Below are 41098 nucleotides of genomic sequence, written 5' to 3' on the forward strand. Positions count from 1 at the left end.
TATTTTACCAATTTGGAGAAGTTTATGCTATTTTTATTGTCCGGAACTCAGTTATATCAGGGGTTTAGCCGGGTTTTGGATGTTTCAAGTTTTAGTTAATAAAATAAACGTACTTAACGAGGCCATTTCTACAATCAATTGGTCATAGTTCTGAACATCGCCCCAATAACTCGGTGACGTTGGGTCTGTTCCAGCGATAATTCCTTGTAAGTAAGTTTCGAGTGTCTCTGTTACATTTTGAGTTGCATAAGGGCCTAGCCCCCATAACGGACGCAAAAACGCTTCGACTTCACTTGTTGCTTTTGTATAAACCGTACCATGCGAGCCTAAATTTAGACGCCCAGGATTATTTTTTGAAAACAATGGTACTAATGGGGCAAAGAGATCTTCAAACCCTTGCTTCACTTCAGAATAACTTTCAAAACAATTCCCACGAATTCTTTCATTGATCATTTTCGCCGTACCTCTCAATTAAGCTTGCTTTAATAAAGCCATAATATTCACCATATACACAGACAAAATCACCTAAATTAAGATTACTTGTCGTTTGTTCATTTATAACTTGATACTGATAGTCCCCATTTTGTAAAATAAAGCGCGTCCCTTTAGTAATCTCATTGTTTTTTTGATCGGTTTGAATAATTTGCCCTTCTAGAAAAATCCATTCATATAAAGGAATTGCCCCTTCTTGTAATTCTTCGTTGGAAACAACACGTGCTTTTCTTTTGATAGATGTATCAATTTCTTTACTAAAATTTTTGTTTTGTTTTTCTTCTTCCTTTTCAAACGTCGTACAAGAAACTAAAAAAACGAATAACAACAGGCTTATCACCCACTTTTTAAACATGCTAAGCTCCTTTTATTTTTAGTAAAACGCTTTCTTCACTCTTGATATTACCTCTTATTTTATCGAAATGCAACATTTTTTTACGAAAAATACAATTATTTTTACAAAAAATATATTTTTCTTGCTTTTTTTTAGTAAAAAGACCTATACTAGAGGTATCAATTATGAAGAAAAGGAGGTTTTTCCATGGCTACAATTACTGATATCGCTCGTGAAGCCGCTGTTTCTATTTCAACTGTTTCTCGAGTCTTAAATTACGACCCTACTTTATCTGTAACGGAAGACACTAAGAGAAAGATTTTTGAAGCAGCAGAAAAACTAAATTACACGAAGTATAAAAAGAAACAAAAGAAAAACGACGAAAAACAAACTTCCTCTACTAATCAGCCTTTGCAAAAGGATCCTTCCATCGGTGTTATCCAGTGGCGTAGCGATGACGAAGAGCTCGACGATATTTATTACATGTCGATTCGACTCGGCGTGGAAAAACGTGCCGAAGAACTTGGCTACAACGTCTTAAAAATCTCACAAATCGATGAACAAAGCGTCGCCGCTGTTGATGGCCTCATCGCAATTGGTAAATTCACGCAAGAAACAGTAGAAAAACTAAATAAGTTACATCCAAACCTCTGCGTCATCGGCAGTAACTTTCCACTTGATGACTATGATTCGGTTAACACCGATTTTTCACAAGCGACGGAACTTGCTTTACAACATTTGTTTGATTTGGGACATAAAAAAATTGCCTACATCGGTGCCGAAGAAAGTGACAACTTATACGGTTATCGTCGCTATAAAACACCGACAACCAACACATACCTCGATATGATGCAGGCTTATCAACTATTTGATCAAGATTATTTTATCTTAAAAGAAAATAGCCAACTTGACGTAAAAACAGCTGAGGACTTGACAACCGAAGCTTTGAGCAAATGGGGAACTAAACTCCCTACGGCAATCTTAGCCGCAAACGACGCCTTTGCCATTGGCGTCATCCATTCCCTAAAAGAGCAGGGGTTAAAGGTTCCCGAGGAAATTAGCGTGATGGGAATTAACGATATTTCTATCTCCCAGTACGTTTCTCCCCCACTTTCTTCTGTTCATGCCTTTACCGAAGAAATGGGTGAAGTTGGCGTTAATTTGTTGCATAAACGAATTGCTTCGCCCGGTATTGCCAAACGACTCTTTTTAAGTACCGAATTAGTGGTGCGCCAATCGACCGCAGCTCCGCGAATGCTAGAATCATAAAAAGAAGCAGAAACGCTGTCATTTTAGCGTTTCTGCTTCTTTTACCCTTCCAACCGAATCACCGTTTCAATCTTGCCGACTTCCCCTCGTTCATAACGCCCTTGAACAACATAGGCTATCTCATCTATTCCTTGGTGGTTCACATAAGTTTTTTCAAAAATCAATTGCTCTTCAAAACTGGCATCCAATTGCAAATACCCTTTTGATTCTTGTCCATGCAACTCAATTTTACTTGCCGTTTGATGTGGCTTAACGGCACTAACAAAGTTCGCAATGATTTCGTTTCGGGGTTGTTCAAAAGCAAACTCATCGACAATTTTCAATGTTTTTCCTTCTAAAGAAAAATGACGCTCGAATTTCTTGACTAGCCCTTCTGGGTAAATCGCCTTTAAGTCTAACGTAAGTTGTTGTGCATTTACTTTTATCACTTTCGCCTGACCTTTACCAGGTATTTGCCAAGCACCATTGATTTGCGGTACTGAATGACTTAGGGCACTATTGGGAAAGATTTGATAACGCAAAGAATCATTAAAATAGTCTTTCGTATATTCGCCAGCCCCTATATCGGTTAATAATAATTCTTTGATCGATCCAAAAATAAAATGACCGACGTCCAAATGGTTATGGCTTTCGGCATTATTCCCACCACGCGCTGCAAAAAAAAGTTGATTTTCTTGGTCACGTACAATCCACCACTGCACATCTGCGAAAAAATGATTACTTGAACTAGATACGTTCGTATAAACAGTTGGTTGATCCCAAGTTAAATTACGATAAACATGCGCAAAGCGGTAACAATGATCAAAATCTAACGGACTAGTTTGAGCCATTTCAGGAACCATTACTTGGAAATACGTCGCACAAAAACTCATCAAACCCGTTGGCAAATCGACGGCGGAGTAATCTGAAAAGGGCACATATTCCCCTTTTTTTTGCATGGTAAAATAAGGGAAGGCTGCAATTTTTTTAACTTTTTCTAGTTCTAAATAGGTTGTATCTCCCGTCACCTCTGCTAATTTCTGTGCGTAATAAAGATAATAGCCAAAACCATAAGCCCAATAACCAACTCCTTCGACGCACGCACCATCTTCACCAAAACTCATTAAATAACTTTGCATCGCCAAATCCAAACGTTGAATGATTTGTTTTTGACGAGGGGAATTTTTAGGTAAAAGCGATAAAGCTGTTAAGCCAATCGCACCTGCAATCACCGAGCTCCAATTATTTTCTTTAAATTCCCAGTCCCATCGTCGTTTTTCTAAAGGAACGAGTACCCGTCTGTTTACTTCCTCATTGATTCTTTGTCGAATAAAAGGGGATAGAGCGTCACCAACTAATTCATCTAGCTCACTTAAAGCTTGCGCAGTCTCTGCCGAAAACAAATCAAGCCATTCTGAACTTTCTAAACCAAATGCGCCATCAATCACTGGTAAATGGGCTGGTAGTGACCAAGCATACTCATTGCAAATTTCCCAAATCACTTGTTCCAATTGCTCTTTAACGGCATTGCTTTTTTCTAAATAAAAAGCCAGACCTAAGACCGTCAATTGACGTCGTCTTTCAAAATAGTGCTTTTCAAAGGCTAAGCGATTCCCGGTCATTAAATATTCTTCATAAGTCGCAACTGGCAAAACCGGAATATCCGCCTGTTCGACGTATCGCTTGGCTTCTTTGAGTATTTCTATTTTTAACGTTTCACTTAACAAAATGATTCCCCACCTTCTTTTGTATCCGTTTTCTTAACATTATACCGAATAAGTAAAATAAATAAAAGTTTTTTAGGAAAAAACAACAAAAGTATTTATTTTTTTACTAAATAAAGTACAATGGACTTAAGGGAGGGATTTATTGTGATTTTCCAACAGCAACTCAAACAAAATCCATTACAAACGAAACAAGATTTTGAAAGGGCTTTAATTGAACTTGCCGAACCTGTTTATCATTTAATGGCTGAACAAAAAACGCCTGGACGGGTCCATTTAAGTGATAGCGGTTCGGTTTATAACGTTGACAGGCGTGATATTGAAGTTTTTCTACGAACTTTATGGGGCTTTGGACCACTATTTTCAAATGCGCAAAAAACAATTGAATACCAATCTTTTTTTAAACAAATTAATCAAGGGATTTTAACCGGCACGAATCCAAATGACTCGCTTTACTGGGGAACGTTACACGACTATGATCAGTTGTTTGTTGAAATGGGGGCTTTAGCGACGTATTTAATTTTTACTAAAGATACTTTTTGGTCAACTTTAAATGCGACGGAGCAACACTATCTTTTTAACTGGTTAGATCAAATCAACCAACACACCATCCCTAATACCAATTGGCTCTTTTTCAGAATCTTAGTAAATACTTTTTTCGAGACCGTTGACTTATTAGCCAGTGACCAACAACTCCTCACTGATTTAGCTGAAATTGAACAATATTATTTAGACGATGGTTGGTATTTTGATGGTTACGTGAATCAAATTGATTATTATATTCCTTTCGGGATGCAATATTATGGCTTATTGTATGCCAAACTAACGCCTCGAAAAAATTGTCCTTACGCGGAACAATTTAAGCAACGCGGGGGTATTTTTGCCCAAAGTTTTAAAGAATGGTTCACTATGGAAGGCGTTGCTTTACCTTTTGGTCGTAGTTTAGCCTATCGTTTTGCGCAATCGAGTTATTTTGCCATTGCAGCCTTTGCAGGCATTGATTGCTTGAACGTCTCTATAGCCGAAACAAAATACCTCTTAAGTAAAAATATGCATCATTGGTTCCAACAACCCATTTTTACAGCAGAAGGTTATTTAAGTATTGGGTATTATTACCCTAATTTAGTCGTGGCTGAAGGGTATAATGCTCCTGGTTCACCTTATTGGTCTTTTAAAAACTTCATTATTTTAGCCATAGACGATGAGGCTTTTTTTTGGCAAACAACGCCTCAAGCACCGACTTTTTCGTTAAAAAAACGCAACCCATATAGTCGAATGCTCCTGGTCCACAGCCCAAATCAAAATGAATTACAAGCGTTTACCGCTGGACAACATTCCCATGAACACGCACATGGCGAGGCGAAATATGAAAAATTTGTCTATTCAACTACTTTTGGTTTTAGCGTTTCAAAAGGCGCTACACTCGAAAAACAAGGAGCTTTTGATAATACACTAGCCGTTTCTGAAAGCGACACGCACTACCGCACGGTTTTTGGCTACAAAGATTATGCCATTCACGAAAATTATGTGTACGCTTGTTGGCAACCATGGCCAAACGTTACAATCAAAACATTTCTGATTCCGTGTTATCCTTGGCATTTACGTTTGCACCTCATTGAAACAGATCGGGATTTGTCTCTTATTTGTGGTGGTTTTTCCGCCCCACAAGATGGGTTTGAAATTAAAGCCACTCCAAATTTCGTCGCTTACCAAAGTTCAAAAGGGATTATCGGAATAAAAGACCTTTGCAAGAAGCTAACTTGTCAGGTAACTTATCCCGAACCAAACACCAACTTACTTTATTCCAAAACAGCCCTTGTTAGCGGAAAAACACAAATTACAGCAGGGAACCATACCTTGCTACTTGCTTGTTTAGGGGATGCGCAAGCAAAAGAAGTCGCCTCTTCTATTCACGCACACTTAGAGCAAAACGTCCTCCATTATACTTATGACAACCGCGACTATGCCTTAACTTTGAAAGAAATCGTTCTTTCATCATAAAAAAATTCAAATACTCTTGGCGTTACTACGCTTTCGAGTATTTGAGTTTTTTCATTTAGTCCTTCGTTACTTCTACACCATACGCTTCAATTTGAGTTAAAGCTGGGAATGGTGATTCATCTTCATTTTTAATCAAATCTTTTAGTTTTACAAAAGTTGTTTGAATGGGTTCAATTTCAAAAAATTGTTGGTCTAACTGATTGGTCGTTGCCAGATCAAGCGTTTGACCACCTGAAAACTCAACCGTCACCTGCGTCCAGTAGCTATCATGTGGATAGTCGCCTCTTAAAACAAGCGCCAGTTGATCTAAGATAACTTCTCGACCAAAATCAATCGTAATTTCCGCATCTTTTCTTTGATTAATTCCCCAAGATTGATATGGATACGGTCCATGGTCTTCATTTGCTAAAACACCGTCAATTGCATTGCGTGCAAAGAAAGTTGAATCATTACGTGTTTCAACGTTGGCAGATGCATGCGGATAAGCTTGACTATCTTCTTTTTGATCATGCGCATTACGTGCTAAATTACGTCTAGTTGCCAACTCTTCTCGGGTCGGTAACCACGCGCGTAGATAATGCTTTTTACCTGTAAAAATTTTAGGCGAATAGGCTAAGCGCAACAAATCATCAAAAATGACCGGGTATTCCCAGGTTGCATTCGTCATGTAAACGAGACTTGGCTCGATTGCCTCATCGACTTGAATCCAAACAAACGCTGGAAAAGAAGTGATTGCTAATTCGATTACATCACCGGCTTGGTAAGTATAATCTTTAAGTGCTAAATATGTTTGGGTTTGATGACTTCTTTCCGCAATAATATGCGCATCGTTTTTAATCTTTAATGTTAACAACAAAGCTCGCTCCTATCGACTAATTTTACTTGAATCCGATTGAACAAAAGCAGCAACTTCTTTTTCACTTAGACCAAGTGCATCGCCAGCTACCGTATGTTTTAACACGGTATTGCCTGTTGCAAAGTCAATAATCTCTTGGGCATCCTGTCCTTTTAACAACCCGTGCAAGACACCGGCTGAAAAAGCGTCGCCTCCGCCAATGCGATCCACAATATAAGGAATATGGTATTTTTTCGACGTATAATACGTTTGATCCATCCACAAGGTACCTGTAAGATAATTTTCATCACTTGAAACCACTTCCCGACGTGTCGAATAGAACACTTCAATGTTCGGGTATTTTTCTTGCATTTTTTGATAGTAATACGCTAAGGCTTCTTCTTCAGAGTATGCTGAATCGGCCGCTTCAATACCTAAGATATTCAGTGCATCCAGTGTCCCCATCGAACAATAATCAACATATGGTAAAATTTTTGCAAAAACAGCGCTAGCTTCTGCTAAACTCCAAAGTTTCCCACGATAATTACTATCAAAAGAAACGAGTACCCCACGACTTTTCGCTGCTTTCACAAAGTCAATCGTTAACTGGGCTAACGCAGGCGATAAGGCCGGCGTAATACCAGAAACGTGAAATAACGAAACTTGATCAAAAATTGTATCGTAGTCCCATTCATTTGCTTCAACAAACGAAAAAGCTGAGTACTTACGATCATAAACAACGGAAGTCGCACGTGGCCCCGCACCGGTTTCGACAAAGTAACTCCCCATCCGACCTTCTGCAAAATGAATGTCATTTGTGTTGACACCAAAGCGTTTTAGCTGATAAATTGCACCTTGACCAATCGCATTATCAGGAAGCTTTGATAGGAGTTTCACTTCATGTCCAAAACTAGACAAGCCGATCGCTACGTTGGCTTCACTGCCCCCGTAGTGTAAGTTTAAAGAAGAAGCTTGGCTAAGTTGCTCGCCTTGATTCGTTGAATAGCGTAATAATAATTCACCTAAAGTTAAAACTTTACTCAATTTATTCACCTCGAATTTCGCGTAACTTCGCCATATAGGCTTGCGCGTTTTGGGTAACGACTTCAAAATTATCACCTGTTAAACCACGTGTTAAATCACTGCCAATTCCAACTGAAATCACACCATTAGCAAACCATTCAGCCATATTATCCAAGTTTACCCCACCAGTTGGCATTAAGTTTACATATGGAAGTGGCCCTTTTACATCTTTAATAAAACGAGAACCAACAATGTCACCAGGGAAAACTTTGATAATATCTACACCTGATTTTAATGCGGTTGTAATTTCAGTAATTGTCATACAACCAGGCATATAAGGAATTTGGTATAAATTACACATCACAGCGACTTCTGCATCAAAAGCTGGACTCACAATAAAATCAGCACCACTTTCAATGGCTAATCGTGCGGTTACCGCATCTAAAACGGTCCCTGCGCCTACCACAACCGTTGGATCATCCACATAAAAATCTTTTAATTCCGCAATAATTTCACTCGCTTTTGGTGTTGTATAAGCCACTTCTAATGATTTTAAATCACCAGCAACACTGGCTTTGCAAATGCCTAACCCTTGTTCTTTTGATTTTCCACGAATCACGGCTACGACACCATTTTCAACTACTTGATTTAACGTTTTTGCTTTTCTCATCTTAATCCTTCTTTCTTTTCATTTACCAATCGATACCAAAGTACACCAATAAACATAATCACAATGGCAACCACAACTGCTGCAATACCGGCAAAAACACTGAATTTTTCCGATAAAACGCCTGTAATCGTAGGCATTAAAATTGCCCCCACGCCACCGATAATCAATAACCAACCCATCGCCATCGGGTATTTTTTAATCGAAACACCCGCGATCGTCATCGCTGTTGGGTAAACACCACCCATTGTAAAACCAAGCCCAATCACTGAAAATAAAATCATTTTTAGACTCGTACTACTCAATAATAAGAAATAAAAAACCGTCATCCCTAAACTAATTCCTGTAATTAAATTGCCTTTTGTAAAATGATGGCCATAAAATACACAAAATAGACGACCGAGTAAAATAGCAACCCATAATAAAGAAGAAATCAATTGGGCTTGTGTCACTTGAAGAATTTGAGCATCAATAAAGTATTTAACTAACCAACCTGTGATCACCGATTCTGCACACAAGTAAAAAAATAAAATAATGACCGTATTTATAAATAATGGATCTTTAAAAAAGGAGTAATCCTTCACTTTTTGACTAGTTACCTCAACTTCTTCATTCACATCCATTTTGCTAAACATCACTTGGGAAATCAGAATCAAACCAATAATCAAACCCGCGACCCACTTCCAGCCCGTTGCGCCAAACCAGCGGCCAGCTCCGACAACTAAAAACGGTGAAATTAAGGCCCCCACGGCAAATGTACTATGTAACAAATTTAGCGCGGCAGGATCACTGTGCGAAATATCATTTACGGTCTTATTATTAAAGTTTGAGATACTCCCACGACTAATTCCCGTAAAGAAAAAGGCACTAATTAGAAGTAACGGATTCCCCGTGATAATCATTAAGAAAAAACCGAGCATCACAAAACTACTTAAAAATAAAATTGATTTTTTCCGGCCATAATAAACGGGTAAAATCCCCGCGACTAATCCTGCAATCAAATTACCGAGTTGATGCCCCGATAAAAGTAAACCACTCACGGTATCGCTCAGTTGATACTCAGTACTAATTAATGGAATAATCGCGCCAAAAACCATGGCGTAAAAGCCATTAACAAAAAATATAAAATAACAACATAGCAAAATGTAGCGATCTGAAGCACTTAATTCTTTGTATCTCATTTATCTCTATCCCATCGTATTCTATCGTCAAAAAAGGCTAGGTCTAAACTCAAATTGACGTTTATCCTAGCCTGATTAAATAAAGCTTGAATTCAATCTTTATTTATAAATGTTCTTTAAGGTTGTTTCCCAATGTAGGCTAAAATTCCACCATCAACATACAATACATGACCGTTGACAAAATCAGACGCTTCAGAAGATAAGAAGACTGCTGCTCCTTGTAAATCTTCCACTGTTCCCCAACGTGCAGCCGGTGTTTTTGCAATAATGAAATCATTAAATGGATGACCGTCTTCACGTAATGGCGCTGTTTGTGGTGTTGCAATGTAGCCTGGTCCAATCCCATTACATTGGATATTGTGTTCACCAAACTCTGAACAAATATTTTTGGTTAACATTTTTAATCCGCCTTTGGCTGCTGCATAGGCACTAACTGTTTCTCGTCCAAGTTCACTCATCATTGAACAAATATTAATGATTTTCCCGTGTCCTTTTTCAATCATTCCTGGTAATACTGCTTTAGCCATAATGAATTGACCGGTTAAATCAATGTCAACGACTTGACGGAAGTCTTCTGCGGTCATTTCTAACATTGGGATACGTTTAATAATCCCGGCGTTATTAACTAATACGTCAATTACACCAACTTCTTCTTCAATTTGCTTCACAGCAGCTGCAACAGCGGCTTCATCTGTGATATCAAAAACATAACCTTTTGCGTCAATTCCTAATTTTTCATAATCAGCCTTGGCTTCATCTACCGCTTCTTGCGTCAAGCTATTGTAAACAATTTTTGCGCCAGCTTCCGCAAGTGCAGTCGCAATACCAAAACCAATCCCGTAAATCCCACCAGTGACTAAAGCAACTTTTCCGTCTAAACGAAATGAATCCATGCTAAATTTTGTCATAATTGTTTCTCCTCTTTTGTATTAAAGAATTTGTGATTTATTTTATTTCAAGTCCTTCATGTCAACCATGTCCATGTCTGTATAAGTGATATTTTCACCGCACATTGCCCAAATGAAGGTATAATCCGCTGTTGCAACCCCTGTATGAATGGACCAACTTGGTGAAATACATGCTTGTTCATTTGCCATTACCAAATGTTTTGTCTCATCTGGTGTACCCATGAAGTGGAATACACGTGTGTCTGGATCCATATCAAAGTATAGGTACGTTTCCATACGACGTTCGTGTGTATGACAAGGCATCGTATTCCAAGCTGAGCCTTCTTCTAAGATTGTATAACCCATTTGTAATTGGCAGCTTTCGCAAACATTCGGATGCACATATTGGAAAATTTTACGTTTGTTGAGTGTTTTCGCTTCGCCTGTCTCAAATGGTGTAATTTCATCAATACTGATTTTGACATTTGGATAGATTTTGTGCGCTGGAACGGATACACAGTAAAACTTCGCTGGATTACTTGCATCATCTGATTTGAATTCAACTTGCTTCGTTTCTTTTCCGATATAATAACCATCTTGGTTTTTCATCGATTCTTCGTTACCATTAATTACAATTGAACCTGGACCACCAATATTGATAACACCTAATTCACGGCGCTCCAAGAAGTAGTCGACTCCTAGTTCACTTGATAACTTGATTTCTAACGCTTCTGTTGTTGGCGTTACACCACCAAAAATCATTCGGTCATTGTGTGTGTATGTCAATAAGATTTTTCCAGGAACAAATAATTCTTCAACTAAAAATTCCTCTCTTAATTGCTCCGTTGAAAAATGACGAATCATTGACGGGCTACTACCATATCTTGTTTCCATTTCCATTTCGATAACCTCACTTTTAATTTCCTATTAAGAAATATCTTTTCTAAAAAAGAAATTCTATACTTTTGATTATAGCGAGTTAATTTTAAATTGCAACCCCTTTCGCACAAAAAAATAAATCCACCCTGACTAAGGATGGATTTTGGCTTCAATTTCTTGTTTAGCTTCTGTCATTTTTTCAATAATTTGATTCACGTATTCGGGAGTCCCCCGAAATTTCGGCATACTGACACTAAATGCCCCTTCAATATTTTCTTTTCCATAAATTGGCATCGCGATACAAAAACAATCTTTTTCCATTTCTTCATCGTCATAAGCCACTTGTGTTTGACGAATCTCTTCTAGTTCTTTTTGTAGTAAAAATTTATTCGTAATGGTTTTTTCAGTATAGGCCGCTAAGGGTACCTCTGAAAAATAATAATCTAATTTTTTATCGTCATATGATGATAAAAAGATTTTACCCATTGCTGTACTATAGAGTGGGCGGCTCACGCCAATTTTTGAAGACATAAAAATTGATTGTTTTTTTGGTTCTAATTTATCCAAATAAACCAGCTCTTGGCCATTGGGAATCCCTAGATGGATCGTTTCATCGACACTATTTTGCAACTTCTCTAACTCTGGCGTCGCAACATTTTTCAAAATCGAATGTTCAAAATACTGACTACTATATTTCACTAAAGCCGGCCCTAAAAAGTAAGTCTTATCGCGTTCATTTCGACTAATATAACCAATTAATAATAATGTATCTAAAATTTTCAAAGTGGTTGATGTCGTCATTTCAACGGCTTCTGCAATCCCTTTAAGCGGCACCCCTTGACTTTTCGAAGCTAAAAAATCTAATATTTTAGCCGCTCGAATCAAGACCGTCCCGTATGGTTTTTTATCTTCCATCTCATCCGTTCCTTTCCTATTTGGAAAACAAAATCATTTTACAGGAAATTTTAACATAGAATTTATAAAAAAGCCAATTGTTTTATTTTTTTCATCTGTTCAATCTTTATAAAAAACGAATGACCGCTGTTTCTATTCATTTTTACGCACTTGATATTGCAATTTAGCCCTTAAAAAAATCTGATCCCCAAGGAGAAAGCGCTTGCATTTTGTTTGGTTATCATTTATAATACAAGTGTAAGGAGTCATAGATTCCCCATTATTCAACTTCAAGTAAGTTAGACATTGGAATGATGACGCGTAAATTCAATCTCTAAACAAAAGAAGTGAATAAACACGTATGGATTTACGTGATTGTAAGCATTTGTTTACAAGTAAGCAACAAAAAAAGAAAGGCGTGGGAATTTGAAAGATTTCTTACTAACTGAATACGACCTAACAGGTGTTTAAATAACAAAGTTGGAGCAACAGCGGACACTCCATCATGAAATGTATGAGGGTAAGTAAACACAAAATCCTGTTAGGTCTGTTTTGTTGCCTAAAAACGCTTAGTATAAAAACAAAAACATAAAACGACCCCCAAAAGCTGCCTATTTTAGGTTTAACTTTTGGGGGTTAATCGATTGGATAAACGGCAAGAGCCCTTTTCTTTTAAAAATATTCGGCAAATAATTGACGATTTTTTTCGTCTGCACCATCCAGATTCGAACTTTCAAAAATGGGAACGGGCATCTCAGCGGCTTGCATCAAGTTGGCAATCGCGACCACCAGTGCTTGAACAAGACCAATCCCGGTAAAATCTGAGATTGGGCCGAGTTTTTCAGGAAGGTTCTCCATTTGATAGGTGGCGTCTCCTTGTGGTGCATGATTGTCTAAAACGACATCGGCTAATTCGAAAAGCCGTTTTCCTGATGAGTGACGAGAAGAGACTTGCATGGAGTGCGCAAGCGAAGTCAGGACAATTACGTTGGCTCCACGTTTTTTCGCTTCTAAACACATCTCAACCGGGACATTATTACGACCAGAATTGGAAATCACTAATAAAGTATCCTTTTCATTTAAATCATACAACGTTAATAGTCCTGCTGCATATCCAGGCAAGCGTTCAATCATCGTACTTTTAAGTGGACGTTCATGCAGCATAATTTCTGGTGGTAGAATCGCTTTAACATTCGCTAGCCCACCTGCTCGAGCGTAGACTTCTTCCGCTATTAAATGAGAATGGCCTGTACCAAACAAATAGAAATTGCCTTGTTTTTGAAAACTTTTGACGACTAAATTGGCAGCCTGTTCGATTGCTTCAAGTTCTTCTTCCATGACTTTTTGCCAAATCTGTGCAAAGCCCAACATGCAGCGATGTGCTTCTTCTTTTGCTTCCATTTTCTCACTCCTATTCATTCTTCCACCAATAAAAAACAAGGGCGATTAATGAAAGAATTCCCCCAAAAATAACTAAAAAAGAGTCCATTTCAATACCTCCCCTCTCCGTAAAGCGTTTACATAATTATAACACACCAACTATTTTTTTCGTTCATTACAAATAAAAAAGAGCCGGCGATTCGACTCTTTTTGTTTTTATTTTTGATAAACAATTTCCCCCGCAAGAATGGTCGCCCTTACTTCGGTCTTTAATATTTCTGCTTCACTGACCGTTAATATATTTTGCGATAACACCACGAGGTCAGCTTGGGCACCGACTTTAATTTCACCGAGATCACTACGACTTAAAGCTTTTGCTGCCCCTTTTGTTTGAGCAACTAACGCATCGCCAATTCCTATGACTTCATTTGCCATCAATCGTTCTTGTGGTTGGCCATTTTTTTCACGGCGAGCGACGGCATAATAGATGGATTCTAGCGGCGTCACCCCAACAACGACTGGTGTATCCGTACCAAATGCTAACGTGGCCCCTTTATTTAGAAACGATTGAAAAGGAAACATTGCTTGCGCCCGCTTTTCGCCAACTTCTTCCGCTAAAGTTTCATAGCCGACAAGTAAATGACTCGGTTGAACGGATAAAATCAACTGCGCTTGGCTGACTAACGGTAAGTCAGTTGGATCCATGACTTCTAAATGTTCAAGTGTATTATATTTCCCAATGGGTAATGGATATTTTTGCGCGCTTTCTTGGTAATAGGTGAGTGCTTGATGGATCGCTTGGTCGCCAATCGTATGAATGCGAATGGGCCACCCTTGCTTATTTGCCATTAAAATTAATTGACGCATTTTTTCAGTTGGGATAAGTGGACCACCCACATCGCCTACATAATAAGGAACAGGATACGTTTCTTTTAAATAGGCGGTGTGCGTACTCGTTACCCCATCAAAAAATTGTTTCACGCCACCCATTTGAACTTTTTTCGATTGATAGGTTTGAGCGAATTGTTGCAAATGAGTAATTTCTTCACGCATCGCCGGATAAAAAACCGCACGGACACTAGCCTGGTCTTCAATTTGAGCAAAAATCGCAGGATAAACCAAGTCATCATAACTTTCACCGGTTAACGCCACGTCTCCAATTGTGGTAATACCCATCTGATTCAAATTACGCATATAATCTAAGTAAACAGCTGGCATTTCCGCTTGAAAAACCGTTAAAATTTGGGCTAAATAATGAATTGCGACTGCTTCTAAAAAACAACCCGTGAATTCGCCATTTGCGATTAAAGCCTCACCACTCATCCCTTTTGGCAATGTTTCTTTTGTAATTTGTAAAACTTCCAAAGCTTTTGAATTTAGCCAAATACTATGCGCATCACCAGAAATGAGCAACACCGGCCAATCCGAACAAACAGCATCTAAGCTGGCTTTGGTTGGATAAACATTTTGACCAAAGTCACTACTAAACCAACCAATCCCAATTTTCCAACCGTGAACAATCGGTAATGCTGGCACTTGCACCGCAAAATCCGTTTCGCTCATGCCCGTCAGTGGTTTTAATTTACCAGCATCAATAAGGGCTGACAAGAAAAAGTGCACATGGCAATCAATAAAACTAGGAATTAACATTTGATCCCCAAGTTCTCGCACTTCTTGCCCCGTTGGCACTTGCGTTAACGGCCCCACGGCTACAATCTTTTCGTCGCAAATTTCTACATAGCCAGCAAAAGTTGTCTGTGTCTTAGTATCAAAAATATAATTAGACGTTAAAATCATCTTACAAGCCCATCTTCCATTCTAAAAATAAATCATTGTAGAGTTCAACCGTTTTTTGTCCCAAGTACTCGTAATGTTCCATTTTTTCAATCGCTTCAAGTGTAGGATAAAAGGTCTCGTCTTCCGTCACTTCGCTTGGCAACAAGGCTTTCGCGGCTTCGTTTGGTGTCGCATAACCCACATATTCTGCATTTTGCTTGGCTACTTCTGGACGCAACATAAAATTAATGAAGTCATAGGCTCCTGCTAAATTTTTTACCGTTTTTGGAATCGCAAAATTATCCGTCCAAATCACGCCGCCGTCTTCTGGCACAATATATTTAATGGCCGGATTTTCACTAATGACATAAGCCGCGTCACCAGAGTATCCGAGACCAATCGGGGCGTCATTTTGAATCATCAACGTTTTAATTTCATCTGTTAGGACTGCTTTAATATTTGGACGTAAGGTCGCTAGTTTTTCAATCGTTGGCAAAACTTTTTGCGGATCCTTTTCATTTAAGGACACACCCAGTGATTGCATACTAATCCCCATTGTTTCGCGCGAGCCATCAAGTACTAAAATGCTATTGTTAAAGGCCGGGTTCCACAAATCATCCCAACGTTGAATGGCATCTTCTGCGATCACATCTGTGTTCACCATGATGCCGAGCGTGCCCCAAAAATACGGCAATGAATATTGATTTTCTGGATCAAATGATTGATTTAATAGAAAAGGCGATAAATGCTCCATCCCATGGATTTTCTGATGATCTAGCGGAAGCAACAATTCATTTTCTAACATTTTTGGAATAATTGATTCACTAGGGAAAACCAAATCATAATGCGTGCCGCCTTGTTTAATCTTCGTTTCCATTGCTTCATTTGAGTCAAAGGTACTATAGATGACTTTATAACCTGACTCTTTTTCAAATTGCTTGATTAGTGCTGGGTCAATGTATTCGCCCCAATTAAAAATCGTCAATGTTTGTTTATTACCGCTACCAGTTGACTCATCCGCTCTGGTCTCCTGGTTTAAAAGACTCCGCCCAACAAACATCACGAGTAAAATACTCAAAATACCAATAAAAAATATCCCTAACTTCTTCAATACGTCACTTCTTTCTTTCAATATAATCTACGAACTTTGTGAAGCATACGGTATTTTTAAGAATTTTTCAATAGAAATTACTCATTCGATTTTATTTTCTAAAATCAACTCCGGTTTCAAAACAAGAATTTTACGACCCACAAAACGAATTGCACCAATTTCACGTAAATGTTGCAGCATACGATTGACACTACTCGCCGATGTGATCCCGCAAAAACGAGCTAAATCATCATTGGTAATGACAAAATCAATTAAGTGTCCTCCTTCAACCTCGCGTCCAAATAGCGTCATTAATTCATCCAATTGTGTACAAATCGCGCCGAATTTACCATTCATTAACATTTGCTGCATTTTTTTGATGGAATACAATAAATAATCACGGTAATACTCATTAACATAACGTTGCAATTCTGGGTTTTGATTTACGTCTTGCCAAAATTTAACCCGATCAATTTGATAAAGTTTGGCTTCTTTTGATTCGATTCGAATATTAAAAGGGGCATCCGTAAATTGCGAATACTCATCGCGTAAAATCGAGACAATCTCAACCGTATTAATATAACGCAAATTAAATTCGCGCCCTTCCCGCGTAATCATGCTCGTCTTAATAATGCCTTCTTTTAAAATATAAACATAACGGTCTTGCAACCCTTCATAAGTCAAATATTTTTTCTTTTCTTTCACAATCACTGGAAAATTCCCTTGTTCTAAGTATTTTTTCAACAACTCTTGTTTCATTTTTACACCCCTACTTCCTTGATTCTTAGCCATTAAACCTCTTTTTCTTACAAAAAACAATGACAAATGTTGAGAATTTTTGCTAGCAAGATAATTCATTTTTTTCTTTATTTTTTTTTAGTATTTTAAGAAGGTAAAAAATGAAAATGAAAGTAGGAAATTTCATGGAAGAAAAACCGACGAAACTATTTAACAAAGGTTTTATCAGCATTACCCTCATTAACTTTGTCGTCTATCTCGTCTATTATTTGTTGATGGTTATCATCGCCGTCATCGCTCAAGACCAACTACACGCCACTCTTGGACAAGCAGGTTTGGCTTCTGGTATCTATATTATCGGTACTTTACTTGCTCGGCTTTTTATGGGGAAAGTGCTTGAACTTTGGGGCCGAAAAGGGATGCTCCGCTATGGTTCGCTTTTTTATTTACTGACAACTGTTGCTTACTTTTTTATCCCAAACATTCAAGTCTTATATCTTGTCCGTTTATTGAATGGTTTTGGTTACGGAACCGTTTCAACGGCCACAAACGCGATTGTCACGGCTTATATTCCAAATGCTAAACACGGAGAAGGCATCAATTATTATGGTTTAAGTACCAGTCTAGCTGCCGCAATTGGCCCTTTTATCGGAATGATTCTTTTAAATACTGCTGATTTTAAAGTTATTATCGGATTTTCAGCGATTTTAATCTTAATTACAACAATTGCTAGCTTCGTTTTCCCCGTCAAAAATATTGTTCTTTCTAAAGAACATCAGGCGACATTACAATCTTGGAAATTAGAGAGCTTCATCGAAAAGAAAGTCTTTTTCATCTCATTTGTCGCTTTCTTTATGGGTTTAGCTTACTCAAGCGTACTAGCATTCTTGTCTTCTTATGCCAAAGTTATTGACTTAGTAACCGCAAGTTCATACTTTTTTGTTGTTTATGCCTTAGTAATTACCGCGACTCGTCCAATGACCGGTCGAATTTTTGACCGTAAAGGCGAAGATGCCGTCATGTATCCTAGCTTTTTATTTTTAACAGCTGGTCTCTTTTTGCTTAGCATTACCCATGCAAGTTGGATGTTGTTATTAGCCGGTGCTTTTATTGGCCTAGGCTACGGTACTTTTATGTCAAATGGTCAAGCGGTTTGTCTAAAATACGTTCGCAACCACCATCGCGTTGGGATTGCCTTATCCACTTATTTTATTGGCTTAGATTTAGGCCTAGGTGTCGGCCCTTATTTATTAGGTGAACTTCAAAATTTCTTAGATTTTTCAGGCGTTTATTTATTTGCCGGTGCTATCCCTATTTTTTGCTTAATTATTTATAAACTCTTTTACCATCCTACAAAAAATGTACTTGGTCAAGTTAACATGGAGGAAAACTGATGAAAGCAACTGCTAAAACCATTCAACCGCTCGAAACAAATCGGACGCAACAAATCTTGCAACAAATTTTAATGCAATTAAATGAAACGAACCAGCGTCTTCAAACCATAGAGTTAGAAGAACTTCATGCCAAAGAAGAACAACAAAAACAACTCGCACAACTCGTACAAATGATACGTAATGATAATTTTATTGGTTAGAAAACAAGCAGCCTCCTAATTACAAGAGGCTGCTTGTTTTTTTATTCTTTTAATTTATTTATTTTCACGTATTCTATTAATAACTACAGAAAACAAACCTAAGAAAGAAAGACCAATCATACTCAACACTTGGTTAATTGTCGTCGCTTCGCCTGTTTGTGGTAATGTTTGTTGCGTCACAGTCGTTGCTTCAACAGCCGTTTGAACTGGTGCTGGTATTGTTTCTGGTGCTTCTGTTGGTTTTTCTTCTGGTGTTTCTTCCGGTGTTTCTTCTGGTGTTTCTTCTGGTGTTTCTTCTGGTGTTTCTTCTGGTGTTTCTTCTGGCGTTTCTGCCGCATTGTAGACGCCGATTACTTCAATTGAGTTTTCTGGAATGAAGCCGCTTGGATCGCCAACCCAGTGTGAGAAGAGGTAACCTTCAATCATTTTTTGTAATGCAGCATACTCAGAACCCGGTTCGCCATCAAAAATTTGATTTGGTGCAATTGGATTGCCAGCGCTATCTTGATAAAGAATCGTTACTAATCCAGTTGATTGTAAACTACCGGATGAAATTGCCACAAACGAATCCAATATACGGTCACTCGCATCAGCAATAACAATTTTAATATGGTTGACAACACCCGGATTTACGTAAGCTTCAATTGGTAAAACAACCGTTAAGCCGCCATAATCTGTCCCTGGCAATTTCGGTAACGTTCCTTCGCGATTATCAATAAAAAATTCAACATTTTTTACTGGGTCCCCAAGATTTCTTCCTGCATGAATATTGTTAATCGCTACAAATTCAGCTGTTCCTGGAATAAGGGCGGTATTTACACCATTTACAAAGAAAGCAAAAGCATCATTGTAATTGGAATTCACATAGACTGGATACTCTCTTGAACCAAAAACATAATTAAACTTCAAAATTGAATACAAAGGAACAAAATCAAACTCCAAAACAACTGCATCATAAGTTGTACGCTCTACAAACGCTGTTAAATCAGCATCTCCAGGCGTACCTAGCGAAGAGTTTTCAGTATAAACATCCCCACTTGATAATAAAATTCCTGAACCAAAATTAAAAACATCTGACCCGTTGGTAAACTTCGCAATGGCATTCGGTGATCCTGTTAAAATGACATTTGAAATCGTTAAACTATCATCACCTAATAAATAAGAGACATATTCTTCTGGTGTCGCTGCTGACAATTCAATATTAGAGATATTTTCTTCCTCAGCAAGTAGCATCGGTTCGTCTTCTTCATCAAAAAGAGCCATCATCGCGAAGTTTTCGACACCAAGTTCTTCTTCTTCGATAAAAGGTACGATAAGTTCGTCTTCCTCTGTAATTGCTTCTTCTACGGCTTCTACTTCGTCTAATGCTACTTCTGGTGCTATAGGAGGGATTTCGGTCTCTTCAATCCACTCGCTGGGCTCTTCTGCACCTTCTGCTTCATCCTCGTTCATCTCATTTTCTAGCGGTTCGCTGGCAACGACTTCTTCTGGTATAGGGATTTCTTCTTCAATTACAGGGCCAATAAACGTGGAATCTTCTACAATAGGTTCTTCTACCGCAGCAACAAATTCAATTAAAACGCTTTCTACATTTGCTGCTTCCGTTACCTCTTCTACCGCTAGCGTTGGATCGTCATCCGCTAATACATGAGCTACTGGCAACAGCGAAGGACCGAATAATGCAACCGTCGATAGTAGTTGAAAAATACGTTTTGTCTTCATCATTAACACCTTTCTTTCTAGTCTTCTCAAATGAACTAGTCAAAAAATGCTCTACCCCTTCTAATCTAACTTTCCATCAAAATTTATTTTCGTTATTTTATAACAATAAATTTTGATTGCACATTAAGCGCCAAACAACCAACAACTTAATTATATATTACTTTATTTTATCAGAAAATTCCAATAATAAGGCGTCGGTTATCGTTATGTCTGTTATTTTTATCTCGATACTTTCTATTTTTCTTATATACATTCAGACATTGTGAAATCAAATCAATGAAAATAACACCTGTTTAAAAAATAACGATATTAATTCCAATAGTTTTTTTCTTAACTTTCATTTTTCTTTTCCTTTCTCTATACTGTAATTAGACAAAGGAGGAACGCGCATGACTTTACCAGCAAACTATGCTAAAATTTTCAAACGAGATTGCTTTACTTTCAAACAATTAAAAGAACAACTTTCAACCGAAGAAATCGAGCAAATTAAAATAGAATATAAAACCGTGTGGCAAGCTTGGAAAGAGCTACACTTAACAATATACAGCCAATTTGAAAATACTTTCGAACGACCAAAAATTGAAAGTTGGACGAACGGCTGGAATTTAAGAAATCATTTTTGGGCTGCCTATCGACTAAAAGATGCCCCCAAAAGTAATGCTTGTCTAGGTGTTTTGATTAATCGCAAACAGCTTCAAATTTATTTGATGTTCCAACATTATAAAAGTGAGCAACGGGTAGGACTTGCTACTGATTATAATCAATTACTCCAACAAATCCCTACTTGGAGACAAACAGTTGACTGTAGACATTATCAAATTTGGCCACAACAAGAACATGAATTAGACGACCATTTGCCGTTAAGTACGTATTTAAATGCACCTGTTTTACAGGAACAATTAGAAAAAGAAATAATCGATACAAGTTTTCAATTAGGGAAAGTTTACTACCATGACGTCCCTACGGAAGAAATTGAACAAGTCATCACCAAGGCTTTAAGAGAATTATTGCCGCTTTTGCAAGCTTGTAAATAAAAATACGCGAAGACATTTTTTATCATTTGCCTTCGCGTATTTTTCAATTATGATTACCACCAAAGATCCTGGCTATTCCCGTTTTTTATCTTTTTAATTGCCACATCGACACTTTCTGTGATATCGTCTTTCACGTAACTCAAGTCTTCTTTCGAAAGAACCTTTGCTTTCGCTAAAAACTCATAAAATTTCTTTAATGCTGCTCCAATGTTCCTCACTTCTGTTACTGTTGGAGAAATCGATTTATGCGGATAAAAATTTTCAATATAATTACACGGTTCATAAGAATCATCTGATATGATTTGAATGCCATCGTGAAGTAAGTATTCATTCATAAAAAAACGGACTTCCCCCACATGTCGCTTTATTATGTTATCTCCTAACCCTAAATTTTCTTTTAAATAATTTTCAAAAGCTTGCAATACAAGTTCATTATTTGCTCGAATTTCTTTTGCGACTTTTTTATAACCGGCAAAATGTCCTAATCGATACATATAATCTTCCCATTTCGAAAAATCCTGCCAAGTGACTTCAATCGGCCCTGCTAGGGTTGTTTTTTCTTTCTTTGTTTGAGCGTTGTACTCTTTTTCGACTGGGTTTAATTTTAGGTTTTGTTCAATTGCTTTAACGAGCGCTTTCTTAGGATAATAATCCGATAATGAATTCGTCCCACTTTCAGCTAGCCACACCATTAATTTTGCCTGAATTCGTTCATGACTGACAAACTTTTTCGAGAGTTCAGCCATTCGGATATACATCGTCGTTACTCCTGTGACTTGACGATTAAAACCTGCATTGACTTCTATCTCCCCGGCAATGTCTAAGTACTGTTGGATTTGCTCATTGGCAATCCCCGCCCAGCGAAAAGCACACCAGATCCCTTCAGTAATCATTTGAGCTAATTGTTTCTTACTTTGGGCATTCACATCTGCAATCACGATGGGCATCATCGTCAAGTCGTTCACCAAAACTAAAACTTTCTTCCGATTCACATTATAATAATTTGCATGCCACGAAAAAAAGGGATTTGCCGTTGAAAAAGCTTTGCTCGCTTGACTATCGGCCACTTTAGGTAGCGCTGAAAATAAGGGCAATGATTTTTTAGTTGGGTTAATGATCATGGTAGGCCTCCTTTAAATTTTTATTAATTGCTCAATACGATTAACAAAACTCTTCTCAGTTAGAACGAGTTTTAGAAATATCCTGTTTTTTGCATGATGGTCGTTTATACTTATATCCATGTAAGCTTCTTATCATTACTTTATTATGGCGTAAATAATTGCTAGATGCAATCAATCAAAAACAAAAAAAACAACTAACCTTTTTTGAAATTATACTGTTCTAAAAATCATTGGATTCTTAGAATGAATTATAATTACATCAGTTAGTTGTTTTTTTGATTAATCTAAATAGTCTTTTCTTGGAATGACTGAAAAACGTTCTGCTAATTGTTTAAATTGTTGATCTGAAATCGCTTGTTTTATGCCTCCTTGTGCTTGCACGTAGGTGTAGATTTGTGCAGCTTTTTCTGCTGTTTCTACTAGGCCAAATGCCTCATCTAAGCAATTACCGGCTACGTACACACCATGGTAGGGCCACAAAACCATCCTCGTGTCTTTCATTTTATCAGCAGTGGCCTCGCCAATTTCATTTGTCCCTGGAACGAGCCAAGGTATAATCGAAACACCCTCTGGAAAAACAACTAAGCATTCCGTGCACATTTTCCAAAGTGTACGAGTAAACGCACGTTCATCTAATTCATGCGTGAATGTCATGGCTAATAGATGACTGGCATGATTATGCAAAATTACCCGATGCTTCTTGTCTACTGACAAGCGCGAAATATGACTCAATAAATGACTGGGAAGTTCACTTGTTGGCAAAGCACCATTTTCAAATCCCCAAATAAGTTCTGCTTGCTTTCCATTTTTTGCTATCCGAATAATTCCTAGCCCATCACAAGGATTGCCTTTTATATTTCTAAAGTATTTACCCGATCCTGTCACTAGGAAATATTTATTAGCTAATTCTTTTACACAAATCGACAATGAAAAAGTTGAAACTACTTTTGTAATATCTAAGTAAGGTTCTAACTCTTCTTGAGTTAAAAGGTAAGAGATATTTCCTCCATTTCTTTCATCCCAACCATGTTGGTAAGATTGCTCAATTATGTCTAGCATTTGTTTCATAAAATCTGCACACATTATTTCTTTGGAAGACACCTTTGATTCCTTCCCTTCTAGAACTCAGCTACTAAGTGACTTACATCAAGCTTTGATACAATGCTACAATTTCTTCTAATGTTGCTACTCGAGGATTTCCTGGTGTACAAACATCGCGAAAGGCATCTTTAGCAATCGCTGGAAGGTCTTTTTCTTCTACACCAAGTTCTGAAATCGTTGCTGGAATGCCCACTGCTTTACTTAAATCATCAATGGCTTGACAAGCAGCATCCCGCGCTTCTTCTATCGTTATTTCGTCAGCATTTGCCACACCTAATACTCGAGCAATATCTCGGTATTTTTCACCAGTATAGTCTTTGTTGTATTTCATTACGGTTGGCAATAATGCCGCACATGCCACGCCATGAGGAACATTGTACCAAGCACTCAAAGGATGGGCCATACCATGAACTAAACCTAGACCTACGTTTGAAAAACCCATTCCTGCAATGTATTGGCCTAGCGCCATTTCTTCACGTGCTTTTTCATCCCCATTTACTGAATCTCGTAAGGATCGTCCGATGATTTCGATGGCTTTAATATGTAACATATCGCTCATTTCCCAAGCCCCTTGGGTAATATACCCTTCAATCGCATGGGTCATAGCATCCATTCCTGTCGCTGCTGCTAATCCTTTTGGCATCCCTAGCATCATATCACTATCAATAAACGCAACAATCGGGATATCGTGAGGATCTACACAAACAAACTTACGCTGATTTTGTGCATCGGTAATGACGTAGTTAATGGTCACTTCTGCAGCAGTTCCAGAAGTTGTCGGTACGGCTAAAATTGGTAAGCATGGATTTTTTGTCTCAGCTACCCCTTCTAAACTTAATACGTCGCTAAATTCTGGATTCGTCACAATAATCCCAATTGCTTTAGCCGTATCAATTGGGGATCCTCCGCCAATGGCCACAATACAATCGGCTTGCGCTGCTTCGATTGCCTCAACCCCTTCTTTCACATTTTCAATTGTTGGGTTAGGAACAATCCCATCATAAATTTCATATTCCACGTTTGCGTCATCTAGTAATTGCGTCACTTTTGTGGCTACTTCAAATTTTATTAAATCTTTATCCGTAATTACCATCACTTTTTTAAAGCCTCGTGCTTTGATTTCATTTGGGATATTCGCAATTGCCCCTTTACCAAAATAAGCTGTTTCATTTAAAATCATTCGATTCACTGTCATTTTCATTGCCTACTTTCTTTATTCTTTCTTTTAAACACCGAGGGAATAGAATCCCTCGGTGAGCTGATCTTTTACTGATAGCGTGGGCCAAAATGTTCACACGCTTTAAAATCGGCGCCTTCTAAATCTTTGGTGCCAAATCCACTAAAGGCATGTGGTCGGAAAACTCTTTCACGTGGCACGTTATGTAGCGCGACTGGAATGCGCAACATGCTAGCTAACGTAATGATATCTGAACCGACGTGGCCATGAACCGTGGCACAGTGGTTTGAGCCCCAAGCATTCATGACTTCGTAAACCGATTCAAAACCGGCTTCGCCTAAGTTTGGCGCAAACCAAGTTGTTGGCCAAGTTTTATCCGTTCTTTCATCTAACACTTGATGGATGTCGTCTTCTAAAACACACGTGTATCCTTCGGCGATTTGAAGCGTTGGTCCAACCCCTTCAACCATGTTCAAACGAATAACCGTTACCGGCATTTCGGCCGCTGTTTTGAAGTGCGAAGAATAACCGCCACCACGGAAATATTCATAGTTTGCACGACACCAGTCCGTTGCTTCTAAACAAGCTTTTATATCCGCTTCGGTCATGTTCCAAAACTCTTTCATTGTCCCTTGACCCTGTTCGTCTTTGGCTGCCGCACTGCCATCAAGGGCCGATGCTCCTGAGTTGATTAAATGCAATACCCCATTAGCCGCACGCCCGGTTAATGGCTTACCAGTTACTTTTTCAACGGCTGCCGGGCTCCAATAAGTACGAACATCAGAGAAAATCGGCGCTTTATTCGTAATTAGCGTTCCAAAAAGCATCGAAACGGCATTTAGCGTATCATTTTCGGTCGCAAATGCAGTCACTGGGCGCGCGCCATTCCAGTCAAAGGTCGAAGCCATAATTGCTTCAGTAAAATCACCATTTGGTAACCAGTCGGTCCATTGTCGTTGGCCTTGGAACCCACCGGCAATGGCATCGCGACCACGGGCTTCTTCTTCCCACCCAAGTTCTGCTAAGCGTTCATTGCCAAATAAAATATCGCGAATGATGATGGCTTGTTTCGCAATAAATTGCCAATCCTGATCGGCTGGAATCACTTTTGACTTGGTAATCACCTCAGGAAACGCTTTGCCTTCGTTAATATCAATGCCTTCTTGGCAATTGGCTTGAATCCAAGCAAGGGCTTTTTCATATTCTTTTGGATCATAAATTTCTAATGTAATGCGACGTAAAATTTCGGTCATATCAACAAACTCAACCGGCATGCCTAAGTATTTGCCAAAGAAATGATCGTCGACTTGTGAACCGGCAATCCCCATACAAGAGGCCCCAATGTTCACATACGATTTGCCTTTCATTTGTCCGACTGCCAGAGCGCCTCGGGCAAAGCTCAAGATTTTTTCAGCCACATCCGCTGGAATGGAATGATCATCTAAATCTTGCACGTCATGGCCATAAATTTTAAACGCAGGCATGCCTTTTTGGGCATAACCAGCCATCGCAGCCGCTAAATAAACGGCACCTGGGCGTTCCGTCCCGTTAAAGCCCCAAATTGCTTTAATGGTTTCTGGCTCTAAGTCCATCGTTTCAGTCCCATAACACCAACTTGGCGTGACCGATAACGTACCGATAATATTTTCACGACTAAATTGTTCGCGAACAATGCCCGCATCGCCTCGACCACCAATTGTTCGTTCGGCTAAGACACATTGTACGGGTGTTCCGTCGGCATAATGTAAGGTGCTTTCGATTAATTCTTTAGCAGCTTTGGCCATCGCCATTGTTTTTTCTTCTAGTGATTCGCGTACGCCACCTTGGCGCCCGTCGATTGTCGGACGAATTCCGATTTTTGGATAATTACGCATCGTTTATTGCTCCTTTGTCTTATCAATTATTATTTATACAATAGTTGTTGAATCTCATCTGAATCAATATTTGATTGGTCATACCATTCAACGCCAGTATCAACATCAGAAACACTTTCGCCATTTGCTGCTTTAACTGCTAAAGAGACTGCTTCATAACCAATTTTCACAGGATTTTGTGTCACTGAGCCATAGAATTTACCATTTCGAATCGCATCTTGTTGAAGTGCACCAGAGTCAAAGCCGATCGCAATCACTTTGTCACCATCTGTTCCAATACGATTACCTAAACCTTCATCCGCGTTAATAATTGATTTTGCACCAAATTCATTTGAACCATAAATACAGATTAAATCTTTCTTTTCTAACAAGGCTTGCGCTTCCGTTTTTCCAGCTGCATCCGTCACTTCTGCCGGGACGCGTAATTCAATAATAATTTTTGCATCTGATTCTTTGACATCATTTTTAAACTTGTCATGACCAGTAATTGCTACTTTTCCTTTTCCAACTGCTGAATCTGCTTCTAATAATTCAGTGATTTTATCAATGAAACCACCTGTACGTTGTGAAATTGATAGTGAATTTACCTCTTGCGAAATAATTCCAATCCGATTAACACCTTCACCTAATTTCTCTTTAATCCCTTCATAAGCACGTTCTGCTGCAATTCCACCGGCATTATAGTTGTCAGTTGAAGCAGTTGCCTTTACAGCTCCTTCTGGTGCATCAGGAACCCCTGAGTCAAATCCAATAATTGGAATATTTTTATTTTTTGCTTGATCGATTGCGTCTAATTCTGCATTTGTATCAAGTGCTGCTAACGCAATTGCACTTGGATTTTTGTTAATCGCATTATTCAGCATTTCTAACTGCTCAGCGATAGCGGTTTCATCTTTAGGTCCAACAAAAGTCATTTTTACGCCATTTTCTTCTGCTGCTTTTTTTGCCCCTGCTTGAACGGCCTTCCAAAAGTCATGTTGGAATCCTTTAGCAACCACTTCAACTGTTAAGTTATCCGAGCCACCTTTTTCTGCATTTGCTGGTTTTTCATTGCCGCAACCTGCTAATAATGTTAATGCTGTTAATCCTGTTAATAATCCAATACTTAGTTTTTTCATCTTTAATAGTCCCCTTTTATATTTTATTTTTTCTTGCTATTTCTGTAAATATCAACATATACGGCTAGAACGACTACAAACCCTGTAATAAAAATTTGATAGTGCGGTTGTAAATCTAAATAAGGTAATCCTACTTTTAGAACTGTCATAATAAAGACACCAATCATTGTACCAAGTATTGAACCCACACCACCACTTAAGGAAGTGCCACCCACGACAACTGCTGCAATACCATCCATCTCAAAACCAGCTCCTGCACCAGGCATGATTGTCGTATAAGTTGCCGCGTAAGCAATCGCTGCTAATCCTGCAAATAATCCTGCAATCACATAAGCTGTTGCTTCACCTTTAACAATATTAACCCCTGAAAGGCGTGTTGCCTCACTGTTACTACCAATCGCAAAAATATAACGACCCGTCTTTGTTTTATTTAATACAATGGCAGCTAAAATCCCCATCCCTAATAAGAAAAATACACCTGTTGGAAAATTATCTGCCGTTCTAAATAATGACTTGTACCAACCATCATCTGTTCCTCTAAGTGGAAAAGTTTCCGTTTGAACATTTGAAATAATTGAGCTCAATCCTCTAGTAATCATCATTGTTCCTAACGTTGCAATAAAAGCTGGTAATTTAAATTTAGCTACTAAAATACCATTTAATAAACCAAAAGCCGTAGACATGACTAATATTGAAAGCAAAGCAACCCATAAAGGTGCTCCTAGTTGATTGTAAACAACCCCTCCAGTAATTCCTGCGCACATCATATTGGTTCCTATGGATAAATCAATCCCACCAGTGATAATCACGAAAGTCACACCTAGTGCTAAGAAACCAACATAATAAGAGGCATCTAAAATACTCGTTAAAGTATTGGCGCTTCTAAAAGCTGGACTCATAAAGGCAAAGAAACCATAAATTAAAAAGAGAACGATTAAAATAATTAACTGCTGTAATCCTATTTTATCAATGATCTTTTTGACATGTAACTTATCTTTTTTATTGATTGTTTCAACATTTGCTTCCATTTATACCGCTTCCCCTCTCATTGTTGCGTAATGTAAAATATTTTCTTGTGTTGCTTCAGAAATATCTAACTCACCTGTTTTTCTCCCTTCACACATCACGATTACGCGATCGCTTAGTCGTAGTATTTCCGTTAACTCGGATGAAATCATGATAATCGATTTGCCTTTTTTAGCTAGACTAGTCATCAATTCATAGATTTCACTTTTGGCACCTACGTCAATCCCTCGTGTTGGTTCATCGAAAATTAAAATGTCACTATTTTGTTCAAGCCACTTAGCAATGACAACTTTTTGCTGGTTTCCTCCAGATAAGTTTCTAATCAATTGTTTCCCTGAAGGTGTTTTAATTTTTAATGATTGAATGTATTCTTCGCTCTTCTTTTCGATTGAAGCATCGTCAATAAAACTTGTCTTCATATAATCTTCTAGATTGGTTAAAACAATATTATTAGCCACTGACATACCAACTATTACCCCAAATTGTTTTCGATCTTCTGATAAATAACCAATTCCGTGATTCACGGCATCGCGAGGTTGCGTAATCTCGACCTTATTTCCTCGGACAAAAATCTCACCAGAATCTTTTTTATCTGCACCAAAGATGAGTCTAGCCATTTCTGTTCGACCTGCTCCCATCAATCCAGAGAAGCCTAAAATTTCACCTTTTTTCAATGAAAAACTCAAATCTTTCACTTTTGGTCCATAATTTAGATTTTTCACTTCTAAAACAACTTCGGCATCGGCTGGTACTTCTGAATGTGATTTTGGGTCTTCGTAGATTACTCGTCCAACCATCATATGAATAATTTCATCTTTGGTTGATTCTGCTGTATCGATTGTTCCGATATACTCACCATCGCGCATCACCGTCACTCGATCCGTGATTTTTTTGATTTCATCCATTCGATGCGAAATATAAACAATACCAATATTTTGTTTTCTTAAATCATCAATAATCTTAAATAACTCTGCAATTTCTGTTTCTGTTAACGCCGCGGTCGGTTCGTCAAAAACAACCACTTTTGCATTCATCGAAATCGCTTTGGCAATTTCGACCATCTGCATTTTTCCAACAGTTAAATTACCCACCTTTTCTTTTGGATCAATATCCATATTTAATCGAGCAAATAATTCTTTCGTTTTTTTGTTAATTGCATCATCGTTTGTAAAGATACCTTTCATCGATTCTCGTCCAATAAAAATATTCTGAGCGACAGTTAAATGGTTAATCATATTTAATTCCTGATGCACAATAACCACACCTGCATCCATCGATTCTTTTGGACTAGAAAACTCTACTGCTTGATGGTCGTAAATAATTTCGCCACTATCTTTTTTGTGAATACCTGTTAATACTTTCATCAAAGTTGATTTTCCGGCACCATTTTCGCCCATTAAAGCATGAACTTCACCCTTTCTTAAATTTAATCCTGCATTTTTTAATGCTTGGACCGGACCAAAACTTTTAGAGATATCTTTCATTTCAAGAATGGTTTCCAAATTCATCTTCCTCTCTTATTCTTTCACGACACCTTTTTTCAAAATAACGTTGGCATAGATTGCTTTTTCTCCTGTTGCGACAATCGCATAGGCTTTTTTTCCTCGTTCATAAAAGGCTTGTCTTTCCATATATTCAATTGAAATTTCTTTTGTACTCTTTTCATTTATTATTTTTTTATACTCTTCCCAAATGACTGGGACAACATCATCACCTGGAACAACAGACATTAAAGCCACTGGTTCTGGAACATATGCGTCTAATGGCATTAACTCCAAAATGCTATCTAGTAGTTCTGGGACATTTAAACCATCGCAACGCACGAGCAAATTGGCATTGGACGCTGCTGGATAATTACCATCTGAAATTACAATTTCATCGCCATGTCCCATCTCCATCAATACTTTTATCAATTGTGGTGAAATATTTTTAGGTATTTTATTTAACATAATACGCCTCTTTTTTCGATAATTTTTTGATAATTAGAAAATTCTTGATCCCAATCATTCTTGGTGTTGCCTGGGAAATAGTATTTTACAGCAGTTGATTTTTTCACCCATTCTCTTACTTCATAAATATTAGAGAACACACCTTGCGCTAAAAGCTGTGCTGCAATATTACCAATTGCAGTTGCTTCAACAGGTCCGGCACAAACACGCATATTGGCTGCATCTGAAACCATTTGACATAAAATTTCAGCTTGCGATCCACCACCGACAATATTTACCGTATCAAATTCCATTTCTGTGGCGTCGTTAATTTCTAAAAAAGTGTATTTATATTTCATTGCTAAACTCTCATAAATACAACGCGCTAATTCTCCATCTGTTTCAGGAATTTCTTGATTCGTTTCGAGTGCATAATTTTGAATTCGAGAAACCATATTGCCAGGCGTTGAAAATAAAGGATCATCGGTATCTATCCAACACTTAAATGCTTTTGCTCCACTTGCTAAATCAGCTAACTCAGCAAAACTATACTTTCTACCTACTTCTTCAAAGTTTCTTCTCAACTCTTGAATAATCCAAAGACCTGTACAATTTTTCAAAAAGCGAGTCGTGTTATCGATTCCTTTTTCGTTCGTTAGATTATATTTGTAAGCCTTTTCATTGACAATCGGCATCGGAAGTTCTGTTCCAACTAAAGACCAAGTGCCGCAAGAAACGAACAAGAACTTCTGATTACTTGGAATACTAATGACCGCACTCGCCGTATCGTGTTCGCAAATATTATAGACTGGAATTTCAGGTATTCCTAAACTCGCTTTCGTTTTTCCTAAAAAATTTCCTGATTCTACTAGTTTCGGCATAATTTCAATAGGAATATTAAATTTCGAAAGAATATTTTCAGCCCATTGATTCGTGTGAACATCAATCATTTGAGAAGTAGATGCAATACTCATTTCAGCCGCTTTTGTCCCCGTTAACAAATAATTCATCAAATCGGGCATGAATAAAATTTTATCGATCGATTCAAATAATTCAGGATTCTTATTTTTTATCGCTAATAATTGAAATAAGGTATTTATTTCCATAATTTGATTACCCGTTTGGTGATAAAGCTCGTTTAAATCGATTTGTTCTTTAACTTTCTCAATCATGCCGATTGTTTGTGTATCTCGATAGTTATAAGGATTTTGAAGTAGTTCGCCTTCTTTGTTAAGCAAACCAAAATCAACACCCCATGTATCAATTCCTAAACTATCAATTTTATATTTTTGACAAGCTTTTTGAATTCCTAAAAGCACTTGTTCAAACAAATAGTTAATATCCCAAAATAAATGACCTTCTTTTTCTATTGGATAATTAACAAAACGATGAATTTCATCTAACTCGAGTGCCCCTTCTTTAAAAACACCAACAATTGCTCTTCCAGACGAGGCCCCGAAATCAAACGCTAACACATTTTTTTGCATTGATATTCCTCTCTTTTAACTGTATTTTTTATAGCCTGGGTGCTTTCCTGTTACGCCATAGTTTTTTCTCATACTAAATAAATTCTCTAATTTTTCTCTTGGAATTTCTTCTTCTGCTTGGCCTCCAAGTAACATCCGCGCGTGAAATGTTGTTTTAGCCACTAGTTCTAATGTTTCCATTCGATAATAAGCCGTGATTAAATCAGAACCCACCGCTAAAGCACCATGATTTTCTAGTAATAATACATCGTGTTCTTGTAAGTACGGCGCAATTGCTTCGGGCACTTCGTTTGTTGATGGTGTGCCAAAAGGAGTAATTGGTACTGAGCCAATAATAATTGCATTTTCAATCAAAGAATAACTGTCTAACGGAATATGTGCTAAGGCAAATGCTGTAGCCACCGGTGGATGGGCATGAACAACAGAGCCAACATCTGGTCTTTCTTTATATACACGTAAATGCATTTTAATTTCACTCGATGGGCGATATTCCCCATTTGCTTCAATGATTTCTGCCTTTTCATTAATCTTGATTAATTTATCCGGTGTAATAAAACTTTTACTGATTCCTGTCGGTGTACAAATAAAAGTGTTCTCATCAATTTTCACTGAAACATTTCCGTCATTTGCCGCTACCCATCCTAATTGCCACATTTTATTACACACGTCACATAATTGTTCTCTAATTAAATTTTCATCCATTGTTTTCTCCTCCAAATAACTTCTAATCTACGCCATCATTATATAAGCGCTTACAAAAAATGTGAATAGAATAACAAAACGATGAACTTTTCATGATTTATATCGTTATTTTAATCCATTATCGTTCATTTCCGTTCATAATATGGTATAGTAGCTTTCGTAAGGAGGAAGATCGATGGAACTACGAGAAAAAGAAATACTAACTATTTTACAAAAGAAAAAACATATCTCAAACAAAGAATTATGTGAAATACTGCATTGTAGCATCTCTTCTCTGAGAAGATCTTTAATTATATTAGAAGAAAAAAATATTGTAACTCGGGTCAGAGGGGGCGTCATGTTGTCTCAATTTCCTAATTTAGAATATTCGCATTCTTTCAGGGAAGAAACAAACGTTATTGAAAAGAAGAAAATAATTTCCATAGCAAAAGATTTTGTAGGACCCGGTCAATGTATTTTTCTAGATTCAAGTAGTACAGTTCAACAACTTATCCCTTTTATTACCCAGGTACCAAACTTAGTCATTATTACAAATAGCTTAAAAACGGCGACACTATTGAGCGAATCAAATAACGAATCATTTAAAATTTTTATTACTGGCGGAGAAATAAATATGAACTCTAGCTCTGTCATTCCATCAAGTAATGATAGTATTTATTCGTCTTTCTACTATGACTTAGCATTTTTCTCTTGCCGAGGACTAAATGAAGACGGTATTTATGAAGCAAGCTTTAATCAAGCAACTATCAAAAAAGAGATGATGTCTCGAGCAAAACAAAAAGTATTATTAGCTGACAATACCAAATTTGATTCCACTCACTTCTTTAAAATTAGTAATTTTAGTGACTACGATACAATTATTACGAATAAAGAACCTAACGATACTTATATCGATTTAATCGAAAAAAGCGGCTCAGAAATTATTTATCCCGCATAAGTGGCATAGTAAATAAAAGACAGCAGTTTATTCCTAAGCAAAGGAATGAAACCGCTGTCTTTTGTTGTTGGATTATTACTTATTGAATCATTGACCTTTATTTTTTACTCAAAGAAAAAAAATATTGTAAAAATCGAGTTTAGTTCTATCTACAACAACTGTTAAAGTACTTCACTATTAATCATAAAATAACCTTATTCACTCTTTTAAAAAAACAACATCGACTACTTTCTCTCGTAGTCGGTGTTATAAGATTGCAAAAATCTATCCCTCACTCACCGTCAAATACTTATACAACTTGCTATCAATTGATTGCGCAAACTTTAGGTTCATTTGGACAACGCTTTGTTTTTTTCCATCTTTTACAGATTTTTCAACTTGTTTAATCGTCGTTACATCTGGTTTTACTTCCCCTAAATAATAAAAATCTGTGCCTTCATCATTTGATTTTTGGGCAAAGACATAGATATCCCAATCTTTTGCATTTTGTAAGATCTTTACTTCCGGAGAATGAATCGTTCGAGGTGATTTAGTAAAATAATGAAGCGTATTTTCATCTAATAATTCATCTTCATATGCCATTAGAGCCCCTTTAAAGTCTTCTTCCTTGTGCAGGGTCACAAAGATAACAAATTGACGACGGTCTTGTTTATATGTATAGCCACCAATATTTTGATCTACCATTTGCTCTTTCCAATTTAGAAGACGAATCGTATCACGACGGCGGTACTTATTGTATAAAGTATAAGGTTGGTGTCCTTGATAGTTTTTAGATTTCTCCAAAGAAACACTCAGACAATCCTCGAATAAATGAACAAAATAGGGATTTTGTAATGCCAACTTTAACGTCTCAGAAACTTGAATTTGATCATCCTCGACTCTTAAAAATTCCCCACCGGCATAATTTGTTTTTAGACTACCGACATAAAAAGATAGATCTAATGTGCCAATGACTGAATCTATGGTCTCTTCATCGGCGTCAAAACCATTGCTTAAAAATAATTTTTTTATACTTTCTCTTGTAAAGGATAATTCACCTTGTAAAATTTTTTGAATAACAAATAGCTCTTGTTGTCTCATCCCTGGAAGTAGTTCACGACCAAATACTTTCAATAATTTTCCTTCATTTACTGTTAAGTGACGATCACTTTCCTTGATTTTAACTAAAAATTCTTGGTAATGTTCAAATTTATTAACCAAAACTAATGGGTCTAATACCCCTTGTTTTTGAAAATCATTCAAATAAGGAATTCGATTCAATCGGTTTTTCATTTCTTGATAAATACGTCTTAGCTCTGCCATTGAATCCATCTTTGCTGTATTAATCGATTTGAAAATTCTTTCTTTCGCAATTGCTTCAAAATTAATAGAAGAAACACCACTTATATAATTCGTTTCAAATGTACGTTGCCTTAAATTATTTTTATTTCGACTCACGTCACCGGATAAAGCCATTGGAATCATATAATTATTCTTATAGTTACCAATAAAATCGATCACAGTGACAAATTCTTTGGATGGGTCTTTTCGCAGTCCACGACCCAATTGTTGGACAAAAATAATACTTGATTCTGTATTTCTTAACATAATCACTTGATTAATTTTTGGAATATCAATGCCTTCATTAAAAATATCAACAGTGAAAATATAGTGAATTTGTCCCGCTTCTAATTTTTCTATTTCCTTTTCTCGTGCTTCAATCGTGTGATCGCCAGTTAAATAACTAGCAGGGATTCCCCTTTCAATAAAAGCTGTTGCTAATACTTTTGCTTCTTCTTTACGACTACAAAATACAAGTCCTTTGGGTTGATTGTGCGAACAACCATAATACTGAATTCGATCCAATAAAAAATTAACACGTTCGGTCGCAACTAGATCTTGCAATTGACTTGTTTCTGAAATCACTTCGCCTGAAACTTCATAATCAGTGACACCAAAATAATGAAATGGACACAGGAAATCTTCTTCTAACGCTTCTTGCAAACGAATTTCATAGGCGATATTGTAATCGAATAATTCAAAAATATTATAGCCATCCGTTCTTTCTGGTGTTGCTGTCATACCCAATAAAAATTTTGGATTAAAATAATCGAGTACTTTCAAATAACTCTGGGCTCCTGCTTTATGCACTTCATCAACTAAAATATAATCAAAATAATCTTGAGAAAACAATTCTTGATAGACATCCTTTGAGATTGTTTGGATCGTCGCAAATAAATATTTAGCCTCAATTTCTTTTTTGTTCCCCGATAAAATACCATAATCTGAATCTGACCCGCCAATTATTTTTTTAAAAGACGCTTTGGCACTCATTAAAATCTGCTCACGGTGAACAATAAATAACATCTTATTTGGTCTTGCTTGTAAAACATCAAAGGCTGATAAATAAGTTTTTCCTGTACCGGTTGCTGAAATTACTAAACCTTTTTTCTCTTTCGCAATTCGTAAATCTCGTAAATTTTTTAACGCTGCTTGTTGCATTTTATTTGGCATGATATAACCGCTCAAATCATCGCCTTTTTCAAAAACCGATAGATCCTCTTTATTCACAATTAGTGGGTGATAGTTTTGACGATACTCTTGAATCCATTCTTGATTTAATGTTAAAGATTGCGTCCATTCTTGTTGCATATTTTCCCGAATTTGATGAATAATCGCACCATGGTCATAAGAAGTCAAGCGTATATTCCATTCATAATTTACCTTTAAAGCGTTCATTGTCAAATTAGAACTACCAATAATAAAACTTTGGTAATTTTTTTGAGAAAATAAATAACCCTTTGCATGAAAGCCAGCTTTTTCTGAAATACGAACTTCTAAATTCGGAATACTTAACAACGACTCGAAAACGTCAGGGTGATTAAAATTTAAATAGGTTGAAGTCAATAGTTTCCCTTTAATCCCTTTTTGATGCAAATCAGATAAATGCGTCTTTAATGCATTTAAACCACCTTGCGTGACAAAAGCAATTGAAAAGAAAAATTCTTCGCAACTATCGATTTCATCTTGTAAAATATTAAGAAAATACTCTTTCTTTTCAGGCTGATTGATGATTATTTTAGGATCGTATTTTGAGCCTGCCAAATCCCGATTAATGAAAGCTTTCTTTAACGATTGTTCTAGAACGTCCATATTTTTATCCTTTCCTAGTTGCAATAGAAATTATCATGCCTTAATACTTTCAAACTAAATATTGATCTATACAAATAAATATACTATGTTATTATTTAAGTAATTTAATTGAAAGATGGTGTGCTGAATGATAAATGAAAATGTAATCCACAAATCGTTTGGTCAAGGAACAATTCTTGAAATGACTGAAGATACCATAACGATCGACTTCAATAATCTCGGTGTCAAAAAATTAGCAATCCCTATCTCTTTTCAAAACGAATATTTACAGTTAGAAAATACCGACAAACAAACTAACTATCTCGAAAAAGTTAAGAAACAAAGAGAGATTGATAAAAAGAGGAGCATTGATAAACAGATTTTAGAGGTTAGCGCCCCACAATGCAAACCCGTAGCAATCAATGATTTGCTAATCGGATCTATCTATTCTAACAAAGAAATTACAACTATTTTCAAATGTTCTCCGCAAATGGGGATGCGACGATCTTTAAAAACAAATTCCCTAGTCTTAGTATCTATACATAGTAAAAATCACGAGCAAAATCCTTATGAAGACCGGTGGGAAGCGGATGGGTTGTTTCATTATACTGGAATGGGCTTAACCGGCGATCAAGATTTAGAGTATATGCAAAATAAAACTTTATACCACTCTAATGAAAACGGTGTCAACGTTTATCTTTTTGAAAGTTTTAAAAAAAATGAATATATTTTTAAAGGTGAAGTCATTTTAGCTAAGGAACCTTATACTGTAACTGAGAGTGATTCAACAGGTTCTATAAGAAAAGTCTATAAATTCCCTCTCGCTTTACTTTAACTATTGCGATAACCACATTCTATTGTTTAAATAATAGAATGTGGTTATACTCAGCATCTCAAACAAGGTTGAATTTTACTTCATTTAATTTTTCCACTGCTGGAATATCAGCTGGCGCCCATTCTAGTGAAGATAATGCTGAAGGATCCAACCACTTAATTGCAATATGTTCTGTCAATTTGGGCTCTCCTGTTTTCAATTGACAAATAAACGTGGTTAGGTTTACAATTCCAAAATCATACTCATAAGCCGTCTGTTCAAATTGACTTTCTTCAACAGACACTTCTATATTTAGTTCTTCAACCAATTCCCTTTTCAATGCTTGCCGAGGCGTCTCTCCCTCTTCAATTTTACCACCAGGAAATTCCCACAAGTAAGCCAAGGTTTTTGACTTGCCTCTTTGTGCACAGAGAACTTTGCCATTTCTTATAATAATTGCACCAACTACATTTATTTCTTTTTTCATTCTTACCTCCGATGATTCGAACTTCTTTCTTATTAGTATAAATCACTAGAAGATTTAAAGAAACCTTTCTTACTTTAAAAAACACGAGCAAAAAGCCTCCCAAGGACTTCTTCAAGGGAGACTCATAATTGAATTCTTTACTATACAGAGTTGTGTCCAATAATTTCAGTTATAATCCCATTCGTTTGCTCTAAGCATAAACTTATTTATACGATTTGATACAACTCTAACAATTCTTTGCGTTTAATTTCAATACCCACTCGATTTAGATTTGGTGTTATTTTTTTGAACAATTGATCGACTAGCTCCATTCTCGAACGATCTTCAGCGTAATGAATACATCTATGGCAGGCTGGGCACAACGCAACAATATTCTCTACAATATCAATCCCATGTTCAAAAATACCTTGATAAGCAATCGGGATTAAATGATGGGCTTCTACATAATTTTGATGCGTTTTTCTTGAATTAAAAAAGCGATGATTTCCGTTCACTTGGCATTCAAAATTAGCTAATACAATGGCATTCGCTCCTACTTGTGCCTTTCTTTCGTAGCGAGTCATACTTCCTATCACTAAGCTCGCTCTTGGTTGCGGACTATCATTCCAAGTCGGTATCTTTCGCGAAGGTTGTAATATTTTTTCAACAGCTCTTTCATACGTCAAATCATTATTCGTATTTTCCATATCTTCTTTTTCAGACTTGAACTTAATATAATTACTCACCGCTGAAGAATACATTCTTCGTGGATCGTTTACCATTTGTTGCTCCAACATTCGAACATCTGTTAGCAATTGACTAAGTTCTTCAACGTTCTTCATTTGGTAAAAACTTAAACCGATATCTCTTAGGATTCTCTTATGAGCTTGCCTAGCGTACTTACTAATTGAGCTCTCTGATAAACCTTTTTGCTGCATCCATTTTTCAAATTGAACCTGTTCTATTTGACTTTGAATCGGTATCACCTCTATTCATTTCTATTGTTATTATTAATACGATTTTTTTCATTTTTCATTTGATTTTAGATAGAAAAAATATTTTTTAAAATTACTCTTTCTCTCAGTATAAGCCACCTTCACACTTAAAGAAACCTCTTACATATAAAATAACATTTCCAAAAAAACTCTTACATATTTTTCTAAACAAGACTTGAACTTCAGCATAAAAAACACCACCAAACTTGAACAGAACTAAAAACTGTGTATAATACTATTTAATTCAATAAGAAAAATGTTTTCTAGGGTTCCGTGGCAAGTAAGCTGGTCTGGTCCAAGAGGAGACGCACAGCTTGTCTGTGTCACGGAAGGATAAAAGCCTGGGAGAAACTGTTTAACAGTTATCTTCTAGGCTTTTTTTTGAGCCGAAATAAATTGGGAGGAATGATTTAATGAATACAAATTGGAGTAAAGTGGTCATTGCGGCTTTTTTTGAGGTGCTTTGGGTCATTGGCTTGAACCACGCAAATAGTTTTGTGGCTTGGATTGGTACAGCTGTTGCGATTTTCATTAGTTTTTATTTAATGATTATGGCCGGCAAAAAACTACCGGTTGGAACGGTCTATGCTGTATTTGTAGGACTAGGAACGGTAGGGACGGTTTTTTCCGATATCGTCTTCTTTGGTGAGTCATTTAAAGTGACGAAAATTGTCTTTATTTTAGTGTTATTAGTAGGGGTCGTTGGTTTGAAGCTCGTTACGAAAGACTCTATTCAAGAAGGGGTTGAATCTTAATGGCTTGGTTTGCTTTAATCATTGCCGGTTTATTTGAAATGTTTGGTGTCCTAATGATAAACCAATTACACAAAGAGCGTAACTGGCAATCTCTCGTGTTCGTTGTGATTGGTTTTGGCGCAAGTTTTATATTCCTTGCACAAGCTATGAAAACCTTATCCATGGGGAAGGCTTATGCGATTTGGACGGGAATTGGTGCTTCGGGTGGGGCGATTTTAGGGATGTTATTTTATGGAGAATCAAAAGATTGGAAAAGAATCTTTTTTATCATAATGGTGCTTGGGTCTGCAATTGGTTTAAAACTCGTATCGTAAAAAATAACTTAACAAGTAGTAGCAAAAGGTTTAACAGCGTACCCTTCCTACAATCTTTTGCCTTTCCCCCCTAATCTTTAATAGAATGAAATTGTATAAAACTATAAAAAAAGATTGGCAGGTATAAATATGTGTACAGCAAAAGAAAAAATGTTAAATGGGGAGTTTTATAATGCTTGGGACGAAACGTTGGTAGAAGACCGCGATCGTGCGAAATCATTACTTTTTGAATTTAATCAGATCAACCCGGCAGAAAGAGAAAAACGGTTGGAAGCCTTAAAAAAATTGATTCCTGATTTAGGGGATAACCCGTGGATTGAATCGCCATTTAATTGTGATTATGGTACAAATTTGACGATTGGGGATCACTTTTATGCAAATACGAATTGCACGATTCTTGATTGTGCAAAAGTTACAATTGGAAATCACGTATTAATTGGACCAAACGTTGGTTTTTATACGCCCAACCATGCTTACGACGCGCAAGAAAGAATAGACGGCTGGGAAAAATCATTACCTATTACAATTGGTGATGCAGTTTGGATTGGTGGTTCGGTAACGGTTTTAGGTGGGGTAAGTCACTAATGGTGCGTAAATAAAATAAGAATATTCAGATAATTTACTTTTCAAAAAAATGTTAAAAACGAAGAGTGCTCGCGCAGAGGATGACCTT

General features: G+C 37.1%; 37 protein-coding genes, 1 pseudogene and 1 riboswitch. Of the genes and pseudogenes, 10 read left to right on the forward strand and 28 right to left on the reverse strand.

The window, feature by feature from the left end:
• Positions 1 to 90 precede the first annotated feature (90 nt).
• Positions 91 to 453 (reverse strand): annotated as a pseudogene (locus JOD14_RS09505) (DUF2264 domain-containing protein); the annotation flags it as partial.
• Entirely contained in the window at positions 443 to 847 is a 405-nt protein-coding gene (locus JOD14_RS09510) for a hypothetical protein (RefSeq protein ID WP_204654594.1), read from the reverse strand. The pseudogene JOD14_RS09505 and the gene JOD14_RS09510, both read right to left, overlap by 11 nt.
• 186 nt (positions 848 to 1033) lie before the next feature.
• On the opposite strand from JOD14_RS09510, the gene JOD14_RS09515 reads away from it, so the two are divergent.
• Positions 1034 to 2095: a LacI family DNA-binding transcriptional regulator gene (locus JOD14_RS09515; protein ID WP_204654595.1), complete on the forward strand. Its 1062-nt coding sequence runs from the start codon at positions 1034 to 1036 to the stop codon at positions 2093 to 2095.
• A gap of 41 nt (positions 2096 to 2136) precedes the next feature.
• Here JOD14_RS09515 and JOD14_RS09520 read toward each other — a convergent pair whose 3' ends face one another.
• Positions 2137 to 3801: a heparinase II/III family protein gene (locus JOD14_RS09520; protein WP_239576161.1), complete on the reverse strand. Its 1665-nt coding sequence runs from the start codon at positions 3799 to 3801 to the stop codon at positions 2137 to 2139.
• A gap of 144 nt (positions 3802 to 3945) precedes the next feature.
• On the opposite strand from JOD14_RS09520, the gene JOD14_RS09525 reads away from it, so the two are divergent.
• On the forward strand, positions 3946 to 5799 hold the full coding sequence (locus JOD14_RS09525; protein ID WP_338031685.1) for a DUF2264 domain-containing protein: 1854 nt from the start codon (positions 3946 to 3948) through the stop codon (positions 5797 to 5799).
• A gap of 55 nt (positions 5800 to 5854) precedes the next feature.
• Here the strand turns inward: JOD14_RS09525 and JOD14_RS09530 are convergent, their stop codons facing one another.
• From JOD14_RS09530 to JOD14_RS09580, 11 genes are all read right to left on the reverse strand, one after another.
• Positions 5855 to 6652, reverse strand: a complete 798-nt coding sequence (locus JOD14_RS09530) for a hypothetical protein (RefSeq protein ID WP_204654596.1) — start codon at positions 6650 to 6652, stop codon at positions 5855 to 5857.
• Positions 6653 to 6664: 12 nt separating this feature from the next.
• Positions 6665 to 7678, reverse strand: coding sequence for a sugar kinase (locus JOD14_RS09535; protein WP_204654597.1), 1014 nt, complete (start codon positions 7676 to 7678; stop codon positions 6665 to 6667).
• A gap of 1 nt (position 7679) precedes the next feature.
• Positions 7680 to 8327 (reverse strand): bifunctional 4-hydroxy-2-oxoglutarate aldolase/2-dehydro-3-deoxy-phosphogluconate aldolase, encoded by a 648-nt coding sequence (locus tag JOD14_RS09540; protein ID WP_204654598.1) that lies wholly within the window; start codon positions 8325 to 8327, stop codon positions 7680 to 7682.
• On the reverse strand, positions 8324 to 9505 hold the full coding sequence (locus JOD14_RS09545; protein WP_204654599.1) for an MFS transporter: 1182 nt from the start codon (positions 9503 to 9505) through the stop codon (positions 8324 to 8326). The genes JOD14_RS09540 and JOD14_RS09545 overlap by 4 nt, the downstream gene beginning before the upstream one ends.
• Before the next feature lie 116 nt (positions 9506 to 9621).
• Positions 9622 to 10413 (reverse strand): gluconate 5-dehydrogenase, encoded by a 792-nt coding sequence (locus JOD14_RS09550; RefSeq protein WP_204654600.1) that lies wholly within the window; start codon positions 10411 to 10413, stop codon positions 9622 to 9624.
• Positions 10414 to 10455: 42 nt separating this feature from the next.
• Positions 10456 to 11292, reverse strand: coding sequence for a 5-dehydro-4-deoxy-D-glucuronate isomerase (gene kduI, locus JOD14_RS09555; protein WP_239576163.1), 837 nt, complete (start codon positions 11290 to 11292; stop codon positions 10456 to 10458).
• Between the two features lie 129 nt (positions 11293 to 11421).
• Positions 11422 to 12186 carry an IclR family transcriptional regulator gene (locus tag JOD14_RS09560; protein WP_204654601.1) on the reverse strand — a complete coding sequence of 255 codons (765 nt, stop codon included), beginning with the start codon at positions 12184 to 12186 and terminating at the stop codon, positions 11422 to 11424.
• A 651-nt stretch (positions 12187 to 12837) separates the two neighbouring features.
• Positions 12838 to 13566: an SIS domain-containing protein gene (locus JOD14_RS09565; protein ID WP_204654602.1), complete on the reverse strand. Its 729-nt coding sequence runs from the start codon at positions 13564 to 13566 to the stop codon at positions 12838 to 12840.
• Positions 13567 to 13761: 195 nt separating this feature from the next.
• Positions 13762 to 15342, reverse strand: coding sequence for an amidohydrolase (locus tag JOD14_RS09570; protein ID WP_204654603.1), 1581 nt, complete (start codon positions 15340 to 15342; stop codon positions 13762 to 13764).
• Between the two features lies 1 nt (position 15343).
• Positions 15344 to 16432, reverse strand: coding sequence for an ABC transporter substrate-binding protein (locus tag JOD14_RS09575; RefSeq protein WP_204654604.1), 1089 nt, complete (start codon positions 16430 to 16432; stop codon positions 15344 to 15346).
• 81 nt (positions 16433 to 16513) lie between these two features.
• Positions 16514 to 17170 (reverse strand): Crp/Fnr family transcriptional regulator, encoded by a 657-nt coding sequence (locus JOD14_RS09580; protein WP_204654605.1) that lies wholly within the window; start codon positions 17168 to 17170, stop codon positions 16514 to 16516.
• Positions 17171 to 17334: 164 nt separating this feature from the next.
• Between JOD14_RS09580 and JOD14_RS09585 the strand changes: the two genes are divergently transcribed.
• On the forward strand, positions 17335 to 18543 hold the full coding sequence (locus tag JOD14_RS09585) for an MFS transporter (protein WP_204654627.1): 1209 nt from the start codon (positions 17335 to 17337) through the stop codon (positions 18541 to 18543).
• On the forward strand, positions 18543 to 18743 hold the full coding sequence (locus JOD14_RS09590; RefSeq protein WP_204654606.1) for a hypothetical protein: 201 nt from the start codon (positions 18543 to 18545) through the stop codon (positions 18741 to 18743). The genes JOD14_RS09585 and JOD14_RS09590 overlap by 1 nt, the downstream gene beginning before the upstream one ends.
• A gap of 54 nt (positions 18744 to 18797) precedes the next feature.
• Here JOD14_RS09590 and JOD14_RS09595 read toward each other — a convergent pair whose 3' ends face one another.
• A complete protein-coding gene (locus JOD14_RS09595) occupies positions 18798 to 20465 on the reverse strand; it encodes a choice-of-anchor L domain-containing protein (RefSeq protein ID WP_204654607.1) in 1668 nt (555 codons plus the stop codon).
• Positions 20466 to 20854: 389 nt separating this feature from the next.
• Between JOD14_RS09595 and JOD14_RS09600 the strand changes: the two genes are divergently transcribed.
• Positions 20855 to 21499 carry an HI_0552 family protein gene (locus JOD14_RS09600; RefSeq protein WP_204654608.1) on the forward strand — a complete coding sequence of 215 codons (645 nt, stop codon included), beginning with the start codon at positions 20855 to 20857 and terminating at the stop codon, positions 21497 to 21499.
• A 53-nt stretch (positions 21500 to 21552) separates the two neighbouring features.
• On the opposite strand, the gene JOD14_RS09605 is transcribed toward JOD14_RS09600, so the two are convergent.
• From JOD14_RS09605 to JOD14_RS09650, 10 genes are all read right to left on the reverse strand, one after another.
• Positions 21553 to 22620, reverse strand: coding sequence for a DUF6933 domain-containing protein (locus JOD14_RS09605; protein ID WP_204654609.1), 1068 nt, complete (start codon positions 22618 to 22620; stop codon positions 21553 to 21555).
• Positions 22621 to 22899: 279 nt separating this feature from the next.
• A complete protein-coding gene (gene rhaD / locus JOD14_RS09610; protein WP_338031686.1) occupies positions 22900 to 23721 on the reverse strand; it encodes a rhamnulose-1-phosphate aldolase in 822 nt (273 codons plus the stop codon).
• A gap of 40 nt (positions 23722 to 23761) precedes the next feature.
• On the reverse strand, positions 23762 to 24916 hold the full coding sequence (gene fucO, locus JOD14_RS09615; protein WP_239576164.1) for a lactaldehyde reductase: 1155 nt from the start codon (positions 24914 to 24916) through the stop codon (positions 23762 to 23764).
• 71 nt (positions 24917 to 24987) lie between these two features.
• Complete coding sequence (locus JOD14_RS09620) at positions 24988 to 26772, reverse strand: L-fucose isomerase (protein ID WP_204654610.1); 1785 nt, start codon at positions 26770 to 26772, stop codon at positions 24988 to 24990.
• Positions 26773 to 26801: 29 nt separating this feature from the next.
• A complete protein-coding gene (locus tag JOD14_RS09625) occupies positions 26802 to 27890 on the reverse strand; it encodes an ABC transporter substrate-binding protein (RefSeq protein WP_204654611.1) in 1089 nt (362 codons plus the stop codon).
• Between the two features lie 23 nt (positions 27891 to 27913).
• Positions 27914 to 28918, reverse strand: a complete 1005-nt coding sequence (locus tag JOD14_RS09630) for an ABC transporter permease (protein WP_239576165.1) — start codon at positions 28916 to 28918, stop codon at positions 27914 to 27916.
• On the reverse strand, positions 28919 to 30424 hold the full coding sequence (locus JOD14_RS09635) for a sugar ABC transporter ATP-binding protein (RefSeq protein ID WP_204654612.1): 1506 nt from the start codon (positions 30422 to 30424) through the stop codon (positions 28919 to 28921).
• 9 nt (positions 30425 to 30433) lie between these two features.
• Positions 30434 to 30865: an RbsD/FucU family protein gene (locus tag JOD14_RS09640; RefSeq protein ID WP_204654613.1), complete on the reverse strand. Its 432-nt coding sequence runs from the start codon at positions 30863 to 30865 to the stop codon at positions 30434 to 30436.
• Positions 30859 to 32331: a rhamnulokinase gene (locus JOD14_RS09645; RefSeq protein WP_204654614.1), complete on the reverse strand. Its 1473-nt coding sequence runs from the start codon at positions 32329 to 32331 to the stop codon at positions 30859 to 30861. The genes JOD14_RS09640 and JOD14_RS09645 overlap by 7 nt, the downstream gene beginning before the upstream one ends.
• A 15-nt stretch (positions 32332 to 32346) precedes the next feature.
• Positions 32347 to 33033: a class II aldolase/adducin family protein gene (locus JOD14_RS09650; protein WP_204654615.1), complete on the reverse strand. Its 687-nt coding sequence runs from the start codon at positions 33031 to 33033 to the stop codon at positions 32347 to 32349.
• 175 nt (positions 33034 to 33208) lie between these two features.
• Here JOD14_RS09650 and JOD14_RS09655 point away from each other — a divergent pair, with 175 nt between their 5' ends.
• Complete coding sequence (locus JOD14_RS09655) at positions 33209 to 33970, forward strand: DeoR/GlpR family DNA-binding transcription regulator (protein ID WP_204654616.1); 762 nt, start codon at positions 33209 to 33211, stop codon at positions 33968 to 33970.
• Between the two features lie 264 nt (positions 33971 to 34234).
• Here JOD14_RS09655 and JOD14_RS09660 read toward each other — a convergent pair whose 3' ends face one another.
• The gene (locus tag JOD14_RS09660) at positions 34235 to 37102 is read right to left on the reverse strand and encodes a DEAD/DEAH box helicase (protein WP_204654617.1); all 2868 of its coding nucleotides are present in this window, start codon (positions 37100 to 37102) and stop codon (positions 34235 to 34237) included.
• 127 nt (positions 37103 to 37229) lie between these two features.
• Here JOD14_RS09660 and JOD14_RS09665 point away from each other — a divergent pair, with 127 nt between their 5' ends.
• Positions 37230 to 37916, forward strand: a complete 687-nt coding sequence (locus JOD14_RS09665; protein WP_204654618.1) for an SRA domain-containing endonuclease — start codon at positions 37230 to 37232, stop codon at positions 37914 to 37916.
• Positions 37917 to 37974: 58 nt separating this feature from the next.
• Here the strand turns inward: JOD14_RS09665 and JOD14_RS09670 are convergent, their stop codons facing one another.
• Both JOD14_RS09670 and JOD14_RS09675 read right to left on the reverse strand, forming a co-directional pair.
• Positions 37975 to 38382 carry a (deoxy)nucleoside triphosphate pyrophosphohydrolase gene (locus tag JOD14_RS09670; RefSeq protein WP_204654619.1) on the reverse strand — a complete coding sequence of 136 codons (408 nt, stop codon included), beginning with the start codon at positions 38380 to 38382 and terminating at the stop codon, positions 37975 to 37977.
• Positions 38383 to 38588: 206 nt separating this feature from the next.
• Entirely contained in the window at positions 38589 to 39203 is a 615-nt protein-coding gene (locus JOD14_RS09675) for an HNH endonuclease (RefSeq protein ID WP_204654620.1), read from the reverse strand.
• A 405-nt stretch (positions 39204 to 39608) separates the two neighbouring features.
• Positions 39609 to 39706, forward strand: a riboswitch (guanidine-I (ykkC/yxkD leader).
• Positions 39707 to 39769: 63 nt separating this feature from the next.
• On the opposite strand from JOD14_RS09675, the gene JOD14_RS09680 reads away from it, so the two are divergent.
• From JOD14_RS09680 to JOD14_RS09690, 3 genes are all read left to right on the forward strand, one after another.
• Positions 39770 to 40111 carry a DMT family transporter gene (locus tag JOD14_RS09680; RefSeq protein ID WP_204654621.1) on the forward strand — a complete coding sequence of 114 codons (342 nt, stop codon included), beginning with the start codon at positions 39770 to 39772 and terminating at the stop codon, positions 40109 to 40111.
• The gene (locus JOD14_RS09685) at positions 40111 to 40425 is read left to right on the forward strand and encodes a DMT family transporter (protein WP_204654622.1); all 315 of its coding nucleotides are present in this window, start codon (positions 40111 to 40113) and stop codon (positions 40423 to 40425) included. Before JOD14_RS09680 ends, JOD14_RS09685 begins: the two co-directional genes overlap by 1 nt.
• A gap of 129 nt (positions 40426 to 40554) precedes the next feature.
• Complete coding sequence (locus JOD14_RS09690) at positions 40555 to 41010, forward strand: sugar O-acetyltransferase (RefSeq protein ID WP_204654623.1); 456 nt, start codon at positions 40555 to 40557, stop codon at positions 41008 to 41010.
• Positions 41011 to 41098: the final 88 nt, after the last annotated feature.

Source organism: Enterococcus lemanii (genome assembly GCF_016909125.1).
GTDB classification, from domain to species: domain Bacteria; phylum Bacillota; class Bacilli; order Lactobacillales; family Enterococcaceae; genus Enterococcus_I; species Enterococcus_I lemanii.

What these genes read in the sequence shown, in the direction of transcription:
- JOD14_RS09645 (WP_204654614.1), bottom strand. Translation starts at nt 32,331, where the DNA reads ATGCAAAAAAATGTGTTAGCGTTTGATTTCGGGGCCTCGTCTGGAAGA.
- JOD14_RS09545 (WP_204654599.1), bottom strand. Translation starts at nt 9,505, where the DNA reads ATGAGATACAAAGAATTAAGTGCTTCAGATCGCTACATTTTGCTATGT.
- JOD14_RS09515 (WP_204654595.1), top strand. Translation starts at nt 1,034, where the DNA reads ATGGCTACAATTACTGATATCGCTCGTGAAGCCGCTGTTTCTATTTCA.
- JOD14_RS09660 (WP_204654617.1), bottom strand. Translation starts at nt 37,102, where the DNA reads ATGGACGTTCTAGAACAATCGTTAAAGAAAGCTTTCATTAATCGGGAT.
- JOD14_RS09560 (WP_204654601.1), bottom strand. Translation starts at nt 12,186, where the DNA reads ATGGAAGATAAAAAACCATACGGGACGGTCTTGATTCGAGCGGCTAAA.
- JOD14_RS09510 (WP_204654594.1), bottom strand. Translation starts at nt 847, where the DNA reads ATGTTTAAAAAGTGGGTGATAAGCCTGTTGTTATTCGTTTTTTTAGTT.
- JOD14_RS09650 (WP_204654615.1), bottom strand. Translation starts at nt 33,033, where the DNA reads ATGGATGAAAATTTAATTAGAGAACAATTATGTGACGTGTGTAATAAA.
- JOD14_RS09655 (WP_204654616.1), top strand. Translation starts at nt 33,209, where the DNA reads ATGGAACTACGAGAAAAAGAAATACTAACTATTTTACAAAAGAAAAAA.
- JOD14_RS09565 (WP_204654602.1), bottom strand. Translation starts at nt 13,566, where the DNA reads ATGGAAGCAAAAGAAGAAGCACATCGCTGCATGTTGGGCTTTGCACAG.
- JOD14_RS09540 (WP_204654598.1), bottom strand. Translation starts at nt 8,327, where the DNA reads ATGAGAAAAGCAAAAACGTTAAATCAAGTAGTTGAAAATGGTGTCGTA.
- fucO (WP_239576164.1), bottom strand. Translation starts at nt 24,916, where the DNA reads ATGACAGTGAATCGAATGATTTTAAATGAAACAGCTTATTTTGGTAAA.
- JOD14_RS09670 (WP_204654619.1), bottom strand. Translation starts at nt 38,382, where the DNA reads ATGAAAAAAGAAATAAATGTAGTTGGTGCAATTATTATAAGAAATGGC.
- JOD14_RS09605 (WP_204654609.1), bottom strand. Translation starts at nt 22,620, where the DNA reads ATGATCATTAACCCAACTAAAAAATCATTGCCCTTATTTTCAGCGCTA.
- JOD14_RS09680 (WP_204654621.1), top strand. Translation starts at nt 39,770, where the DNA reads ATGAATACAAATTGGAGTAAAGTGGTCATTGCGGCTTTTTTTGAGGTG.
- JOD14_RS09665 (WP_204654618.1), top strand. Translation starts at nt 37,230, where the DNA reads ATGATAAATGAAAATGTAATCCACAAATCGTTTGGTCAAGGAACAATT.
- JOD14_RS09635 (WP_204654612.1), bottom strand. Translation starts at nt 30,424, where the DNA reads ATGAATTTGGAAACCATTCTTGAAATGAAAGATATCTCTAAAAGTTTT.
- JOD14_RS09600 (WP_204654608.1), top strand. Translation starts at nt 20,855, where the DNA reads ATGACTTTACCAGCAAACTATGCTAAAATTTTCAAACGAGATTGCTTT.
- JOD14_RS09570 (WP_204654603.1), bottom strand. Translation starts at nt 15,342, where the DNA reads ATGATTTTAACGTCTAATTATATTTTTGATACTAAGACACAGACAACT.
- JOD14_RS09690 (WP_204654623.1), top strand. Translation starts at nt 40,555, where the DNA reads ATGTGTACAGCAAAAGAAAAAATGTTAAATGGGGAGTTTTATAATGCT.
- JOD14_RS09630 (WP_239576165.1), bottom strand. Translation starts at nt 28,918, where the DNA reads ATGGAAGCAAATGTTGAAACAATCAATAAAAAAGATAAGTTACATGTC.
- JOD14_RS09620 (WP_204654610.1), bottom strand. Translation starts at nt 26,772, where the DNA reads ATGCGTAATTATCCAAAAATCGGAATTCGTCCGACAATCGACGGGCGC.
- JOD14_RS09675 (WP_204654620.1), bottom strand. Translation starts at nt 39,203, where the DNA reads ATGAAGAACGTTGAAGAACTTAGTCAATTGCTAACAGATGTTCGAATG.
- JOD14_RS09590 (WP_204654606.1), top strand. Translation starts at nt 18,543, where the DNA reads ATGAAAGCAACTGCTAAAACCATTCAACCGCTCGAAACAAATCGGACG.
- JOD14_RS09625 (WP_204654611.1), bottom strand. Translation starts at nt 27,890, where the DNA reads ATGAAAAAACTAAGTATTGGATTATTAACAGGATTAACAGCATTAACA.
- JOD14_RS09640 (WP_204654613.1), bottom strand. Translation starts at nt 30,865, where the DNA reads ATGTTAAATAAAATACCTAAAAATATTTCACCACAATTGATAAAAGTA.
- JOD14_RS09595 (WP_204654607.1), bottom strand. Translation starts at nt 20,465, where the DNA reads ATGAAGACAAAACGTATTTTTCAACTACTATCGACGGTTGCATTATTC.
- JOD14_RS09585 (WP_204654627.1), top strand. Translation starts at nt 17,335, where the DNA reads ATGGAAGAAAAACCGACGAAACTATTTAACAAAGGTTTTATCAGCATT.
- kduI (WP_239576163.1), bottom strand. Translation starts at nt 11,292, where the DNA reads ATGGAAATGGAAACAAGATATGGTAGTAGCCCGTCAATGATTCGTCAT.
- JOD14_RS09685 (WP_204654622.1), top strand. Translation starts at nt 40,111, where the DNA reads ATGGCTTGGTTTGCTTTAATCATTGCCGGTTTATTTGAAATGTTTGGT.
- JOD14_RS09550 (WP_204654600.1), bottom strand. Translation starts at nt 10,413, where the DNA reads ATGACAAAATTTAGCATGGATTCATTTCGTTTAGACGGAAAAGTTGCT.
- JOD14_RS09580 (WP_204654605.1), bottom strand. Translation starts at nt 17,170, where the DNA reads ATGAAACAAGAGTTGTTGAAAAAATACTTAGAACAAGGGAATTTTCCA.